The 56,460-nt window shown below is 65.0% G+C and carries 59 protein-coding genes and 1 pseudogene (1 of these 60 cut by a window edge); 33 read left to right on the forward strand and 27 right to left on the reverse strand.

Going from position 1 to position 56,460, the window contains the following annotated elements:
- Positions 1-77: 77 nt before the first annotated feature.
- Positions 78-608, forward strand: coding sequence for an anthrone oxygenase family protein (locus tag NP3_RS04535; RefSeq protein WP_084508170.1), 531 nt, complete (start codon positions 78-80; stop codon positions 606-608).
- A 181-nt stretch (positions 609-789) separates the two neighbouring features.
- Here the strand turns inward: NP3_RS04535 and helR are convergent, their stop codons facing one another.
- The 3 genes from helR to NP3_RS04550 form a co-directional block, all read right to left on the reverse strand.
- Positions 790-3,000: an RNA polymerase recycling motor ATPase HelR gene (helR, locus tag NP3_RS04540; RefSeq protein ID WP_174566169.1), complete on the reverse strand. Its 2,211-nt coding sequence runs from the start codon at positions 2,998-3,000 to the stop codon at positions 790-792.
- Positions 3,001-3,201: 201 nt separating this feature from the next.
- Positions 3,202-3,939: a hypothetical protein gene (locus NP3_RS04545; protein WP_063038026.1), complete on the reverse strand. Its 738-nt coding sequence runs from the start codon at positions 3,937-3,939 to the stop codon at positions 3,202-3,204.
- 87 nt (positions 3,940-4,026) lie between these two features.
- The gene (locus NP3_RS04550; RefSeq protein ID WP_063038028.1) at positions 4,027-4,593 is read right to left on the reverse strand and encodes a hypothetical protein; all 567 of its coding nucleotides are present in this window, start codon (positions 4,591-4,593) and stop codon (positions 4,027-4,029) included.
- A gap of 121 nt (positions 4,594-4,714) precedes the next feature.
- On the opposite strand from NP3_RS04550, the gene NP3_RS04555 reads away from it, so the two are divergent.
- Complete coding sequence (locus tag NP3_RS04555) at positions 4,715-5,188, forward strand: nuclear transport factor 2 family protein (protein WP_063038030.1); 474 nt, start codon at positions 4,715-4,717, stop codon at positions 5,186-5,188.
- Between the two features lie 9 nt (positions 5,189-5,197).
- On the opposite strand, the gene NP3_RS04560 is transcribed toward NP3_RS04555, so the two are convergent.
- Positions 5,198-5,635, reverse strand: a complete 438-nt coding sequence (locus NP3_RS04560; RefSeq protein ID WP_063038032.1) for a patatin-like phospholipase family protein — start codon at positions 5,633-5,635, stop codon at positions 5,198-5,200.
- 270 nt (positions 5,636-5,905) lie between these two features.
- On the opposite strand from NP3_RS04560, the gene NP3_RS04565 reads away from it, so the two are divergent.
- From NP3_RS04565 to NP3_RS04590, 6 genes are all read left to right on the forward strand, one after another.
- Positions 5,906-6,307: a peptidase inhibitor family I36 protein gene (locus NP3_RS04565; RefSeq protein WP_063038034.1), complete on the forward strand. Its 402-nt coding sequence runs from the start codon at positions 5,906-5,908 to the stop codon at positions 6,305-6,307.
- Positions 6,308-6,543: 236 nt separating this feature from the next.
- On the forward strand, positions 6,544-6,768 hold the full coding sequence (locus tag NP3_RS04570; RefSeq protein WP_063038036.1) for a hypothetical protein: 225 nt from the start codon (positions 6,544-6,546) through the stop codon (positions 6,766-6,768).
- 131 nt (positions 6,769-6,899) lie between these two features.
- On the forward strand, positions 6,900-7,436 hold the full coding sequence (locus NP3_RS04575; protein WP_245720810.1) for a YdcF family protein: 537 nt from the start codon (positions 6,900-6,902) through the stop codon (positions 7,434-7,436).
- A gap of 342 nt (positions 7,437-7,778) precedes the next feature.
- A complete protein-coding gene (locus tag NP3_RS04580) occupies positions 7,779-8,447 on the forward strand; it encodes a hypothetical protein (RefSeq protein ID WP_063038038.1) in 669 nt (222 codons plus the stop codon).
- 39 nt (positions 8,448-8,486) lie between these two features.
- Positions 8,487-8,741 (forward strand): hypothetical protein, encoded by a 255-nt coding sequence (locus NP3_RS04585; protein ID WP_063038047.1) that lies wholly within the window; start codon positions 8,487-8,489, stop codon positions 8,739-8,741.
- Positions 8,742-8,916: 175 nt separating this feature from the next.
- Positions 8,917-9,378, forward strand: coding sequence for a hypothetical protein (locus NP3_RS04590; RefSeq protein ID WP_157124091.1), 462 nt, complete (start codon positions 8,917-8,919; stop codon positions 9,376-9,378).
- A gap of 3 nt (positions 9,379-9,381) precedes the next feature.
- Here NP3_RS04590 and NP3_RS04595 read toward each other — a convergent pair whose 3' ends face one another.
- The 3 genes from NP3_RS04595 to NP3_RS04605 are packed head-to-tail and all read right to left on the reverse strand — an operon-like array spanning position 9,382 to position 11,633.
- Positions 9,382-10,353 carry an alpha/beta hydrolase gene (locus NP3_RS04595; protein WP_063824667.1) on the reverse strand — a complete coding sequence of 324 codons (972 nt, stop codon included), beginning with the start codon at positions 10,351-10,353 and terminating at the stop codon, positions 9,382-9,384.
- 59 nt (positions 10,354-10,412) lie between these two features.
- Positions 10,413-10,691 (reverse strand): DUF1801 domain-containing protein, encoded by a 279-nt coding sequence (locus NP3_RS04600; RefSeq protein ID WP_084508138.1) that lies wholly within the window; start codon positions 10,689-10,691, stop codon positions 10,413-10,415.
- Between the two features lie 21 nt (positions 10,692-10,712).
- Positions 10,713-11,633: a LysR family transcriptional regulator gene (locus NP3_RS04605; RefSeq protein ID WP_063038050.1), complete on the reverse strand. Its 921-nt coding sequence runs from the start codon at positions 11,631-11,633 to the stop codon at positions 10,713-10,715.
- A 75-nt stretch (positions 11,634-11,708) separates the two neighbouring features.
- Between NP3_RS04605 and NP3_RS04610 the strand changes: the two genes are divergently transcribed.
- Positions 11,709-13,268 (forward strand): MFS transporter, encoded by a 1,560-nt coding sequence (locus tag NP3_RS04610; protein WP_084508140.1) that lies wholly within the window; start codon positions 11,709-11,711, stop codon positions 13,266-13,268.
- Positions 13,269-13,368: 100 nt separating this feature from the next.
- Here NP3_RS04610 and NP3_RS04615 read toward each other — a convergent pair whose 3' ends face one another.
- Positions 13,369-14,658: a PucR family transcriptional regulator gene (locus NP3_RS04615; protein ID WP_063038052.1), complete on the reverse strand. Its 1,290-nt coding sequence runs from the start codon at positions 14,656-14,658 to the stop codon at positions 13,369-13,371.
- A gap of 195 nt (positions 14,659-14,853) precedes the next feature.
- Positions 14,854-15,483 carry a TetR/AcrR family transcriptional regulator gene (locus NP3_RS04620; protein WP_063038054.1) on the reverse strand — a complete coding sequence of 210 codons (630 nt, stop codon included), beginning with the start codon at positions 15,481-15,483 and terminating at the stop codon, positions 14,854-14,856.
- Between the two features lie 146 nt (positions 15,484-15,629).
- On the opposite strand from NP3_RS04620, the gene NP3_RS04625 reads away from it, so the two are divergent.
- From NP3_RS04625 to NP3_RS04635, 3 genes are all read left to right on the forward strand, one after another.
- The gene (locus NP3_RS04625; protein WP_157124108.1) at positions 15,630-17,000 is read left to right on the forward strand and encodes an ABC1 kinase family protein; all 1,371 of its coding nucleotides are present in this window, start codon (positions 15,630-15,632) and stop codon (positions 16,998-17,000) included.
- Positions 17,001-17,118: 118 nt separating this feature from the next.
- Positions 17,119-18,066, forward strand: a complete 948-nt coding sequence (locus tag NP3_RS04630; protein ID WP_063038056.1) for an alpha/beta fold hydrolase — start codon at positions 17,119-17,121, stop codon at positions 18,064-18,066.
- A gap of 265 nt (positions 18,067-18,331) precedes the next feature.
- Positions 18,332-19,087, forward strand: a complete 756-nt coding sequence (locus NP3_RS04635; RefSeq protein ID WP_063038058.1) for an alpha/beta hydrolase family protein — start codon at positions 18,332-18,334, stop codon at positions 19,085-19,087.
- 74 nt (positions 19,088-19,161) lie between these two features.
- Here NP3_RS04635 and NP3_RS50265 read toward each other — a convergent pair whose 3' ends face one another.
- The gene (locus NP3_RS50265; protein WP_245720811.1) at positions 19,162-19,656 is read right to left on the reverse strand and encodes an SMP-30/gluconolactonase/LRE family protein; all 495 of its coding nucleotides are present in this window, start codon (positions 19,654-19,656) and stop codon (positions 19,162-19,164) included.
- A gap of 540 nt (positions 19,657-20,196) precedes the next feature.
- The gene (locus tag NP3_RS04645) at positions 20,197-20,529 is read right to left on the reverse strand and encodes an EamA family transporter (RefSeq protein ID WP_245720818.1); all 333 of its coding nucleotides are present in this window, start codon (positions 20,527-20,529) and stop codon (positions 20,197-20,199) included.
- 12 nt (positions 20,530-20,541) lie between these two features.
- Between NP3_RS04645 and NP3_RS04650 the strand changes: the two genes are divergently transcribed.
- The 5 genes from NP3_RS04650 to NP3_RS04670 all read left to right on the forward strand — a co-directional run bounded on the left by NP3_RS04650 (position 20,542) and on the right by NP3_RS04670 (position 24,747).
- On the forward strand, positions 20,542-21,309 hold the full coding sequence (locus tag NP3_RS04650) for a LysR family transcriptional regulator (protein ID WP_245720819.1): 768 nt from the start codon (positions 20,542-20,544) through the stop codon (positions 21,307-21,309).
- Between the two features lie 79 nt (positions 21,310-21,388).
- Entirely contained in the window at positions 21,389-22,765 is a 1,377-nt protein-coding gene (locus NP3_RS04655) for an MFS transporter (protein ID WP_063038060.1), read from the forward strand.
- Positions 22,755-23,174 carry a MarR family winged helix-turn-helix transcriptional regulator gene (locus NP3_RS04660; RefSeq protein ID WP_063038061.1) on the forward strand — a complete coding sequence of 140 codons (420 nt, stop codon included), beginning with the start codon at positions 22,755-22,757 and terminating at the stop codon, positions 23,172-23,174. Before NP3_RS04655 ends, NP3_RS04660 begins: the two co-directional genes overlap by 11 nt.
- A 75-nt stretch (positions 23,175-23,249) precedes the next feature.
- Entirely contained in the window at positions 23,250-24,476 is a 1,227-nt protein-coding gene (locus NP3_RS04665; RefSeq protein ID WP_063038258.1) for a cytochrome P450, read from the forward strand.
- Positions 24,477-24,522: 46 nt separating this feature from the next.
- Positions 24,523-24,747, forward strand: coding sequence for a hypothetical protein (locus tag NP3_RS04670; protein WP_063038062.1), 225 nt, complete (start codon positions 24,523-24,525; stop codon positions 24,745-24,747).
- Positions 24,748-24,814: 67 nt separating this feature from the next.
- On the opposite strand, the gene NP3_RS04675 is transcribed toward NP3_RS04670, so the two are convergent.
- On the reverse strand, positions 24,815-25,288 hold the full coding sequence (locus NP3_RS04675; RefSeq protein ID WP_063038063.1) for a hypothetical protein: 474 nt from the start codon (positions 25,286-25,288) through the stop codon (positions 24,815-24,817).
- Positions 25,289-25,446: 158 nt separating this feature from the next.
- On the opposite strand from NP3_RS04675, the gene NP3_RS04680 reads away from it, so the two are divergent.
- Positions 25,447-26,367, forward strand: a complete 921-nt coding sequence (locus tag NP3_RS04680; RefSeq protein ID WP_063038064.1) for an LLM class flavin-dependent oxidoreductase — start codon at positions 25,447-25,449, stop codon at positions 26,365-26,367.
- Between the two features lie 84 nt (positions 26,368-26,451).
- Positions 26,452-26,919: a DM13 domain-containing protein gene (locus NP3_RS04685; protein WP_084508142.1), complete on the forward strand. Its 468-nt coding sequence runs from the start codon at positions 26,452-26,454 to the stop codon at positions 26,917-26,919.
- A gap of 75 nt (positions 26,920-26,994) precedes the next feature.
- Here the strand turns inward: NP3_RS04685 and NP3_RS04690 are convergent, their stop codons facing one another.
- The 3 genes from NP3_RS04690 to NP3_RS04700 all read right to left on the reverse strand — a co-directional run bounded on the left by NP3_RS04690 (position 26,995) and on the right by NP3_RS04700 (position 33,481).
- Positions 26,995-29,547: an MFS transporter gene (locus tag NP3_RS04690; protein ID WP_063038067.1), complete on the reverse strand. Its 2,553-nt coding sequence runs from the start codon at positions 29,545-29,547 to the stop codon at positions 26,995-26,997.
- Between the two features lie 200 nt (positions 29,548-29,747).
- On the reverse strand, positions 29,748-32,495 hold the full coding sequence (locus NP3_RS04695) for a hypothetical protein (protein WP_063038069.1): 2,748 nt from the start codon (positions 32,493-32,495) through the stop codon (positions 29,748-29,750).
- Positions 32,496-32,596: 101 nt separating this feature from the next.
- The gene (locus NP3_RS04700) at positions 32,597-33,481 is read right to left on the reverse strand and encodes a polysaccharide deacetylase family protein (protein WP_245720812.1); all 885 of its coding nucleotides are present in this window, start codon (positions 33,479-33,481) and stop codon (positions 32,597-32,599) included.
- A 235-nt stretch (positions 33,482-33,716) separates the two neighbouring features.
- On the opposite strand from NP3_RS04700, the gene NP3_RS04705 reads away from it, so the two are divergent.
- Positions 33,717-35,315 (forward strand): putative glycoside hydrolase, encoded by a 1,599-nt coding sequence (locus NP3_RS04705; protein ID WP_063824669.1) that lies wholly within the window; start codon positions 33,717-33,719, stop codon positions 35,313-35,315.
- 3 nt (positions 35,316-35,318) lie between these two features.
- Here NP3_RS04705 and NP3_RS04710 read toward each other — a convergent pair whose 3' ends face one another.
- Complete coding sequence (locus NP3_RS04710) at positions 35,319-36,803, reverse strand: alpha/beta fold hydrolase (RefSeq protein ID WP_063038073.1); 1,485 nt, start codon at positions 36,801-36,803, stop codon at positions 35,319-35,321.
- 137 nt (positions 36,804-36,940) lie between these two features.
- Between NP3_RS04710 and NP3_RS04715 the strand changes: the two genes are divergently transcribed.
- Positions 36,941-37,267 (forward strand): hypothetical protein, encoded by a 327-nt coding sequence (locus NP3_RS04715; protein ID WP_063038075.1) that lies wholly within the window; start codon positions 36,941-36,943, stop codon positions 37,265-37,267.
- 96 nt (positions 37,268-37,363) lie between these two features.
- Positions 37,364-38,767, forward strand: a complete 1,404-nt coding sequence (locus NP3_RS04720) for an AIM24 family protein (protein WP_063038262.1) — start codon at positions 37,364-37,366, stop codon at positions 38,765-38,767.
- A gap of 46 nt (positions 38,768-38,813) precedes the next feature.
- On the opposite strand, the gene NP3_RS04725 is transcribed toward NP3_RS04720, so the two are convergent.
- A complete protein-coding gene (locus tag NP3_RS04725; protein WP_063038077.1) occupies positions 38,814-40,838 on the reverse strand; it encodes a M3 family metallopeptidase in 2,025 nt (674 codons plus the stop codon).
- A 117-nt stretch (positions 40,839-40,955) separates the two neighbouring features.
- Between NP3_RS04725 and NP3_RS04730 the strand changes: the two genes are divergently transcribed.
- Positions 40,956-42,521: a bifunctional phosphatase PAP2/diacylglycerol kinase family protein gene (locus tag NP3_RS04730; RefSeq protein WP_245720814.1), complete on the forward strand. Its 1,566-nt coding sequence runs from the start codon at positions 40,956-40,958 to the stop codon at positions 42,519-42,521.
- A gap of 152 nt (positions 42,522-42,673) precedes the next feature.
- Here NP3_RS04730 and NP3_RS04735 read toward each other — a convergent pair whose 3' ends face one another.
- Positions 42,674-43,861, reverse strand: a complete 1,188-nt coding sequence (locus NP3_RS04735) for an RNA-guided endonuclease InsQ/TnpB family protein (RefSeq protein WP_063038079.1) — start codon at positions 43,859-43,861, stop codon at positions 42,674-42,676.
- 227 nt (positions 43,862-44,088) lie between these two features.
- Here NP3_RS04735 and msrB point away from each other — a divergent pair, with 227 nt between their 5' ends.
- Both msrB and msrA read left to right on the forward strand, forming a co-directional pair.
- Positions 44,089-44,544 (forward strand): peptide-methionine (R)-S-oxide reductase MsrB, encoded by a 456-nt coding sequence (gene msrB / locus NP3_RS04740; protein ID WP_063038081.1) that lies wholly within the window; start codon positions 44,089-44,091, stop codon positions 44,542-44,544.
- 44 nt (positions 44,545-44,588) lie between these two features.
- Positions 44,589-45,053: a peptide-methionine (S)-S-oxide reductase MsrA gene (msrA, locus tag NP3_RS04745; RefSeq protein WP_157124110.1), complete on the forward strand. Its 465-nt coding sequence runs from the start codon at positions 44,589-44,591 to the stop codon at positions 45,051-45,053.
- A 161-nt stretch (positions 45,054-45,214) separates the two neighbouring features.
- On the opposite strand, the gene NP3_RS04750 is transcribed toward msrA, so the two are convergent.
- Both NP3_RS04750 and NP3_RS04755 read right to left on the reverse strand, forming a co-directional pair.
- On the reverse strand, positions 45,215-45,640 hold the full coding sequence (locus tag NP3_RS04750; protein WP_063038085.1) for a hypothetical protein: 426 nt from the start codon (positions 45,638-45,640) through the stop codon (positions 45,215-45,217).
- Between the two features lie 82 nt (positions 45,641-45,722).
- A complete protein-coding gene (locus tag NP3_RS04755) occupies positions 45,723-46,280 on the reverse strand; it encodes a hypothetical protein (RefSeq protein ID WP_063038087.1) in 558 nt (185 codons plus the stop codon).
- Positions 46,281-46,451: 171 nt separating this feature from the next.
- Between NP3_RS04755 and NP3_RS04760 the strand changes: the two genes are divergently transcribed.
- Positions 46,452-46,955 carry a MarR family winged helix-turn-helix transcriptional regulator gene (locus tag NP3_RS04760; RefSeq protein WP_063038089.1) on the forward strand — a complete coding sequence of 168 codons (504 nt, stop codon included), beginning with the start codon at positions 46,452-46,454 and terminating at the stop codon, positions 46,953-46,955.
- A gap of 74 nt (positions 46,956-47,029) precedes the next feature.
- Here NP3_RS04760 and NP3_RS04765 read toward each other — a convergent pair whose 3' ends face one another.
- Positions 47,030-47,458 carry a DUF6636 domain-containing protein gene (locus NP3_RS04765; RefSeq protein ID WP_063038091.1) on the reverse strand — a complete coding sequence of 143 codons (429 nt, stop codon included), beginning with the start codon at positions 47,456-47,458 and terminating at the stop codon, positions 47,030-47,032.
- A gap of 100 nt (positions 47,459-47,558) precedes the next feature.
- On the opposite strand from NP3_RS04765, the gene NP3_RS47630 reads away from it, so the two are divergent.
- Together NP3_RS47630 and NP3_RS46450 are read left to right on the forward strand one after the other, a co-directional pair.
- Positions 47,559-47,957 (forward strand): hypothetical protein, encoded by a 399-nt coding sequence (locus NP3_RS47630; protein WP_157124093.1) that lies wholly within the window; start codon positions 47,559-47,561, stop codon positions 47,955-47,957.
- Between the two features lie 200 nt (positions 47,958-48,157).
- A pseudogene (locus NP3_RS46450) lies at positions 48,158-48,379 on the forward strand (DUF3556 domain-containing protein); the annotation flags it as partial.
- Between the two features lie 37 nt (positions 48,380-48,416).
- On the opposite strand, the gene NP3_RS04775 reads toward NP3_RS46450, so the two are convergent.
- Both NP3_RS04775 and NP3_RS04780 read right to left on the reverse strand, forming a co-directional pair.
- Complete coding sequence (locus NP3_RS04775; protein ID WP_063038095.1) at positions 48,417-49,625, reverse strand: RNA-guided endonuclease InsQ/TnpB family protein; 1,209 nt, start codon at positions 49,623-49,625, stop codon at positions 48,417-48,419.
- Positions 49,626-50,002: 377 nt separating this feature from the next.
- Positions 50,003-50,518: a hypothetical protein gene (locus NP3_RS04780; RefSeq protein WP_063038097.1), complete on the reverse strand. Its 516-nt coding sequence runs from the start codon at positions 50,516-50,518 to the stop codon at positions 50,003-50,005.
- A gap of 136 nt (positions 50,519-50,654) precedes the next feature.
- Between NP3_RS04780 and NP3_RS04785 the strand changes: the two genes are divergently transcribed.
- From NP3_RS04785 to NP3_RS04795, 3 genes are all read left to right on the forward strand, one after another.
- Entirely contained in the window at positions 50,655-50,969 is a 315-nt protein-coding gene (locus tag NP3_RS04785) for a hypothetical protein (RefSeq protein ID WP_063038099.1), read from the forward strand.
- A gap of 110 nt (positions 50,970-51,079) precedes the next feature.
- Positions 51,080-51,865: an alpha/beta fold hydrolase gene (locus NP3_RS04790; protein WP_063038101.1), complete on the forward strand. Its 786-nt coding sequence runs from the start codon at positions 51,080-51,082 to the stop codon at positions 51,863-51,865.
- A gap of 96 nt (positions 51,866-51,961) precedes the next feature.
- Complete coding sequence (locus NP3_RS04795; protein WP_084508146.1) at positions 51,962-52,396, forward strand: GlcG/HbpS family heme-binding protein; 435 nt, start codon at positions 51,962-51,964, stop codon at positions 52,394-52,396.
- A 40-nt stretch (positions 52,397-52,436) separates the two neighbouring features.
- On the opposite strand, the gene NP3_RS04800 is transcribed toward NP3_RS04795, so the two are convergent.
- The 3 genes from NP3_RS04800 to NP3_RS04810 all read right to left on the reverse strand — a co-directional run bounded on the left by NP3_RS04800 (position 52,437) and on the right by NP3_RS04810 (position 53,819).
- Positions 52,437-52,739, reverse strand: a complete 303-nt coding sequence (locus tag NP3_RS04800) for a hypothetical protein (RefSeq protein WP_063038103.1) — start codon at positions 52,737-52,739, stop codon at positions 52,437-52,439.
- A gap of 469 nt (positions 52,740-53,208) precedes the next feature.
- Positions 53,209-53,505, reverse strand: coding sequence for a hypothetical protein (locus NP3_RS47635; RefSeq protein ID WP_157124094.1), 297 nt, complete (start codon positions 53,503-53,505; stop codon positions 53,209-53,211).
- Entirely contained in the window at positions 53,490-53,819 is a 330-nt protein-coding gene (locus tag NP3_RS04810; RefSeq protein WP_169814442.1) for a hypothetical protein, read from the reverse strand. The genes NP3_RS47635 and NP3_RS04810 overlap by 16 nt, the downstream gene beginning before the upstream one ends.
- A 472-nt stretch (positions 53,820-54,291) precedes the next feature.
- Here NP3_RS04810 and NP3_RS04815 point away from each other — a divergent pair, with 472 nt between their 5' ends.
- Positions 54,292-55,425, forward strand: coding sequence for a helix-turn-helix domain-containing protein (locus NP3_RS04815; RefSeq protein WP_063038109.1), 1,134 nt, complete (start codon positions 54,292-54,294; stop codon positions 55,423-55,425).
- Positions 55,426-55,483: 58 nt separating this feature from the next.
- Here the strand turns inward: NP3_RS04815 and NP3_RS04820 are convergent, their stop codons facing one another.
- Positions 55,484-56,275: a transporter substrate-binding domain-containing protein gene (locus tag NP3_RS04820; RefSeq protein ID WP_063038111.1), complete on the reverse strand. Its 792-nt coding sequence runs from the start codon at positions 56,273-56,275 to the stop codon at positions 55,484-55,486.
- A gap of 106 nt (positions 56,276-56,381) precedes the next feature.
- Between NP3_RS04820 and NP3_RS04825 the strand changes: the two genes are divergently transcribed.
- On the forward strand, positions 56,382-56,460 hold the beginning of the coding sequence (locus tag NP3_RS04825; RefSeq protein ID WP_063038113.1) for a YggT family protein. 203 nt of this gene lie beyond the right edge of the window; the window shows 79 of its 282 coding nt (coding positions 1-79); its start codon is at positions 56,382-56,384; its stop codon lies off the right edge, out of view.

Genomic DNA, 56,460 nt, shown 5'->3' on the forward strand with positions numbered 1-56,460 from the left:
CTTGTTGCGATATCGGCTTACGGCAGGCATGCTGACGATATCGCAACTTGATGTTGCGATATGAGATGGGAGTTCCGATGTTGTCGAAATCCGTCCGGGCCGCGGCGCTGCTGTTCCCCGGCCTGCTCGCCGGTGCGTTCGGCTACGGCGCGGTGAACGTGCTGTACGCGTTTCGCGAAGTGCCCCTTGATGTTCGGTTCACTTTTCATACCGCGCTGATGCGCGTCAACGGCCCGGTGATGCAGTCGCTGATGGGTCTCGCCGTCCTGAGCACGCTGATTCTGGCCGTGCGGGCGAAGTCATCGTCGCGGTGGATCGCGGCGGGCGCCTCAGCGCTGACGTTCATCTCATTCCTGGTGACCCGCTTCGGAAACGTGCCGATCAACCAGCAGATCAAACGCTGGGCGGTAGGCACGCCCCCCAGCGACTACGCCGACATCCTGCGACGTTGGGAACTGTTCCATTTCACCCGAACCGGTTGCGCACTGATCGCATTCATCCTCGTGATCACCGTCGTCGTCGGATCCACCCCGACCCGCGACGACGCCACGCACACCAGCTCCGCCGCCGACCAAGCCCCGGCCGAGGTCGCCGCAACGTCCCGGTGACGCCCCAGGCCGAGCCGTCTGCCTGTACTCCGACGACCGAGGCGAGATCATCTACGACGAACACGTCGAGGCACTGCGGTCCCATACGGATCGGCGGGAAGTTCGCCAGCAGCAGACGGATGCAGGCATCACAGCCGTCGGCGGCGGCCCCGGTATCGTATCCGGGGCCGCACACGAATCGTCAAGCCAACCCTCGATCACCGGCCTCGGCGAGACCGCCGATTTCGGCGAGTCCGGTCAGGGCCTGCGGCAGCGGGCCCTGATGCAAGACACCGAGGCGCTGGGTGGCGCGGGTCAGGGCGACGTAGAGTTCGGCTGCGCCACGTGGCCCCTCGGCGAGGATTCGTTCCGGCTCCACGACCAGGACGGCGTCGAATTCCAGGCCCTTCGTCTCCGAGGCGGGCACCGTGCCCGGCACGCCCGGGGGCCCGATCACGATGCTGGTGCCGTCGCGACCGGCTTCGTCGCGAACGAATTCCGCTATGGCATTGGGCAATTCGTCCTCCGACACCTGCTTGGACCAGGGCTGGACGCCGCACGCGCGGACCGACTCCGGTGGCTGGACTCCCGGCGCGAATTCGGCGAGCACCGCGGCCGCGACGCTCATGATCTCCGCCGGGGTGCGGTAATTCACCGATAGCGACCGATAGACCCAGCGGCCGGGCACGTACGGTTCGAACATCGTGTCCCACGATGTCGCTCCGGCCACCGACCTGCGTTGCGCGAGATCGCCTACCACCGTGAAGGATCGGCCCGGGCAGCGCCGCATCAGGACCCGCCAGTCCATTTCGGACAGCTCCTGGGCTTCGTCGACCACGATGTGTCGATAAGTCCAATCCCGGTCCGTGGCAGCGCGTTCGACGAGTTCACGGGTATCACGCTCGAGGAAGCGCTCGGCGAGGTCCTCGGCGTAGAGCATGTCCTGGGCGAGCAGGCCGATGTCGTCGTTCAGGTCCTCGCGCTCGATGAGAGTGTCGAACACGCCTGCGGCGTACTCGGCCTCGGCCTTGCGTTCCCGCTCGACGACGCGCGCCGCGGCCTCGTCGGCTGCCTTGTCACGGCCGAGCAGATCGACCAGTTCGTCGAGCAGTGGCACGTCCGACACCGTCCAGGCTTCGCCGTCGGCGCGCCACAGGGACTGGTCCGCGCCAGCCGCACGCAGGCGGTCAGCGGACGAATACAGCTGTGCCAGAAATGTTTCCGGCGTCAGTATCGGCCAGAGTTCGTCGAGCGCGGCGGTGAACTGGTCGTTGTCGGCGAGTTCGCCGAGCAGATCGGTCCGCAGGTTCTCCCATGCCTCGCGATCCTTCCTGGTCAGCCAGCCACGACCGATCCGGCCGATCGCCCGTTCGGTGAGCACGTAGGTGACGATCTCGCTGAACACCGCGCGGGCCTCGTTGTGCGGCAGTCCGCTCGCGCGTGCCTCCTCCCTCGCCCACTCCGCGGTCTCGGTGTCGATCCGCACCGTGACGTCTTGCAGTTCGATCGGCACCGGATGCTCCGGCACCCGCTGACGATCGGCGACGGCCGCCGCGAGCACGTCCAGGATCTTCAGCGAGCCCTTGAGCCGCGCGGCATCCGGGGTGTCCTCGGCGGTGACGCGCAAACCGGGCAGCAGATCACCGGTGGTCATGAACACGACATTCGTCTCGCCCAGCGACGGCAGCACGCGGCCGATGTGGTTGAGGAACGCCGGATTCGGCCCGACCACGAGCACACCGTTGCGCTCCATCCGCTCCCGCTGGGTATAGAGCAGGTACGCGACGCGGTGCAACGCCACCACGGTCTTCCCGGTGCCCGGGCCGCCCTCGATCACCAGCACACCCGGGTGATCGAGCCGGATGATCCGGTCTTGTTCGGCCTGGATCGTCGCCACGATGTCGCGCATCCCCGCACCGCGCGGCGCATTGACCGCCGCGAGCAGGGCCGCGTCCCCAAGCTCGCCATCACTCGGGCGGCCGAGTACCTCGTCGGTGAAATCGACAACCCGACGCCCGAGCGTGTGGAACTGGCGGCGTCGACGCATGTTCTCGGGGGACGCGGCAGTGGCGACATAGAACGCCCGCGACGCGGGCGCCCGCCAATCGAGCAACAGCGGCTCGTACTCGTTCTCCTCGTCGAAGATGCCGATCCGGCCGATGTAGGAATGTTCGCCCGAAACAGTGTCCAACCTGCCGAAACACAGCCCGTTGTCAGCCACGTCCAGCCGCTTTGCCTCCCTGGCCAGCGTGCGCACCTCGACATCCCGTTCCATGGGTGTCGCACCGGTTCCTCGCAACGCCGCGGTGTACTTTTCCTTCACTCGCGCGCGTTCGGCGTCGAGCCGCGTGTAGAGCCCGGCCACGTAGCCTCGCTCGGACCGCAATTCGTCTTCGTACCCCGCAGTCGTCATATGTCCCTCCCCTTCTCGACTCGACGGGCTCGACCCATACGTCGACAGCACACGCAATTCGCGACTCCCATTTCCGCACGTTCTGGCTTCGGCCAGTGATTCTGCGGTACGACCGGGGTCTTGCCGCAAGCCCCCGGGTGCGCTATAGATTGAATATGGAAGGGAGTTCCCTTCCATTCTTCGCAGGCAGCGATTTCGCGATCACGTGGCGCCGATCTGGACCGTGGTGGCCGCGGCCGCCAGCAGGGCCTTCAGCTGGGCGTGCGGAAAGTGTTCCGTACCGGCTGCCGGTTCCGTACGTGTGCTGTAGAAGTCCAGCTCCTCGTCGTCCCCCTGATAGGCCCACAGGTTGCCGTCCTGGTCGCGTTGCCAGATCACGCCCTGGCCGCGGAAGTCCGCACGCTCGAGCCAGTCGGTGCCACGAGGCCAGTAGCCGTCCAACCGTTGCGGACGTAGTGAGACATACGCCGCGTCCACGGCCGCGACTACCTCGTTCACATCGTCGCCTTCGAAGACTGCGGCGAACCGGCAGAGCAGCGCCAGTGGTGCCCCGGGATGCGGCAACCGTGAGTCGAGGACTGCGATTGCGCGACAGATCAGATCGAGTTCGAACCAGCGCAGCGCGTACGGGTGCCAGGCCGCCAGGTCGTCCCAACCCAGCTCGGCCGCATCGGTCGAGTCCGGGACTACGATCTGCAGGGCGTAGCTGTCGGTCGGGCAATCGACGGTCAGTCGTAAGCGGTAGCCGCCGCCGACATCGAACTCCACATCCACCGCCGTATCGTCCGCTTCCCAGTCCTCGTCGTCGGCATTATCGTCGAGCAGGTGCTTGATAGCGTCGAGCCGATCGGCTCCGGGGCAGCCCTCGTACGCGAAGGTGTACCGCGCCCAGAACACTGGATCGTGCAATGACTCGCGCAGGACTGATGGAATGGTCACTGCGTGATCATTGCTCACCGATACAGCTTCGTCAGGTCAGGGAAGGTGCCGAACGTTGCGGCGTTTTCGAAGTGCTGCGAGGGCGTCCTACTTCATGAGACTCAGCAGGCCGAGGTTCGGTTCGAGTGCGCCGTCCTGGCCGAGCGCCAGGAAGTCTGCTTCTACGGCCGAGCGGTCGAGTTTTCCAGCGCGCACCGCGCGGTAGCGCACGAACGACCAGAGGAAGACGTCGAGGTTGTCGAAGCGGGTGCCGCCCTCGAGCACCTCCTCCTCGTGGAACCACACGGCCACTTGGCCGTTGGTGAGTACGACATACAGATTGCCGCCGCCGTCCGCACCGATCGAGTAGACATCGTCGTCGGTCAGCTCGGTCGCATAGTCCGAATCGATGATGCCGCAGTCGTTTCCGGCGAAATCGAACCCGTAGGACCAGTCGAAGATGTCCAAGAACTGCGGCAGCACGCCTGACCGGACCCGGCGGTCGAACGCGGCCAGCGCCGCCGCGTCGGTCGGAGCCAGGCGCGTGAGAAACGGTTCCACCGGTCGGATCTGCTCGGGAAGCTGGACGGCTTCGGTAGCGGGCAACCAACGCGCCACGTCGGTGTCGAGGTCGCGATCGGTGTAGCCGACCAGGTCGGCGAGGGTAAGCGTCACGCACGGATTGTAGAAGTACCTCCGCACTGTCGACACACGAGAGCCTGTGCGGCACAACAGGCCAACGGTATTACGTCGGAGGTAATCGACGGGGCACATCGGTGCGGGCATGGTGGCAGGTATGAACGATCTCGGGACGATCACCACCCGCACCGTCGTCGAGGAGTTGCTGCGCCGAATCGGTGCGGGCGATCCGGACGCCACCGCCGCGCTCTACGCCCCGGTCAGCGACTGGAAGCTGAATTGGCCGGAGAACGAGCACAACCGACCCGCCACCCCATGGATCCGGCACCGCACCACACGCGCCGACGCGGCCGAGCATTTTCGCGAGATCGCTCGCCACCACGTGCCCGAGCAGGTCGGCACCGTGATCGAACGCACCCTGGTCGACGGCCCGGATGCGGTGGTGCTCGGCGAAATTCGCCAGACTGCCCGCCCCACCGGACGCCCCTATCGCTCCCGTTTCGCGCTGCACCTCACCATCGAAGACGGCCTCGTCACCCGCCATCACGTCTACGAGGACAGCCTCGCCGTCGCCCAGGCATTCGACACACAGCTACCCGAGCACGATCGAAGCGGCTCGAACGCACCCTAGTTCCGCACATCACTGCGGCTTTCCGCCACAAGCACGCCTACCAGACATCGAGGATCGCTGTGGCCACCTGAGCGGCCTGGGCCGAGCCGGTCTCGAAACAGGCCGCCCACCGGGTACGGTCGGCGAAGTCGGTGCTTCGTCCCGGCGCGTTTCCTCCGGGTCATTGCCCGCCGCCCGCGCCAACGCCAACGCCTTGCCGACCACCTCCGGATCGCCCTCGGACGGTTCGGATTCCGGCTGTGCCGCACGGGTAGCCAGAGCGGCGAGATCCCGTCCGGAGGTCAGCACGACCGCCGCGATGGCACCGGCCGAGGTACCGGCAATCGTGTCGGCCTCGGCGAGATCGACGCCTGCTCGGCGCAGACCATGAAGGAACCCGATCAGCCAAGCGGTGCCGACCACACCGCCCGGCCCCAGCACGACAGCCCTGCTCTCCTCAGTTCGCATGCGACCACCCCATAAGTCGAACGATCACACCACGAGCGATGATCTTCCTGAGAAATTATGCAGGCCAAGGTGTTTCGCAGTCATCGCAGCAGGCGCCGCACAGCTACCCGACGAACAAGTCCAGCTCGGCAAGGAACACGCCTTATCGGCCTCGAGCTCAGGGGCTGAGCTGCTCGATTAGTCGGCCGTTGGTGGGTCGTTGGTGAGTCCGCACAGAGTTGGTGTCAAGCCATCGGAAGGCCGACACCGATTCTCACGAAGGACATCACCATGAAAATCAACCGCGTCAACGCCGTTCGCCGTCTGGTCCCGATCGCCGCGGCCGTGCTGACTCTCGGCACAGTCGCGGGTGGCACGATGATCTCGGCCGCCCCGGCATCCGCGTCACCGAGCTACGACTGCCCGGGCGGAATGTTCTGCGGCTGGGACGGCGCCAATGGCACGGGCAGCATGCTCTTTCAGTACGACGCGGGCTGTTTTCTGCACGACATCGGCAACGGCGGCGTCGGTGACCGTTTGACCTCGTACTGGAACCGCACCGGCGTAACCGTGGCGGTGTACAACTGGACGGGCGAGCGCTGGCAGCTGCTCGCCTCCGTCGCGGACAACGCTCGGGGCACCCTGCCCTCCAGCGCGGACAACAAGGCCGACGCGGTGGAGATGTGCCGCTGAACCTCGCCGGTATGTGAGTGCGAAGTGCCCCCGGGAACATCGCACTCACATACCCGTTTCACAGGTGGCATCCTCACGAATTCCCATCGGCTGGATAAAGACTCACGATCAAGGGGCACGAAGTCATCACGGAGTGTGTTGTAGCGGGATAGCATCAGTCCGATTCCCACGCTGTCGAGGGCCGCGACCGCCGGGACGCACCTGGAACCATGCGACGCCCACAGGACGGCTCATAGATGCACGAAGATCCCGACCTTGCCCAAGCACAGGTCTTCTTGGAAATACTGACGAATCGGGCCGAGACGCTGACCCGCGAACTCGGACACGCCCACCGCCTGCACCCGGCATCCCGCGAAGAATTAGTGGTTGAACTGCGCGCCATACAGCGATTCATCGACCGGCTGCACCGCAGGTTCCCGGAAACCTGTCCTGGTCGCTACGCCGGTGAATTGCGACGTTGATCATCGGCGAACTACCTCGGGGATGCGGCAAGAGATACCGGTGAAAAGCCATGTCGCGAACCGGCTTTTCGAGGAGCTTGTGCTTGGCTGAATTCGTGCGGAAACGGACATGGCTTTCGGTTACCGGTCTCGTGCTCGTGCTGCTGTGGGGCGAGTGGGAGAACTGGCGCGCTTCGCACCGGCTCGTGGGATCGGTCACGGGCGCCTCCGAAGCCATTGTGGTTCTCGGCTACCGCAATGCGGGCACACGCGCGAACGTCATGAACCGGTGGCGCGTGCGAGCCGGTCTGCGGTCCATCGACCCGACCGTGGTCAGCAGTCGCCTCGTGCTCTGCGGAGGGGCTTGCGCGGGTCCGCAATCCGAGGCAGCCCTGATGGCCCGCTACGCCACAGAGACCTGCGGGTACCGCGGCGAGCTCGTCCTGGAAGATCAAAGCCGGACCACCTGGGAAAACATCAGTTTCGCGATCCCATATCTGAAGGACAGCGACCTGATCAAGATCGTCTCGATTCCCCTGCACGCCGAGAAGGGGCGACAATACCTCGCCCAGCAACGCCCGGAGCTGGCGTCGCGGCTGGTGCGGGGAGCGGATTATCGGTTCGGTGAGTGGATGGCGGCAAAGCCGGTACTGGCCCTCTACGGCCTGTGGAAGGAAGCTCGCGGCTGACTCACAACGGCAGTGGCTTGTATTCGACCACATTCTTCAGGCGTCTTCGAGACAGAACTTGGAAGCACATTCCGGCTGATCACGCATAGCCTCCCTCTAGGCACTCGAGCTTCGGAGGATTCAGCACATGCAGGTCGGTGCGGCTGCGGCGTTCTGGGCGGTGTCGTTCCTGTTCGTCATCACACCGGGGCGGACTGGGCCTACGCGATCGCGGCCGGGTTGCGTCATCGGACGGTGGCGCCGCTCGCGATCTAATCGGCCGACGGCTCGGCTACTGCGCGTGGAAGTCGGCCTTTTGCCCCATGCCGACAACCTGTCGGGGCACATCGTTAACCTGCGGACATGGTCAGACCTGAGTCGGCACTGCGCCGCCTGCTGCGTGAAACAGGAAAACTGTTGCAACCGTATGGGTTTGACGGCTCCGACCCTAGGTGGATACGGGTCGAGCCGGGCGGTGTCGCCTCCGTCGGTCGCACCCGAGTTTCCCGCACATGGACCAGCGGACAGCAGGTGCTCGGATTCGGCCTGGAGTTGAGCGCCACCCCGACGGCCTGGTGGGAATTCCGCAACTGGCGCAACACACAGCTGGGATTACCGGCCACACCACTGGAAGAGGCCACCGGCCCCGACCTGATCAATACCCGAACCCTGCCCGACGAACTGACCGCCTTGTGGTCTTTACGGCTCGACCCGGAACAATCCGGCCAGCACGTACTGCAAACCGACATCGACACCATCCGCACCGAACTGCCCCGGCGCGTACACGCCTACGCACGCCGCGCATTACGGCTGGTGGAACCAGACCGCTACCTGGACGAACTGCTCACCCATCCCGACCCGCACAGCGGCACCTGGGAGGCGATCGTCGTCCTGCTCGCCGATCGCGGACCGGGACCACAACTCGACGACGCATTCGACCAGCTCCGAAAGCATTTCGCGGAACGAGATGCGTCGGCCTACGCCGAAGATGTCATCGCGTATGCGCGAAACAGAGCCGTCCTGGTTCAATGAAGCCATTCACCAACTGCGGGGGCGGATTTGATCGACGTAATGGAGCAGGCGCAGGCTGCGGTCACGCGGCTACAGGCGGTGGCGGCGGAATCCGATGGGCGGGTCAGGCTGGGCCCCGGCATCGCGGACAAGGTGATGGACAGTTGGCAAGTGCCAGTGCCCCCGAATGTTCGGCTGATCGCCGAGGAGATCGGGACGATCTGGTTCGACGACTACGACGCCATCGGCAGTTACGGCGAATTCTTCGCGCAACGCGACGATCCGCGCGCGGCGATTCCCTACGTCCTGGACTAACGGGCCGTGCCACCAGCCCGGACGACCTGCGAATTCCCGCTCTCGAAGCTGATCGAGTACGCGCCGGAGACCGCTAAACTGCTGATCGAGTCGGCAGTGGTTCGCGTTGCGTATTCATCGGCGTCCAGTTCGACCGGCCGCGTGAATCGCTGTCCCGTCGTTGGGAGGTGGTGCGGTGTCTGTTCGTCGAAGCGTGCTGATAGCAGCGGTGCTGTGCGCCCTGCCGGTGCTGGGTGCGCCGCAGGTGCATGCCTACCCACCGAGTGAGGGCAGCGGCGGTTGCCGCCAGGGCGGTCTCATGACCGGCCGGTTGGTGCCCGGCACAGGTAGCGCGGGGCAGAACATCCGGCGTACGGCCACACTGCGGGAGTGCGTCAGCGCGTTGCTTCCGGGTATCGGCTCGGGACAGTTCGATGTGACCATTCCGTGGAACGCACCCGGTGCGCCCAGTTCGGCGCAGTTCACATGGTCGGATGGCAGCATCAGCCCGGCGACCGGGTACGGCAATGGCTTGTGGTTGATCACCGACGGTCCGGCGCGTGGTCATGCGATCCAGGTGATTGTCGCCGATACGTGGAACGGCTGGTATTACAGCTTCGCCGATGTGCCCGTCACATCGGCGATCTTCCAATCCTGAAACTCAGTGCGCGCCGAGCACATCGAGGATCATCGGACGCGCCGCCGCGAGCGCTTGCTGCCAATAGGGCCAGGTGTGCGTTCCGTTGATGATGTCGAAACGCGCGGGGATGCCGAGTTCCGACATTCGATCACGCAGCATCTGGGCCGACGTCAACGTCATCGCTTCGAGGGCCATCGCATTCACCGTGTTGCCGAGTCCGTACGGCAGGTCGAGCGGTCCGGGCTGGCCGTTGCCGGTGGAGACGTAGACCGGCAGCCCGCGCAGCAAATCTGCCTGATTGGTGGCATCGTTGCGGCTCCAGGCGGGGTCACCGGCCGGACCCCACATATCGTCCACGTTGAAGTTGCCCTCGTCCCACATGGCAGCGCGCATCGCTTCGTTCCAGAGCGGAAATGTCGGGTGCACGAAGCCGGAGAATGATCCGGCGAACTTGAATTGGTCGCGATGGTGGCCGGCCAGCGTCAGTGCGGCATTGCCGCCCATGGAGGCACCGACGATCGCGTTGTTGGTCGGCGAAACACCGAACCGCGCCAGGTATGCGGGCAACTCCTCGGTGAGGAAGGTTTCCCATTTGTACGTCGTCTGCTGACCATTGGTACTACTGGGTCGGTACCAGTCGGTGTAGAAGCTCGAGCGACCGCCGACCGGGAACACCAAAGTGACGTTGTCGCCTGCGAATTGGCGCAGCGCGTCGGTATCGCTGACCCATTGACTGTGATCGGCGGGCGCGCGGAGACCGTCGAGCACATAGAGGGCCGCGTTCCCGCCCCGGGCCGCCCACTGCACCTGGACCTTGACCGCGCCCATGCTCGACGGCACGAACAGGTCCTGGTAACCCCCCGCGGGGGTGCGCAATCTTGGTGTGGCGGTGGCAACCGCCGCTGCGATCGACGACAGCACAACAGCTGCGGCCAGCACAGCGCCGACCTTGCGCAGCCAACCCCAATGATTTCCAGACCGTGCTGCACCCACCCGCACACCTCCTACCGATCGGAAAGATCATCATAGTTTGCGCGACAATCGCTCTCGCCTCAGCCGGCCGCCTTCTGCACGAGCGCGCCGAGCCGTTCCTCATCGGCGGCCGTCAACTTCGTCAGCGCGAAGGCGGTCGGCCACATGGTGCCTTCATCAAGGGTCGCGATGTCGTTGCAGCCGAACGTCGCGTACTGCGACTTGAATTTCTCGGCGGTTCGGAAGAAGCAGACGACCTTGCCGCCCATGGCATACGCGGGCATACCGTACCAGAGTTTCGGCGTAAGAGCTGGTGCGTTGGCTTTGACGATGGCATGGATCCGTTCGGCCGACCCCACGCCGGGCTTCTTCGAAACTGATCAATCGACGCGATCCGAAGATTCGCGCGGCGGACGGAGTGCGTCGCGGATGGTGTCGCGGAGCCAGCGCTGCGCCGGGTCGGCGTCCAGTCGGGCGTGCCAGAGCAATCGCACTTCGACTTCCGGGAGGGATGCGGGGATCGGAAACCAGCGAAGGCCGAGGGACTGGCCGTACTGTTCGGCGAGCCGCTGTGGGACGAGCCCGACGTACCGACTCGACGCGACCAGGAGTGCGGCGACGGCGGAAGTAGGCACGATGGCCGCGACGTGGCGTTGCAAGCCCGCGGCGTCGAGTGCGTCGTCGAGTGGCCCGCGAGCACGACCGCGGCGGGAGGCCGACACGTGGGGATATCGGCACAGTTGCCGCAATGTCGGGCGACGGCCCAGCGGGCTGTCGGCCCGGACGATGCCCACTATTCGTTCGCGGTACAGCACAGCTGACCGCATGTCGGGAGCGACGATGTCGCCCGCGCCGATATCCAGGTCGACCGAGCCGTCGCGCAGAGCCTCGATGCTCTCGCTGCCTTCCGCGACGAAGCGCAGCGTCACGCCGGGAGCGACCGCGGCCGTGGCATCGACCGCCACCGCCGCCAGGGTCGAGGCCACACCGTCATTGATGCGAATTGTGAAGGTGCGCTGCAATTCTGCGACCGTGACCGCGCGATCGGCGCTGATCAGTGCCGACGCTTCGTCCAGCAGGGACCGTACCCGCGGCGCGGTGCGCAGCGCGAACGGTGTCGGAGCCATCCCACGACCGGCACGCACCAGGATCGGATCGCCCATCGCCCGCCGCAACCGGCCCAAGGCGCGGCTGGTGGCTGGGATGGACAGATGCAGGCGCTCGGACGCCGCCGTGACGCTGCCGTCCTGGAGCAGGGCATCGAATACGCGCAGGAGGTTCAGATCGAGTTGCTCTGGCACAGTTGCATTGTACGCAATAATTAGTTATGGAAGTTGCGTGGCACGGAGACTACCCACATCCATAACTTCGTGACCATGCAATTCAATGTCCTGAATCACGCTTCGGACGTGCCGCCGCGTCCGGCCTCGCAGCGCGGCCTGCTCGCGGTCATCTGTGCCTGCGTCGTGCTCGTCGTCGGCATGGTCGCCGCGATCAATCTCGCCGTCCCGTTGCTCGCCGCCAGCGCACTGCGCCCATCCGCGTCGGCCCTGGTCTGGATCGTCGACACCTATGTGATCGTCTTCGCCTGTCTGGTGATCCCCGGCGGGGCGGCAGGAGATCGACTCGGGCGCAAGGGGATTCTGCTATTCGGGCTGGGCCTGTTCGCGGTAGGCGCACTGATGTCGGCAGCGGCACCGAACGTGGCGTTCCTGCTCGCCGGTCGGGCAGTCACCGGAGTCGGCGCCGCTGCTGTCCTGCCCAATACGCTCGCCGTCCTGCTGCACGCTGTTCCCGCTGAGCGCAAGAGCGCGACTATCGCGGTTTGGGCATCGATGACGGGTATCGGTGGAGTCGTCGGCAATGTCGGTGGCGGGGCGATCCTTTCGGGCGGTTCGTGGCGTTGGCTGTTCGCCGGTGTCGTGCCGATCGCGCTGGTGCTCGCTGCTCTGGTGGGGCGGATCGCGCCGGTGTCGCCGCGCCATGACCGACGGCTCGACCCGCTCGGCGCGGTATTGCTCGTCGGTGCGTCGGTCGCTCTGCTGCTCGGCATAGTCCAAGGACCAGAGGCGGGCTGGAACAGTGCGATCGTCATATCTGGATTCACCTGCGCCGCAGTGTTGTTCACCGCATGGACGATTGTCGAGCTGAAAGTCGAACACCCGCTGTTGGATCCGCGGTTGTTCCGCCTCCCGGCCCTGCGCAGTGCCTGCCTCGGCATGACGGCGGTCTTCTTCGGCATGTTCGCGCTGTTCTACGTCAACGCGTCGTTCCTTCAGTACGGCAAGGGATTCGGCGTACTGCAAACCGGTCTCGGGATCATTCCGCTCACCGTCCCGATCATCCTCGGCGCGAAGCATGTCGGACGACTGTCACAGCGGATCGGGCTCGACGCCACCACCGCGCTCGCATTCGTATTCGTCGGCGGCGGACTGCTCGGACTGTCCACGAGCGGCGTACAGACACCCTATGTCGAATATGCCGCGTGGCTTGTCGTAATGGGAATCGGTGTGGCGCTGGCACTTCCGACATTGTCCGGTGCGATCGCCGGAGCGCTGCCGCCGGAGCAGGCCGGGGTCGCGGCCGGATTGCAATCCACCACACGCGAATTCGGCAGCGCCCTCGGCGTCGCCGTTATCGGCACGGTGCTCACCGCACGATTCGTCGCCGCATTACCGTCGGAGATCCGCGCCGACCACGATCCGCACACCGTAGCCCAGGCACTCGCCATCGCCGACCGCATCGATGACGTTGTCGCAGCGTTCATTTCGGGTGCGGACAGCGGATTCCGGGTGATCGGCCTGCTCGTGCTCGTCGCGGGTGCGCTCGTCGTGCTGCAATCGCTACTGTCCCGACGTGGATCCGTTCGACAAGCGCACGTCTCGAGGGCGAAGGCTATGAAGCCGTCCCCCTCCCCTGCGGATCACACGGCATGATTCCCCGAGACCGCCGATCGCCCTCCGGCGCGGAAACTTCTTGTCACACATGCGACATCATCACCGGATAGCGCCCGGCCGGAAGTCCGCGAAGGCGATATCACCGACGTGTATGAACTCGCCCCACCTTCATCGGCCGAAGGCTAACAGGCGATGGGGGTGTCGGGCCGTATGTGGTGCGGCCCTTGCGGGCGACGAGGGCGGAGCGGAGGTACCACAGTCCGCTGGGTTCGGTGGGGTCGAAGCCGGTGAGCTGGGCTATTCGGCGGAGTCGGTAGTCGACGGTGTTCGGGTGAACGCACAGTTTGCGAGCGGCGCGCGTTCGGCTCAGGCCGGTATCGATATAGGTCTGGAGGGTTTCCAACAGGTCCGGGTGTTCGCGCAGTGGGGTGAGCCGGTCGACGAGGGCGTCGCGGCCCAGCCCGGGACGGGTCAGTTGATATTGCAGCGCCAGTTCGGTGAATCTGTATGCGCCGGGCTCCAATTCGAGCTGTTGCACGGTGTCGAGGAGTTCGTGGGCATGGCGCGCGGCGGTGGGCACCTCGTCGGGGCGGGCGGTGACAACGGCGACGGTGAGCGGCGCCTGCGTGGCCGAGGACATCCGTTGCACCAGTTCGTCGAGTTCGGGATCGGTCCGCACGGTGGACGGGACGAGAATCGTTCCGCCGTCGACGGATAACAGCGACAGCGCCGTTCCTCCGAATATGGTCGCGAGTGCGGCTTGGAGGCGGCGGAGTTTACGGCGCGCGACGACTTGCCCGTCGAGTCGCGGATGGCTCTCATCCGGATGCGCCGGAATCGCTACGGCGAGCACAGAGTACTCGTCGGCGATCGGTAAACCGCTTTCCCGCACCGCCGCGGAATCGAGACGACCGGCGAGCAACGCCGAGGTCAGGCTGTGCGCCGCGGTCTGATGCTCGGCGGCAACGGCCTTGTGCTCGAGCACGTAAGCCTTGCTGACGGTAGCGGTGATCAGTTTCGACAGCTCCAGCACCGTGGCGATGCCCCTGACGACGCCGAGGACATCCGCCGGACCCGAACGAGCGAATATCAGATCCATTCCCACTTTGAAGCCCTCGTGAACCGCATGCAGAACGGTATCGACAGGGATCCCTTCGCGGGTACATCCGACGGCCGCGATCGCGAGCCGGTCGGTGCTCGTCGGCAGCGCATGACCGTTCACGCACTGGATCAGCCATCCCAGGCAGATCCGGACCACGGCCTTCACATCGCGAACCAGCGTCTGTCCCGGCAGCGCGCCGCACTGTTCATCCGACGCCGCGAGATGTGCCATCACCTCGCGGGTCAACCGGTCGATATCGCGCGCGGACGGCGTAATCGGCCGATCCAGCCCATTGCGTTCGGGCCGGACGAGACTCTCGATCGTCACGTATGACCTCCTACCGGCTGTCTGCTGTGTCAGAAGACGTTAAACCGAGCGGTAGCTCACCTTCTACTCCTCTTTGAACAATCCGCAACGGCCGCAAACATAGTCGGCTACCAGGCATAATGCTGATTCCCGAGCGAAGCCGTGGAGCGGTCACCTACCTATAGATGGGGAGGTGCTCACTTTTGAGCCGCGACCTCAGACCGTCCTGGCCTTGATTTCGGCCTCGGCCATCGCCGTGATCATCCGCGCGGTCATCTCGATCGCCTCTTTGCGCTCCCGGCTGTCGACGTCGAGCGCCGATGCGCGGAGCACCACGGCAAAACCGGTGTTGATCAGCACGAAGGTCATCACGTCGTACTCGTGATCGTCACCGGGGCCGAGCAACTGGATCAGCAGCAGCTTGACCAGCAGCCGCAGCCGCGGCTCGAATTCGGGAATACCGCTGCTGTAGAACTGCACTCCGCCCACCAGCGCGCGCACCAACCGGGCGTTGGCCACCAGTTCGTCGGTGATGACTTCCAGGATGCCGGTGATCATTTCCAGCATCGGCTTGTCCGACAGCCCGAATACCCGCTCGGTAAAGCGCCTTTCGACGTTTTCGAGCAGCCGTCTGAGCAGTTCTTCGACGATGACCGAGCGGTCGGCGAAATACCGATAGACGGTGCCGATGCTCACCCCGGCCTCGGCCGCGATCCGGTTCGTCGAGGTATCGGCGATACCGCGCTCCCCGAAAAGCTCTGCGGCAGTGTCGAGTATGTGTTCTCGGGTCGCCCTGGCGCGTTCCTGTGTCGGGCGACGGCGCTGCCCAACGGCTTTCGGCGGCATCGCACCCCTCCTGCCGAACTTGTCCTGAGAAGATGAGCGTCGCTCAGTTTAACGGCGGCAACAGTTTTCATGCCACAATTCCCGATCCGATGACACCGCTATGAGGTGGAATGTGGTGGAGCGACAAGGCCGATGGAGGTGCGATGGTGGTCGGTCGGGTACCGAGGAGTCGTCTCGCGCGGGGCGGCGAGGTGGGCCGATTGGTTGCGGGACAGGCCATCCGTGAAGTCGGCACCCGCCTGTCGATGATCGGGCGCACGGAACAGGCCCGGCGGCTACTCGCCGAACGGTCCACGTTGCGCACCGCACAGCAACTGGTCACCGTGCTGGGCGCCATGAAGGGCGCGGCCATGAAACTCGGGCAGATGCTGTCGGTACTCGATGTCGATCTGCTGCCGGAATCGCATCGTGAGATGTTCCGCGACAAACTCGCCGAGCTACGCGATCAAGCGCCCGCGTTTCCGTTTCCGGCAATGCGGCAGGTGATCGAGGACGAGCTCGGGCCGTTGGCGCGGGCCTTCGCCGACTTCGACGAGTCCGCGATCGCCGCGGCCTCGATCGGCCAGGTATACCGCGCGAAATTGCACGATGGACGCACCGTCGCGGTGAAGGTCAAATATCCGGGTGTGGACGAGGCCGTCGAAGCGGACATGCGCAATCTGGCGATGATCAGCAGACTCTGGAAATCCATGCTGCCGAGCGCCGCGGATACCGATGTGCTCGACGAAATCGCCCGCAATATCGGCAGCGAACTCGATTACCTGCGCGAGGCACAGACACAGCATCGAGTCGCCACTCGCTACCGGGACCATCCCTTCATCACGGTCCCCGACAGCGTCGAGGAACTCTGCGGACACCACGTTCTGGTGACGGAGTTCGTGGATGGGAAGCCGTTTCCACAGATCAAGAACCTGCCTGCGGCCGAACGCGACGAGATCGGCGAGCTGATCTATCGCTTTTATGTCAGCTCCCTGTTTTCTGATTTCGAATTCAGTGGTGACCCGCATCCGGGCAATATCCTGCTCGCCGCGGATGGTCGCGTCGGCTTCGTGGATTTCGGGCTCTATAACAAGATGGCTCCGGTGGATGTCGAATTCGAGCGCGCGTGCCTACGGGCCGCGGGCGAAAATCGGGCCCAGGACCTGCACGACGCGTGGGTCGGCCGTGGCATCATCGACCCGGAATCGGACGTCACGGCGGCGGAATGCCTGGAATATGTGTGGGCCGCGTCGGGCTGGCATCTGACCGATGAGGAAATCACGGTCACACCCGAACTCGCCACCGGCGCAGTGATTCTCGCGGTCGATCCGAGAGCCGCCGAGTTCCGCGGTATGCGTCGGCAGCGGCTTCCACCGGAACATGTCTTCTCACGGCGCGCGGAGCTGTTCACCTTAGCTGTATTGGGCCAATTGGAGACCACCAACAACTGGCACCGCATCGCCAGGGAATGGCTCTACCACGAGCCTCCGGCAACCGAGATCGGACGGTCGACAGCGCGGTGGCGCGCCGACCGGTGACACCTTGGTGGTGATCCGGTCCACCTTGGGGGCGCGAGCTCAGCACTCGGGGACCTGATATCGACAGGCGATGCGGCGGACAGTTAATCAAGTCACCGCAACCGAACCGGAGCCCCCGATGTCGATCACCAGCACCATCGCCACCTCGGCGGAACGTCGTGCCACGGTCTCGACCGCGGACGGCGTCGAACTCGCGGTTCGTGAATACGGCCCACGAGACGCCGACCTCACTGTCGTCCTGCTGCACGGGCACTGCCTGCGCACCGCGTCGTGGACCTACGTCCGCCACGCGCTGGTGCGCCAGTACCCCGGTGCCCGCATCGTCTGCTACGACCACCGCGGCCACGGCGATTCCGCCGCGGCCTCCCGGCGGACCTACCACCTCGAGCAACTCGGCAAGGACCTGCGCGACGTGATCGACGCCGTCGCCCCCACCGGGCCGGTCGTCCTGGTCGGCCACTCGATGGGCGGCATGACGGTGCTCAGCTACGTCAGCCAGAATCCGCATGAGATCGGCACGCGCATCACCGGCGTCGCCCTCATCGCGACCGCCGCGAGTGGCATCGCCGATGCCGGTTTCGGCCGTCTGCTGCGCAACCCGGCCGTATCCGCGTTCCAGGCGGCCGTCCGACGCGCTCCGGGCCTGATGCACCACGCGAAGCTCATGGCGTGCAAGGTCTTCGCCCCGATCATCCACACCGCCGAATTCGGCAATCGCAGGGTGAGCTCGCGGGTGCTCGCCCTCGCCAACGCGATGCACAACGAGACACCGATCGTGACGATGGCGAGCTTCCTGAGCGCCTTCATGGTCTTCGACCAGACCGACGCCCTCGCGGTCCTGTCGAAGATCCCGACGTTGGTGCTGTGCGGTAGTGCCGACCTGATGACGCCGCCGTCGCATTCCGTCGCGATGGCCGCCGCCGTCGAGTACTCGGATTTCGTCCTGGTCGACGGCGCCGGGCACTCGGTGATCCTGGAGCAGCCGAGGAAGGTCGCCGAGGCCGTCGGCCGTCTGATGACGCGCGCCGGAGGGGTCGCGGGAGCGCGTCTCGCCCTCATCGCGTAGTCCGCTCAGGGCCGCGAGCCGAGATCGATGCAAGCTCCTGCCCGGTGCTTCGCGATTCCTGATCGGTCCGAGTCACCGATGGGAAAATGGTTGGGCGCGAGGGCATCCGGCTGGTAGCGTACCGGAGGCCGTGACATCGCGCGAGGAGGTGAGACCCATGAACGCTGTATCCATGTGGGTGCTCCCCTTCGGGTTCACGGTCGGGCGATTGAGGTAGGTGTCGCCGGGAGTGCAGCCATAAGGCAATCCCGAAAGGCAACAACCAATGCATTTCACCTCGCAGACATCGTCGAACGGTGTCATCGAACGCGACTTCATTCTGGGTGAGGTCCCCGGCGTGCTCTGGTCACCTGAGTCCGGGGCGGCGGGTGCACCCTTGATCCTGCTGGCGCACGGCGGCGGCCAGCACAAGAGAGCACCCGGAGTCCTGGGCCGTGCCCACCGCTTCGTGACCGCCCGCGGTTTCCATGTCGCCGCCCTCGACGCCCCCGGACATGGCGACCGGCCCCGAACGGCGACCGACGAACGGCAGGTAGCAGCTTTACGGCAGGCGCAGGCGGCGGGCGAACCCATCGGCCCGATCGTCGTCGGGATCCACCTCGACCTGGCGGCACGTGCCGTACCGGAATGGCAGGCGACCATCGACGCTCTCCAGAAACTGCCGGACATCGGCACCGAAGCGCCGATCGGCTTCTGGGGCATCATGCAGGGCACCGGGATCGGCGTGCCGTTGACGGCGGTCGAACCCAGGATCAGCGCCGCGGTATTCGGTTGCCTCGGGCACGAAACCCTGACCGAGGCGGCGGCGCGGATCACCGTCCCGATCGAATTCCTGCTCCAGTGGGACGACGAACTCGTCGATCGCCGATCCGGGCTGGCACTGTTCGACGCCTTCGCCTCGAAGGAAAAGACGTTGCACGCCAATGCGGGCGGACACGCAGGGGTACCCCGGTTCGAAGTCGACAGTGCGGTCGGTTTCTTCGCCCGGCATCTCGACCCGGACGGCATATCACCGGCCTGACGTAACGGGTATCGGCGACCGGCGGTGCCGATCGCCGATACCCGTCGCAAATTTCGTCGTACCGGGTGCAGGCACTAAAAAGGTCGGTCGACCGCGACGGCGTTGTATGGCGTGGTCGGTGACTGCGGTGTGGTGAAGCGAGCGTTCGGCAGGTACAGGCGATTACCGAACGCGGCGATGGTTGTCGGTGCGTCGAAGCGCGGATCGGTCAGGCGCCGCTCGACCGTGCCTGTCGTGCCCGCCGCGTCGAGCGCGATCACGACGATCATGTTGCGCCGGTTCTGGACTACGAACAGCGTGTGGCCGGACCTGAGCAGACCGTCACCGTCGGGCACAGTCTCGGTGCCGATGTCGATCCTGCGCGTCGTGCCCGTCGCCGGGTCGACACGGAACAGTCGGCCGGTCACCGACTGCACGATGATCAGCCCGGTGCCGTCGGGGGTGCGCACGATTCCGTTGGCGTTGAAAGCTCCTGGCACATAAGCGATGTCGCCGATCAGCGGGAGACGCACCACTGCCTCGGACGGTGGCAACGCACCGGCGCGCCCGACCGGCAGGTGGTACAGCACGGGCGCGCGAGTCGGTGAACCACGCGCCCGTGGAGGTGAGCACCACATCGTTGACGAATGTGTCCGGCGGCGTGCCGAGCCGATAGCTCGCCGACACCGCGCCGGTCCGGGTATCCACGACACGCGCATCCCCGGCACTGCCACCGGCGACGACCAGCCGACCGCGGTGGTCGAGCTGGAGCCCGAGCGACGGTGTACCCGGGCCAGGGCTCAGCATGGCGCTCTCCCCGGTCAAAAGACTGATGCGGTAGATGGAGCCGTCTGCCTGCGAGCCGAGGTAGGCCACCGGCAGCACCCCGATCGCAATACCCTCCGGCCGGAATCCGGCGGGCAGGTCGATCGCAGTGGGGAATGCACCATCCGCCGCCGCCCGATCCGCGGGCAGCAGCACAGCGACACCGAGGCAGGCGAGCGTGGCGGCGAGACCGAGGATTCGGCTCATCAGTAACCGACGGTGAATTGTTGGATATCGCATGGGATTTCGAGTTCGTCGAGTATTGCCACGGCAAGGTCTTCGGCCGAGATTCGGGATAACGATCTTCACCGAGCTGTCCTTTCCAGGTTCGGAACGGGAAGTTGTCCCGCGACTATGGCGGCGAGCGAGAGCCCGAACCCGACGAGTTGGATCGGGCCGGGTGTCTGGCCGAGCAGAATGGCACCGAGCACGGCGGCCACCAGCGGCGAGAGCAAGGAGAGAATCGAGACGGAGTTGACGGGCAATGTGGTGATGCCGCGGAACCACAGGACATAGGCGATCAGGCCGCCGATCAGACCCAGCCAGAGGTAGCCGAGGGCGGCGTCCGAGTCGATCGCGGGCGGTCCGCCCTCGAAGACGAAGGTGGCGGGCACCAGGAACAGACCGCCCTCAGTCATCAGATCGCGCGCCTGGAACGCGAACTCGGCGCGCGACTTTTCGAGCGCACCAGCCGCGTGCGGCTGACACCGGCCGGTGCGGCGTTCCTCCCCGCCGCCCGTCAGTGTCTCGACGCCGCCGAGCGTGCAGCCGCCGAGGTCGCCGCGGCAATCGGTGAGGTACGGGGGCGGCTCGCCGTCGGCCTGATCCCGACCGTCGCCGCGGTCGATATCCCGGGTGCGCTGCGCGATTTCCGTCGGCAGTACCCGCGGGTGCGCATCGACCTGCGGGTGGGCGCGAGCGACGACCTCATCGAACAGGTCAGGGAGGGCGCCATCGACGTGGCCTTCCTCGGGCTGCCGACCACGGCGCGACCCCAGGGCGTCGCCGTTCACGAACTCGCCCGTGATCGACTCGTCGCCGTGGTCGCCCCGGACCATCCCCTCGCCGCCGAAACGCTGGTCGACCTGCGCAGACTTTCATCCGAGGTCTTCGTGGACCTGCCAGCCGGGACAGCCGGGCGAATCCAATCCGACCAGGCCTTCGCGGCCGCCGGTCTCGACCGTGACGTCGCCTTCGAAGTGACCAGCGCCGACTACATCGCCCGGCTCGTCGGGCCGGGCTTAGCCGTGGCCATGCTCCCCGCCGCCTACGCGCCCCAGCTCACGGGCGTTGTCACCGTCGAGGTCACCGACGCACCGGCCCGGGTCGAGTACGTCATCTGGAGCCGCGCAGGCCGCACGCCCGCGTCGACCGCCTTCCTGGCCGTTCTCGGCATCCCGGCGCACACCGGCGATTGAAACGTCAGTCGGATGTTCCAAAGCTCACATCCTGGGACTGCCCTTGCATTCGGAACAGTTGTGATTACACAATCATTGTGTGAATACAACTGTTGGAGAGCTGACGCCGCGCCGCAAGCTGGTGGTATTGGCGACGTGTTGCCTGAGTCTGCTGATCGTGTCCATGGATTCGACGATCGTGAATGTCGCAGTGCCTGCGATTCGAGCGGATCTGGATGCACCGCTAGGTCGGCTGCAGTGGATCATCGATATCTACACGCTCACGCTCGCGAGTCTGCTGATGCTGGCTGGTGCGACTGCGGATCGGTTCGGGCGGCGGCGGGTATTCCGGATCGGGTTGACGGTCTTCGCACTCGGGTCGCTGGCCTGCAGCCTCGCGCCGAATATCGAAACCCTCATCGGGGCAAGGTTTTTGCAGGCCATCGGCGGGTCGATGCTGAATCCGGTTGCGATGTCGATCATTACGCAGGTCTTCACCGGGAAGGTGGAACGCGCTCGCGCGGTGGGTATTTGGGGTGCGGTCGTCGGCATTTCGATGGCCCTGGGGCCGATGGTCGGCGGTGTGCTGATCGATGCGCTGGGTTGGCAGTCGGTGTTCTGGATCAATCTGCCGATCTGTGCGCTCACGCTGGTCTTGACGACTCTATTTGTGCCGGAATCGAAGTCGGCCACGGTGCGCGGACTCGATCCGATCGGTCAGTTGCTGGCGATCGCGTTTCTGTTCGCGGTGGTGTTCGGGTTGATCGAGCGGTTGCCGGTGGTCTTCGTGGTGTCGGCCGTGGCCCTCGCGGCCTTCCTGTGGCAGGAATCGCGACGCTCGGATCCGTTCATCGATCTGCGCTTCTTCCGCAGTGTGCCGTTCGCGTCGGCGACGGTCACCGCGATCTTCGCCTTCGCGGCGCTCGGCGCGTTCCTGTTCACCTGCTCGCTGTATCTGCAAGAGCTGCGCGGTTATTCGGCGGTGCACACCGGGGCGCTGTATCTGGCCATGGCGGTCGCGACGCTCGTCTTCTCGCCGCTGTCGGGGCGTCTGGTCGGGCGCTACGGAACCAAACCCTCACTGCTCGCGGCGGGCGTCGCGATGACCATCGCCGCCGTGCTGCTCACCCGACTCGATGTGGCAACTCCGGTCTGGCATCTGCTCATCATCTTCGCGATCTTCGGAATCGGATTCGGCATGGTCAATGCACCGATCACGACAGCGGCGGTCAGCGGGATGCCACTGGATCGCGCGGGCGCCGCGGCGGCGGTCGCCTCGACCAGCAGGCAGGTGGGCGTGAGCATGGGTGTGGCGCTGTGCGGCGCGCTGACCGGCGCCGGTCTGTGGTGGCTGATTGCGGTTTTCACCGCCGGAATCGCCATACTCGGCATAGTCGCGAACACCCGCTGGGCCGCGCGGTCCCGCGATCGCGTCGCCCCGATATTGGAAGAGAAGGTTCCCGTACATGCCGGATGACGTACCCACCGCCGACGAGGTGTGGGCCCAGCTCACCAACCTGGTGATGGATACCCGTGACTCGTGGAAGCGGGCGGTCACCGAGCGAACCGGTCTGCCGTTCAGTCGAATTCGCATTCTGCGCCGCCTGCGTCCCGGCCCGCTCACGCTCAACCAGATCGCGCAGGCGACCGGCATGGATGCGCCCGCGACCACGGTCGCGGTCAATAATCTCGACGAACTCGGCCTCGTCGTGCGCGAGATCGACCCGACCAACCGCCGCCGCAAACAGGTCTCCATCACCTACGCCGGTCGCGCCGTGCTCGCACAGGCCATGGCCACCCCCGACCCCGCCCCGGCCGCCGTCGCCGCCCTCTCCCCCGACGACCTGCGCTCGCTGAATCAGCTCTTACGCAAGCTCGAGCACTGACGCATTTCACCATTTCGGCGCGGCACACTGTGCTTCAATCGTGTGTAGAACGTGTTCCAGCTCTGGGAGGTGGCCATGGCCACGCCGTCGATTCCCGCCGGATTCGATTTCACCGACCCGGACCTGTGGGCGAAACGCAGACCCACCGCGGAATTCGCGGAGCTGCGCCGAACCGCACCGGTCTGGTGGTGCGCCCAGCCCGACCGCTCCAGCGGCTTCGATGACGGCGGCTACTGGGCGGTCACAAAACTCGAACACATCAAAGAGATCTCGAAACATCCGGAGATCTTCTCCTCCACCGCGAACAGCGCGATCATCCGATACCAGTCCACCATCACCCGCGAACAGATCGATATGCAGCGGCTGATTCTGCTCAATATGGACCCGCCCGCCCACACCAAGAATCGGCGCATCGTGTCCAAGGGCTTCACCCCGCGCGCGGTGGAGGGCCTGCGGGCGGCACTCACCGAACGCGCCGCCCGAATAGTGCACGACGCCAAGAAGTCCGGCACCGGTGATTTCGTGGACCAGGTCGCCTGCGAATTGCCGCTGCAGGCGATTGCCGAACTGCTCGGGGTGCCGCAGCAGGATCGCAAGAAGCTGTTCCACTGGTCCAATCAGATGATCGGCGCCGACGATCCGGAGTACGCCACCGATGCGCCGACCGCACAGCTGGAATTGACCGGCTATGCCTGGACCATGGCCGAGCAGCGGCGCGCCTGCCCGGCGGACGATATCGTGACGCAGCTGGTCAATGCCGATATCGACGGTGAGCATCTGGGTTCGGACGAGTTCGCGTTCTTCATGATCCTGCTGTCGGTGGCGGGCAATGAGACCACCCGCAATTCGATCACCCACGGCATGAAGGCCTTCGTCGACAACCCGGACCAATGGCAGCTCTACAAGGAGCAGCGGCCGCGCACCGCGCCGGATGAGATCGTGCGCTGGGCCACCCCCGTCTCGGTATTCCAGCGCACCGCGACGCGCGATGTAGAGCTCGGCGGGCAGTTGATCCGCAAGGGCCAGCGCGTCGGATTGTTCTACAGCTCGGCCAATTTCGACGAGGACGCCTTCGAGGATCCGTTCAGGTTCGATATCCTGCGCGACCCCAATCCGCACGTCGGATTCGGCGGCGCGGGCACGCACTACTGCCTCGGCGCGAACCTGGCCCGGCTCGAGATCGATCTGATGTTCAATGCCATCGCCGACGCCATGCCCGATTTGCGTCAGGTCGCCGAACCCGAGCACCTGCGCTCCGGATGGCTCAACGGCATCAAACGGTGGGAAGTACGTTTCGATTGATGCACGCGACCTCGGCAAAGCCGTTGCGAGCGCGCATCATGGAACTATGGAACCTGAACCAGTGCGGGTGCGGGTGATCCTGTTGTTCGGCGATCGGGCGCAGGTGCAGACACCATGGCATCCGGCACACTCGCCCATGTGGATACCGGCTGCCGACATCGCCGAACAGGCCGGGCTGCCACAGAACGAATTGCCGGGACGGGAGTTCTGGGCCTCCGGTGATGAGCACGAGCTGACCGGTTTTCGGCTGGTCTTCGATCCACGGCTCTGAAACGCGTCCGAGTCTCGCAGTGCGGCACACACATCCGCGTGCCGCGAGAGCGCCCGGAAATCGTGGCCTAGTTCGCCACCATGTCGTACTCGAGCAGCGCGAAGCCGGTGGGCACGGTGGCGCTCATCGAGATGCGATCCCCGGACCAGGTACCGACGAGTGCGGCAGCGCCGCCTGCGCAATCCGCGCCTTCCGCGGTGAGCATCGGCAGCGGGTGGATGCGGTGGCGGTCCGCACCGTGCCGGACCGTCGCCTTGTCCACGTAGGTGCGTTTGTCGTGATTGAGGATGTAGCGGCCGATGAAGCCGTTCTGCGGCGCGACCAGCGGGGCGACGGAGGCGGCCTTGTCGTAGAGGCTGGTCTGCTTGCCCACCTGAGGTCCGGCCCACACCACCCGCGTCGGCACCGTCAGGAGGCGCTCCACACCCTGGACGAAGTCGTCGCCGATCCAGGCGCGTTTCAGGAATCGGATCTTGGGTTCCAGATACCCGATCAGCTTGTGATCGGCGTCCAGGAAGACGGCTCTGCAGAACTGCCCCACGGGGGTGATTTCCTCTCTGGGATAACGGCTTTCGGATAATCTAGCCTGCGCGCATCGTGACGGCTCGGCGGGTGGTTACAGTCGAGTTACCGGCATGTTCAGGTCTGGCTCGAGCTGACTCGGGACCGCTGCTCCGATGCGCGCGATAGGCTCGGCCGATGCGATACGCCATTTCGGTTCCGCAGCTCATTCCCGACGGATCATTCCAACCGGAAAATCTGCGGGCCTACCTGGATCGAGCCGAGGCGCTCGGCTTCGAGAGCGCATGGACGACCGAGCAGCTGCTCGGATCCGCGCCCAATCTGAGTCCGATCGAGCTGTTGACCTTCGCGGCCGCATGCAATGAGCGGTTGCGCTTCGGATGCGCGGTATTCGTGACGCCGCTGCACAATCCGGTGCACCTCGCCAAACGCATCAGCACGCTGGACCAGCTCACCCGCGGTCGGCTCGAGATCGGCGTCGGGATCGGCGGACGCAACCGGATGTTCTCCGCCTTCGACGTCGACCCCGCCGACAATCTGGTGACCCGCTTCAACGAGGGCCTGCGCGTCATGAAGGCACTGTGGACCCAGCCACGTATCGATATCGACGGCGAGTTCTGGCAGCTGACCGGCGCCACCATGGAGCCGAAACCGTTCCAGAAGCCTTATCCGCCACTGTGGTTCGGCGGCAGCACACCCGCGGCACTGCGACGGGCGGTCCGGCACGGCAACGGATTCTTCGGCGCCGGATCGAGCACGACGGCCAAATTCGCCGAACAGGTCCGGTACGTGCGCGAGACGCTGGCCGAAAACTCCGGCGCCCCTTCGGATTTCCGCATCGCCAAACGCGTCTACATCGCTGTCGACGACGACCCGGCACGCGCCGAACAGCGCATGGCCACCGCCCTGACCGACTTCTACGGCGAATTCGGAAAAACCCTGCTGCCGGTGGCAGTACACGGCACGCCCAAGGACTGCATCCAGGGCCTACGCGAGGTGGCCGACGCGGGGGCCGAAATGATCCTGATCAACCCGCTGTTCGACGAGATCGCTCAAATGGAGCGCATTGCCGCGGAGGTGTTGCCGCACGTCGACTGAGGATGCCGTAACGCCAGAGCGCCCCCTGGCAATGAACAGAGCAAGGGGGCCGGTCACACGACGCGGGTTCCGGGGAGGAGGGTCATGTCCACATCGATGACGCGGATGGCAGCACTGATCGCCATCGGAGTCGCGCTGGTGTCGTGCCAGCGGTCCGTCGACGCCAAAGGTGACGACCAGAGCACGCCGAACGACCCGACACCGACCAACGTGGTGCGAACCCTGGCAAAAGGCGCCTTCGCCCCGCAGCAACATGTCACGAGCGGAACGGCCGTTCTCCTCGAGCTATCCGACGGCACAAAACTCCTCCTCCTGGAAAACCTCGACCTCACCAACGCCCCGAACCTGCACGTCTGGCTCACCGAACAACTCCACCCCTGGCCCGAACTCGACAAGCCCTACTACGCAGATCTCGGAACCCTTAAGTCCGACAAGGGCAACCAGAACTACCCGATCCCCGCCGACACCCGCTTCGACCGCTTCAACGGCGTAGACATCCGCGATAACGACTCCCCCGACGCCTTCGCCTACGCATCCATGCGACTCGAGTAGACCATGGGTATCCGGGGAGACCGGTCGCGAACATTTCGAGGCCGTCCACGGTTGGCGCGAAATTCTGAGCTGGTGTCAGCGCGGGTCGGGGGCTTCGGCGGGCTCGTAGCCGAGGCGGACGTCGTGGGTTACTTCGCCGCCGGAGACTGTTACCCGGGTGGTGACGGGTGGGTAGCCGCGGGCTATTACGGTGTAGTGGCCTTCGGGGAGGTCGGTTACCAGGTAGCGGCCGTTGGCGTCGGTGCGGGCGGTGGCGGTGAGGTCGCCGGATGCGTCCAGGACGGTGATCTGGATGTCCGAGACGGCTCGGTCGCCGTCGGCCCAGGCGGATCCGGCCAGCACTGCCATCGATGCCATATCGATGTCGTGACGCAGGAGACCGCTGTCGGGGATGGTGAGGGTGGTGGCGCTGGGGCGCATATGTTCGGCGACTGCCACCAAGGTGTAGGTGCCCGAGACGACGCCATGGCAGACATACGCGCCGTCGCCCGCGGTGATCGCCGCGCCGACCACGTCACCGTGGATATCGGTCAGTGTCACGGTGGCCCCCGGCAGCGGGGTACCGCGACCGGCCGAACGGACCACACCGGACAATTCGCCGGAGCCGGTGAGGGTCAGGTCGAGCAGCTGTGCGCGCTGCCCGATGGCCACGCTGACCGCCTCCGGCCGATGTCCGGTCGCCGATGCGATCAAGACGTAGTTACCCGCGGTCGGAGCCTCGATCCGATAGCCGCCGTCGGCATCCCCGGTCGCGCGCGAAACCTGGTGTCCCCGTTGGTCGATCAGGGTCAGCACGGTGCCGGGCACCGGTCTGCCGTCCTCGCGTCCGATCCGGCCGCCGATCGATGAACCTTCGTATTCGAGGCTCGAATGCGACTGCGGCACAACGGCGGCCACATAGACACCATTGCTTTCGTGCTCCACCGAGACTCGGCTGACCGCGCCCGCCAGCACCGGTTCGGGTTCGGAGAGCACCTCGGCGGCACCCTCCCAAACCTGTGCCTCAGCCCAACTGTCCTCGGCCTCAGAAGGCACCTGCTCCACAGTGGGCGCCGGGTTGTCCTGCAGCGGAATCTCTTTCATGAACATCAGCACCAGGCACGCCAGCAGCGCCACCCCCGCCGCGGCATAGAAGACGCCGTGCATCGCATCGGTGAATCCGATCAGAATGGGCACTCTCAGCTCGTCGGGCAGCGCCGCGATTCCACTGGTATTGCTCTGCATGGTGCTCAACTGCGCGGCATCGAAGCCGGGGGGCAGCGCACCACCGAATGCGTCGATGATCCGGTGCGGCAACAGGTTGAACAGGATGGTCAGGAATACCGCGACACCGAGGGTGCCGCCCATCTGCCGGAAGAAGGTCGCCGAAGCGGTCGAAACACCCATATCCGAACGCGGACCGGCATTCTGCGCCGCGATGATCAGGGTCTGCATGCAGCAACCGAGCCCGAATCCGATGACGCCGCCGTAGACCAGCGGCTGCCATAGCGGACTGTCGTAATGCACTCGGCCGTAGAGCGCCGCGCCGACCGCGATGATGAATGTCCCGATCACCGGCAGGATCTTGTAGCGCCCGGTCAATTTGGTGGTCAATCCGGCCAGCTGCGAGCCGAACATGATCCCGAGCACCAGCGGGAGCATCAGCAGACCCGATTTGGTCGGCGAATATCCGCGCACCACTTGGAAGTACTGCGGCACCATGACGATCGCGCCGAACATCGCGATACCGACAATGAACCCGCCCGCGATGGTCACGCTGAAGGTCGAATTCTTGAACAGCCGCAGGGGAATCAGCGCCGCGTCCTTCATCAGGAATTCGACGAGCACGAACAGCAGCAGCCCGCCCGCACCGATCCCGTAGCAGATCAGCGACCGCTGCGAACTCCAGCCCCAATCCCGGCCCTGTTCGGCGACGATCAGCAGCGGCACCACGCAGGTCGTCAACGCGACCGCGCCGAACCAGTCGATGCGGTGATCCTGGCGCTGATGTGGAGTATTGAGCACCTTGGCGACCACGCCGAGCGCGAGCACGCCGATCGGCACGTTGACCAGGAACACCCAGCGCCAACCCTCGAGACCCCAGAGCTGGTCGTAGTTCGAGAAGAAACCGCCGAGCACCGGCCCGAGCACGGTCGCCGTACCGAAGACCATCATGAAATAGCCCTGGTAGCGCACCCGCTCCCGGGCGGGCACGATATCGCCGATGATGGTGAACGCCAACGACATCAACCCACCCGCACCCAGCCCCTGGAAGGCGCGGAATCCGGCGAGTTCGTACATCGAGGTGGCGAAGGTGCAGGCCACCGAACCGATGACGAACAGTCCGATCGCGGTGAGGTAGAACGGCTTTCGACCGTAGATGTCGGCCAGTTTGCCGTACAGCGGGGTGGTGATCGTCGCGGTGATCAGATATGCCGTGGTCGCCCAGGCCTGTTCGTCGAATCCGTCCAGGCTGTTGGCGATCCGCACGATCGCGACGCTCACGATGTTCTGATCCAGCGCGGCGAGGAACATGCCGAGCAGCAGTCCCGACAGGATGGTCAGGATCTGCCGGTGCGACAGTGACGTACCCTCACCGACATCCAGGTCCGGCGTCTTTGCCGGGGCCTGGGTGGTCGAATTCGTCATAATTTGAGCCCTAGTTCTGATCGGCTATCCGTGGTGGAAGTGTCTCGAAACCTGAGTCGAGCCGGTCGAGCAGTTGGCACACTGCGCCACAGGCGATCTGCCCCCACACGCCGATCACCCGTAACTAGTTGCGCTCGCTAATATACATACGGCCGCTCAGGACGAAACGGCCTGGTCGGATCATCCCGACATCCAATGCCTCAGCGGCCGAGCGGATCCGGGCGGCACTGCACCGGATCGCTGGCTACGGCTCGGCCGCAGCCGAAAATCATGATCGGCTCGGCGTGATTCGACGGATCCCAGATCTGGTCGACGCTGAGCAGACCGACCCACTTGTCGACGGTCACCCGGCCGGACCGCGCGCCGAGGCTGACCGAGAAGTCGAGTACGCCGCTGCTCGACTCGATCACCGGCTGCTTCGGCAGGTCACGCAGCGCAGCCCACACGGCAGCCGCACTGATCGGAATCTGTTCTGTCCAAATGCCTGCGACCGCGGGAATCAGCGACTGCACCGCCCGCGCGAACAGACCGACCGCGTCGTATCCCAGGATGACCTGTTCACCCAGCGGATGCAGTTGACGGCGCTCGCCCGCGGGTTCGCCGGACTCGGCACAAGCGTCCCAACTCGGAATGTCAGGGTCCTTGGCGACGGCCAAATTGTAGAACTCGACGCGGCTGCGGATGCCCTGGCCTTTGTTAGCGCAGGTCACGAGGCCGGACTTGGCAACGTAGATCAGCGGCCGAGCACTGTTGGCCGCCTTCCGGCGCTCGGCGCTGGCCATGAATCGGTTCGCGGAATCGTCGGCGATCAGCACGACCCGTTTGTCACCACAGGACTTGTTCAGGCTCTGCAGAAAGTCCGGAAATTCCCAATCCCGACCGGCGAAGAACATCACCTCGTCGCAGGCGTCCACACCATCGGTCCGGGTAAAGGCATCCTGGCGATCCCAGGACCCATCCCAGACGGGATGTCCGTCCGCACCGAGGACATGCAGATCCGCGGCCATATTCTCGGTGTAGAGATCGGAACTGTCGGGTCGGTGGTAGATCCGCAGACCGCGCCCCGCGAGGCTGGGTACCGACCGCACGTATTGCCGGACCATATCGGCGACCATCTGGTTCGAAGCAGAAATCTGAAAATACAAAGGCGATGAACGCACCATCTCATCCGCCGACAAGCTGGGCGCGACCATCGGTAAACCCAATCCCGTCAACGCGTTGACGATGCCGACGGTGGCGGTCCGGCTCTGATCGAATCCGATCACCCCGACGATGGTCGGCTCGGAACGGACCAGTGGGGCGAGCATCTCGACAGTCCGCTTGCTCTGCGCGGTGAGCGGACCGCTATTGGCCAGGACGAAGCGGACGAGCGGAACGGTGTCGGAGGTGACCGGTTCGATCGGTCCCACAGACTTGATGGCGTGGTATTGGGCCAGCGCCAGCCCTTCGAGATCCTCACTCTGCGCGGGGTAATCGGTCGGCAACCCGGTGAGCTGACCGACATAGACCAGGGTGAAGAACGGCCGAGTCGGTTGCTGGGCGGCCAGCCGCTCCGCGATGCGATTCTGCCGGTACAGGCGCTTCTGTACCTCCACCAACCGTTGTGCATTGGGCTCATTCTTGGCGAAAAGGTAACCGCGACCACCACTTTCGAGATCATCGGGGTCGAAGGCGCTGAATCCGAGGCACTCGGCTCCACTACCCTTCGCCACCTGCACCCACTTGCTCGGTGCGCCGGAGCCACACGCCTGAGCGGGGGGCCGCCACGGCTGCCAGACCGCCGCGCCGGTCGCGGCGATCGACAAGATGACGACGGCGCAAACCGGCAGAGCACGCCTCGCCCACCACGGCGGACGCGGTACCGGGATCCGCTGGAAGCCATCGGCATTGCCGTCATGTTCGGCGCTCGCGGGTACGGCGAAAACCAGGAACCATGCGCGCGGTCGCTGCCGCTGCCGAGCGATCGGCAGCTCTTCTTCCCATTTCCGGTATGCCCGCATCGCCCGGTGCGGCGACCGGACCACGACGCCGTCGGGCACCGGGCGCACGTCGGACACCAGCAGCAGCGGGTCGTCGATGCCGGTTTCGTTACGGATTTCGTCGACCAGCCCCAGCAGTCGACGGCCGACTTCGGTGCCACCGTGCTGCAATACGACAACCGGGTAGGTTGTCCGCCGGGCGGCGCGGATGCGCCACATTCGGCGACCGTAGGCGACCCGCAGGTCCTCCAGGAAGGCATGCAGCAGTAGCTTGTCGAGTTGTTGCCAGTTCTCCTGTCGGCGCGCGTTTTCGGTGAGGCGATGTGCGAATCCGACGAATTGGCTGGACTGTTCGGGCGCCAGATAGCGCTGGTTCATGAGCCAGCGGAACTCACGGCCGACTCCAGGAATCCGGCCACCCGTGCGGGCACGGAATACCGCTTTCGGCAACACCAACCGCACCAAACCGAGCAGCAGCCGCTGCAACGGACCCACCATGGACTCCACAGGCGCGAGTAGTTCCTCCCCCCAACGTCCGAAGTCCTTGCGCAGCAGGGTTTCCAGTTCGCGCAGCTCATTGTCGGAGGTCAGCTTCTTGGCCATCAGCCATTCGACGAGCCGGTAGTGCCGGAACGTCAGTGGCCGCATCCGCCCGAAGCGATCCGCCGACAGCCCCCGGCAGAGTGTGTACAGCAAACGCCGCAGCTCCGTCAGGCCCGGTGTGGTGTCCTCGGCGAGCGAGCTACCGGCCGGGAGTTCGGCCGGATCCGCGGCATCGGCCGTCACATGCACGGCATCGGCGAGCGCACTGCCGAACGTCGTCAAGGTGGCGACGACCTCGGCGGCGGCGCCGGATAGCCCGACTATCGGCAACATTCGATCGGCACGTCGCTCACGACGCACCAACCACGGCAACAGATCTTCGAACGCACCCGCGGCCGGAAAGCTCGCGGCCGGATCGTGTGACATGCGGGCTCCCCGGTCTCGTCGGCAATCAGTGGCCGTGAGTCAACCACTGTGCTCCGGGACCGGTCCCGCAAACCCTTGGCACACTCGGATCTACATGTATTTCAATAGGCGTTGAAACGGTCGCGCCAGCGCGGATTCAGTTCGTCGGCAAGAGGTCCGGGGGCCGAGATCTTGTTCGGGTCGCCGTCGGAGGTGTATCGCTGGTCCGGATGCTGGTCGAGGCGGTCGAGCCAGTAGGCGGAAGCGAAGTCGACTTCGGCCTTCCCTGACCGGATGCGTGGCACCCCAGCGGGATCGATCTGGCCGAATGGAGAGGGTGCGGGTGCGGCGCCGACCAGCAGCACGGCCTCGAACGCGTAGTGCGTGCCGTCCCAACTTCCCGCGGTGGCGAGTGCGCGATCGGCCGGGAAAATGCCGAGCGGCAAGGCCATCGTGCGCACACGATTGCCGGGCGCAGCGGTTGTGATCGCGCGCAGGTTCTCGACCAACTCGCGCTGCACTCCGGTGCTGTCCAGGCGACCTAGATTGGCGTGGCTCGCGGTGTGCGCGCCGATTTCGTATCCGTGGGCGGCCAGCCACGGCAGTGCGCGCGCGTCACCGGCGAACGGCTCGTTATTGACGTAGAACGTCGCGGTGGGCCGGAAGTCCGGATTGCGCGCGCCGAACTCCTCGAGAATCCCGATCGCGGTGTCCGGGGCCACCTTCGCGTCCTCGGTGAACCGAAGTTGGGTGATGGTGGAGTCGTCGAAGGTGAGCACCACCGGGTGGGTGCCCGCCGGGATGTCGATATGGCCGGAGATGTAATCGGCGACGGTCACCGGTCGATAGTTCTCGCGGTACAACCGCTCGAGTTCGGCGCGGAACTTCTCCGGAGTCTGGTCGTATTCGCCGACCGGAGTCGGTGTCACCTGGTGGTACATCAGGATGGGGACGAGTCCGAGTTCGTTGGCTCCCACCGCAACCGGATCGGGCGTCGGTGTGGCCACCGGAACCTTTTCGATGGCCGCCGGTACCGGAGCAGGCGCTGCGCCACATGCGGTGGCCGTTGCGAATATCAAGGCCGACAGGACAACCCGAGTTCCGATAGCCGAGCACCGCACCACCGATCGAACGGTACGCGGTCGCACGGAATCTCGGTTGCGAATCGGCATAACCACGCCCGATGGAGCTGTCCGAGGTAGATAGTTAGGCGATAGCGACGGATGAAAGTTGGTGTGCGCGTTGGACAAATTGGTCCCGATCACCGGGCGATGGCGGCTCGCGGCAATAGCGGTAATCGGAGTTTTATCAATCCTCATCGCATCCGTGATCATCGGCGCCAATCGGTCCGAGCCCGCGGGTTTGGCGCTGACCGGATTACCGGACGGAGTCGTCGGTGCGGGCACGCTGGCCGGTCTGGTATTGCGTGTGGACGCCCACGGCCACGACGCGAACGATATGCGGCTCGAACTCGACGGCAAGGCGGTGAACGGCACGGTCGAAGGCGATTCGGTGGTGTACCGGCCCGGACCGCTCACCGATGGTGACCACAAGTTCACCGCCGAGTTTCCACGCGGGGGCATACTCGGCCTGTTCAGCGCCGGTCCGGGGGTTACCGCGACCTTCACCGTGGATACCGAGGCGCCGAAACTCGAGGTGATCCAACCGGGTAGGGCCGGATCGTATCGTCAGCCGATCACGTTGCGCGGCAAGGAATCCGGTGCGGTGCAGGTCTCCGTCGGCACCCAGTCGGTCACACCGGCCGCAGACGGCACCTTCGAGATCACCCTGCCGCGCGCACCGGTCGGCGGTGCGGTGACCGCGGTCGATGTGGCGGGAAACAAGGCGACGCAGGCGATTACGACCTCGGTCGATATGCCCCGGGTCAAGGCCGTGCATATCACGGCGTACGGATGGGCCTACGAGGGTTTACGCGAGCCCATTCTGGATATGGCCCGTGCGGGGCGCATCGACACCGTTCAGCTCGATATCAAGGATGAGGACGGGGTTATCGGCTACGACTCGCAGGTACCGCTGGCACGGCAGGCGGGTGCGGCCACCAATATCTACGATGTGCGCGCCGCACTGCGACAATTACACGAGATGAATCTGCGGGTGGTCGGGCGGATCGTGGCGTTTCGCGATCCGACCATGGCCGAATGGGCATGGCACGCAGGACATCCGGATTGGGTCATCCAGAATCCCTCCGGTCAGCCGTATGCCAGCAAGTACGGTGCCATCGCTTTCACCAACTTCGCAAATCCCGAAGTCCGCAAGTACAACATCGATCTCGCGACCGAGGCGGCCGAACTCGGCTTCGACGGAATAATGTACGACTATGTCCGGCGGCCGGACGGTGCGCTGTCGCAGATGCAGTTTCCGGGGCTGACCGTCACGCCCAGTGCATCCGTCGCCGAGTTCCTGCACGAGAGCCGGGATCCGGTACGCGACAAAGGCGCGAATCTCGGCGCCGCCGTGTTCGGCATCGCGGCGACGCGCCCGGATGAGATCGCACAGGACATTCCGGCGATCGCTCGGAATGTCGACTATGTGGCTCCGATGCTCTACCCGTCGCATTGGAATGCCGGTGAATACGGTGTCGCGAACCCCAATGCCCAGCCGTACGACATTATTTTCCGATCGCTGGCCGACTTCTTCAAACAGACCGACGGTACCGGTGCGAAAGTCATTCCGTGGCTACAGGATTTCAGCCTCGGGGTGAACTACGGTGATGCCGAAGTCAAGGCGCAGATCGATGCCGCGGCGGCCGCGGGGACGAACAGCTTCATTCTGTGGAATGCGGCGTCGCGGTACCACTCGTTGGCCGTCGTGCCCGGTTGATTCCTACTGGTCCGCATGGCAGGTGACGTCGGCGGCGGGCAGGGCGCCGTCGGCGTAGTAGGTGTTGATCGCCTTGTTGACGCAGGCGCTCAGGTCGGGGCGGAAGGTCATGTGGATACGGACGTCCTGCAATGTGACCATGCGGGATTCGGACAGGTGCTGATGTAGTCGGACACCGTGGTTATAGGGGGTTCGAGCGTCACCGGTCGCCTGCAGGATGAGGGCGGGAACCGAATTCCGCACGGTGGTCGCGGGTTCGACAGGCCGGGGCCAGAATGCGCACGGCTGGATATTGTTGGCCAGCGGGCCGAATATCGGCTGCGTGGCACGGCTGGCTTCGATATTGCTCGCGTACCACGCCGGATCTGTCGGTGCGGCGGCATCACCGCAGGCGATCTGGGCCAGGACGGAGTTCTCCTCGGATCGCAAGGCCTGTAAGACGATTTGCAGGCGTGGTGCCCGCGCCGCCACGGGTGGGCCGCCCACAGCGTCGGCGATCTCACGCAACGTTTCGGCCAGCGCTTGGTTGCGCCGGAAATCGGTCACCATGTTGTGCAATAGAAATGGCAGCCAGTGATCGTCGATCGGGAAGTCGTCGATCACGATCGGTTGCCGTGCCGCTGCGGCGAGCAGCTCGGTCAGCGATGCACGCACTTCGGCCGGGGTCGAACCGAAGTGATACGTATCATCCTGTTCCGCAGCCCAATTCGACCATTCGTCGATCGCCTGCTCGTCCGACGGCCCCCAATCCTGGACGAGACCCGTCCAATACCGATCCGGATCGATGGCGCTGTCGAACACCATCCGGTCGCTGCGTTCCGGAAACATCTGGGTGAATACCGCACCGAGGTAGGTGCCGTAGGAAACGCCGTAATAGCTGAGCTTCGGCTCACCCAGCGCCACTCGGATGACATCCATATCGCGAGCGGTGTTGCGGGTGGTGAGCTGGCGCACCTTCACCGGATCATCGGCGAGACACCCCTCGGCCATAGCCGCCGACAGCGTGGTTTCTCGCGCGAAACCCTGCGAATCCAGACCCGCGGAATGGATCATTTCGCCGACCGGCCATCCGCACCGCGGCGTGCGCCCGGAGTCACCGACACCACGCGGGTCCATACCGATCAGATCGAACCGGGCCCGCACCTGTGGGGTGAGCACGTCACCGAGCAGATCCACGGTGTCCAGACCCGATGCGCCGGGACCACCGGGATTGGCCAGCAGGACACCATGGCGCTGATCCGGATCGGTGGCCCGGACCCGGGATATCGCGATCTTCAGCTTGCGATCGTAGGGCCGTAGATAGTCGAGCGGCACCAGCACATCCGCGCATTCGGCCCCGGCCTTGTCCAAATCCTCGATACCGCAGGCATGCCAGTGCAGCCGCTGGTGATAGAACCGGTATGCCGGATCGACCTGCGCCCCGGGCACGGTGATCAGCGCCGCCCCGGCCGCTACCAGCACCAACCACCGCAAAAGCCTCGCCGACAACCCACTCGCCTCTCACCGCCAAATCCCGCAACTTCGTACCACACCTCACCGCAGGGCACCCTTGCCACATTTGGTGGTGCCGCCGATACTCCAAGGGGACCGCGCCACCGCCGGTGCCGCATCGAGGGGAGGAATCAATGCTTCGAAATCAATTGAATTCACTACGGACAGTGGAGGATTCGCTCGCCTACGGGCAGCCGTACGAAACTGCCGACGGCACCACGATCATCACCGTCACCAGGACGGGCGGGCTGCTGCGCACCGCTCGTCCGGTGGGTGCCTTCGTGGTCCACAACGGCGAAGTCAGCTGGACGCCCGCGGTCGATGCGACCCGGATCGCGCTGATGGGTGAATTGATCGGTCTGCTGGCCGCGGTCATCGCCACGCTAGCGGTGCTGCGCAGGCCGCCGTGGCCGGATCTATCACGGGTGGTGGCAATCGGACGGGACTCACGACACACTTGATCCCGTGAATCGCATGCCACTCGGACATATCGACCGGGGCGGTCCGCCGTGACCGCACTCGCACGCGGGGAAAACCGCCCCGCGCCCGGCGACCGGATGATCGTGACCGTCACCTGCGCAGCGCCGGTCGATGTGTCGGCGCTGCTACTCGGCGCCGACGGGCGGGTCCGCTCCGATGCCGACTTCGTCTTTTTCAATCAGCCTGCCGGGCCCGGTGTCACCTATCGGCACGGCCGCGGCGCCGGCGATATGGTCGATGTACAGACCTCCGCACTGCCCGCCGATGTCGACAAGGTGGTGGTCACCGCCAGCCTCGACGGCAGCGGACCGCCGACCTTCGCGGGCGCGAGTTCGCTCACCGCGACGATCGGATCCGATGCCGGAACGCTGACCTTCCCGATGACCGGGCTGAGCACCGAGACCGCCGTGGTGTGCGTGGAGATCTACCGGCGCGGCGGTGCGTGGAAGGTGCGCGCGGTCGGGCAGGGCTATGACAACGGGCTGGCCGGAATCGCGACGGCGTTCGGTGTGAATATCGACGACGAACCCGAAGCGGCGCCCGCATCCGCCCCATATCAGCACCCGGCCCAGCCGCAGCCTCCGGTGCCGCCTGCTGCTGCCGCGCCGCAATACCCGGCCCAGCCGCAGGCTCCGGCGCCTCAGTACCCCGCCCAGCCGCAGGCACCCGTTCCGCCCGCCTATCCCTCGTCCGGCGCCGTACCGCCGCCCCCACCGATTGCACCCCAGCAAGGAGCGCTGCCGATGCAGAGCGAACTGTTCAATCCGAGCCACGCCGAGGTCAACGGCATGGGCATCCAGAAGCAGGGCGGCAAGATGATCAAGGTCGCCGTCAATGGCGAGACCATGGCGCGGGCCGGCTCGATGGTCGCCTACCAGGGCGATCTGCACTTCAAGGCGCTCGGTTCGGGCGGTATCGGCCGTGCGATCCAGCAGCGGCTCACCGGCGAGGGGGTGCCGCTGATGCAGGTGTCCGGTCGCGGCGATCTTTTCCTCGCCGATGCTGCCGCCGATGTGCACACCGTCGATCTCGACGGCACCGATGGGCTCACCATCAACGGCTCGAATGTGCTGGCCTTCGATACCTCGCTGTCCTACAACATCCAAAGGGTCCAGGGCGCAGCCGGTTTCGCCAGTAACGCGGGCTTCTTCAACTGCGTGTTCACCGGGCGCGGTCGCATCGCCATCACCACCCACGGCTCGCCCGTCGTCCTCAATGTCGACCAGCCCACCTACGCCGACCCACAGGCCGCGGTGGCCTGGTCGTCGAGCCTGTCCACCGGCATCAAGCGCAACGACTCCTTCGGCCTCGGCCGCCTCATCGGCCGCAGCACCGGGGAAGGTCTTACGCTGTCGTTCTCCGGGCGCGGCTTCGTCATCGTGCAGCCGTCGGAACTGCCGCCGGGCGGTTTCATCGGTGGCACCGGTGGTGGTCAGGAAGCCGGACAAAGCGGCGGCGTGCTCGGCGGTCTGTTCGGATAACCTGTGCTGGAACCGGCTGCGCCACAGCCGGTTCCAGCGCTATGGATCAGTTCAGCAGACCGCGCCGGACCAGGAGCGGTTCGATTTCCGGGGCGCGGCCGCGGAAGGATTCGAAGGCCTCGAGCGGGTCGACCGAACCACCGCGCGAGAGCAGTTCGCGGCGGAAGGCCGCACCCTTTTCCCGGATGGAGGCGTCGCCCTCGTCGAACCACTCGACGGTATCCGCGTCCAGCACCTCGCTCCAGATGTAGGAGTAGTAGCCCGCCGCGTAGCCGCCGGAGAAGATGTGGGCGAAGTAGCCGGTCCGGTAGCGCGGCGGAATCGCGTCGATGGCCAGACCCGCCTTGCGCAACGCTTCCTCCTCGAACGCCTCCGCATCGGTGTCGGCCAGCGCCTCGGGTGCTGGCACGCGATGCCACGCCCAGTCCAGCAGTGTCGCGCCGAGATATTCGACGGTTTTGAAGCCCGTACCGAAACGTGCGGCCTCGGCCATCCGCTCGACCAGTTCGGTGGGCATCGGCTCTCCGGTCTCGAAATGCCTTGCGTAGTTGGCCAGTACCTCCGGTCGCGACATCCACATCTCGTTCACCTGGGACGGGAATTCGACGAAATCTCGCGGTACTTCGGTGCCGGAGAAGAAGGGGTACATCACATCCGAGAACAGCCCGTGCAGTGCGTGCCCGAACTCGTGGAAGAGCGTGCGCACATTGTCCCAGGTGAGCAGGGCGGGTTCGCCGACGGACGGCTTCACGATATTGAGGTTGTTCACCACCACCGGCCGCTTCCCCAAAAGCCGTGACTGGCTGACCAATGCGTTCATCCACGCCCCGCCGCGCTTCGACGGTCGCGCGAAGAAGTCACCGAGGAACAGTCCGAGCGCATTGCCGTCCGCATCGAAGACTTCGAAGATCCGCACCTCCGGGTGGTATCCGACCAGATCCTTGCGCTCCTGGAAGGTGATCCCGTACACCTGCTCGGCGGCGAAGAACACGCCGTCGCGCAGCACCCGCTCGAGTTCGAAGTAGGGACGCAACGCCTCCGTATCCAGCGAAAACCGTTCGGCCCGAACCCTTTCCGACCAGAACTGCCAATCCCACGAGCGCAGCTCCTGCCCACCCATGGCCTGTGCCAACTCGGCCGCCTCACGCTCCGCATCGGCCACCGCGGGCGCAACCAAACGCCCCAGCATTTCCTCCACCGCCGCAGGGGTTTTCGCGGTCTGATCCTCGACCACATACGCAGCATGATCCGAATAGCCGAGCAGCGCGGCACGTTCGGCTCGCAATGCTGCGATACGCACGGCGAGCACGCCGTTGTCACCCAACCCGCGCCCCAGTGAAGCCGCCATCACGCGCTGCCGCACGTCTCGGTCGGCCAGTTCCGCCAGCACAGGCTGGTTCGAAACGTTCTGCAGCCGAAGCGCCCATGCGCCCTCGCGCCCCAACTCGCGAGCGTTCTCCGCGGCAGCTGCCACGGCGGCGTGCCCCAGCCCCGCCAATTCCGCCGCCGACTCGACGACCACGGTCGCATCATTGGTCGCCGCCAAAATGTTCTGCCCGAATTCCGTTGCCGCCGCTGCGAGTTCGGCATTCAACTCACGCAACCGCGCCTGCCCGGCCGCGTCCAGCCGGGCCCCCGCCCGCACGAACCGAATGTGATATCGCTCCAACAGCCGCGCTTGCTCGGGATCCGATCCCAATTCCTCCCGGCGACCGTAGAGCGCCTCGACTCGCGCGAATAGCTGGGGATCCAAATAAATCGCGTCCCGATGCACAGCCAGCTTCGGCGATACTTCGGCTTCGATCGCATCGGTGGTCTCGCTGGAATCGGAGCTCGTGATATTGAAGAACACCTTCGCGACCCGAGTCAGCATCGCTCCCGAACGCTCCAACGCCGCAATGGTATTCGCGAAACTCGGCTCCTCGCCGCTCGACGTGATGGCGGCAACCTCTGCCAATTGCTCCGCCATCCCTCGCTCGAACGCGGGCAAATAGTGCTCCGTACCGATCTCGGCGAACGGAGGAAGCTCATACGGCAGCGCACTTGGCTCGAAGAACGGGTTGCTCGTCATAGGTGAACCCTATGCTCCGATCGTGCTCCCCTGGCAGCGAAATCGTTGGCGAGCAAGATCCACCGCGCTGACGACGGCGGCAACACGCCGTCCACCGCAATCGGTAATGTCGAGCGGGTGAGTAGCTGGGTGCGGCGAAAGTTCCACAGAGTCGGGCGATTCGATCGGGCGGTCGGCAGCGCGGTCGCCGAATTACCGGCCTCCATGGTCGACAACGGCCTGCTGCGGGTCACCAAGAGCGCCGATTTCAGCGCGCTGTGGCTGGTCTGCGCGGCACTGCTCGCCACCCGCCAGGGCACACCGCGGCGGGCCGCGCTGCGTGGGGTCGTTTCCGTCGGAGGCGCGAGCCTGGCCGTCAACCTCGGACTCAAGACGCTCATTGCGCGGCGCCGACCGGCCGCCGAACTCTTGCCCGCATACCGGCGGCTGTCGCCGACCCCGAAGTCCTCCTCCTTCCCCTCCGGGCACAGCGCCTGCGCGGCGGCATTCGCCACGGCGGTCGCACTCGAAAGTCCGCGCACCGCATTGGTCGTCGCCCCGCTGGCGGCCACCGTCGCCTACTCGCGGGTGCACACCGGCGTGCACTGGGGCTCCGATGTGCTCGTCGGGGCGGCTGTAGGTTCCGGTATCGCATTGGCCACCCGACGCTGGTGGCCGGTGCGTGAATCGGACGAGGCACAGGCCAGACTGGTCCGTGAGGCGCCCGCATTGGAGGCGGGCAAGGGTCTTCTGGTGCTGGTGAATCCGGTTTCCGGCGATCCGAACTACGATCCCACCGCCGATATCATCGCGGCCCTGCCCGCCGCCACCGTCCTGCGCACCGAACCCGACCTGGATGCCGCCGAACAACTCGAGCGGGCACTCGCCGAAAACGCCGAGCCGGTGCTGGCATTGGGCATCGCCGGTGGCGACGGCACCGTGGCGGCCGCAGCCGCGGTGGCGCTGCGGCACGAGTTGCCGCTGGCCGTCATCCCCACCGGCACGCTCAACCATTTCGCGCGTGATCTCGGCGTCTACGATTTGCGCGAGGTCATCGATGCGACCGGTATCGGCGAGGCGGTCGCGGTCGATATCGCGCGCGTCGAATACGGTGACGAAACCGGTTCGCACACCAGGCATTTGATCAATACCGCCAGCATCGGCGCCTATCCGGACCTGGTGCGGCTGCGCGAGCAGTGGCAAGCGCGCTGGGGCAAGTGGCCCGCCTTCGCGGCCGCGCTGGTGGTCACCCTGCGCCGGGCCGAACCAATCGAGATCTATCTCGACGATCGCTGGCAGCGAGTGTGGTTCCTCTTCATCGGCAACGGCCCCTACCACCCGCACGGCGCCGTACCCGCCTTCCGCGACCGGCTCGACGCCGGACTGCTCGACGTCCGCTGGCTGCGCGCCGATCTGCGCTGGTCGCGCACCCGCGCATTGGTGGCTCTGCTGCTGGCCGCGATCGGCCACAGTAAGGTCTACGGCGAGCGCCGCCTACCCGAACTGTATGTGCAATTGCCCAAGCCGGAGGCGCTGGCCACCGACGGCGAGGTGATCGGCAAGGCCACCCACCTGCACTTCACGATGGCGGGCCAGCTGGCTGCCTACCGCCGCGACGAATCGAACCCCCGCTGGGCCGACCGGTTCCGCCCGCATCACCGCCGGGCCCCCTGGCTCCGCGATGCCTTCCGCACGAACCGATGAATTTTCGACGGCAGCGACGTCGATACCGGTATGACAACACACACGCTGGAAACCGCCGGAGCCGACATCGTGTACGACGTGCACGGGCCGCTGCCGCACCGACCCGGGTCTTGATACCTCCTCCCCCTGAAGTGAAGGGTGGGATTCCTGGCTCATGCTGCCTGATCGCTCGGCGAGCGCTCGGGTCTTGCGCAATCAACACCAGCAGGGGCGAAACCAGCCCTGTTCAACATCACATGTGCGGAGTTCTTGTCCCTGGGGGACGCGTGTCCACAGTCCTCGCACCGGTAGGTGCGTTCGGACAGCAGAAGGCGGTGTTTGGCTCTGACACCACACATCCTGCAATCCATCGTCGAGTACGCGGGATGTACAAGCCGTACCTCCCGGCCGTGCTTGCGGCCCATCTCGATCAGCGCCGTCTTCGTCGCGCCGATAGCGGCGTCGGCTGCCTTGCGTGCCATCGTGGATTTGGCCAGGAACCTCGGTTTGAAGTCCTCGACCGCTAGTTGGTCGAAATCGGTCACGACCGCTTTGGCCCATTTGCGGGCGGTATCCTGCCGCTGCCTGGCGACCTTCTTGTGCAGCTTCGCGGCCCGTTGTTTCACAGACCGATAGCTGGTGGAACGCGGCTGTCCGCGTTGCGGTTTGCGGCGGGCCATCATCCGCTGATAGCGGGCCAGTTTCGCCGCCGCCTTCTTCCCATGATCGGGGTGTGGCAGGTCGTGGGCGTCGCTGGTGGTCGTCGCGATCTCCTTAACACCCCAGTCGATCCCGATCCCCCGGCCCGTCGCTGGGAGCGTCTGTTCGATGACTGCGACCACGAACGAGGCATACCAGTGACCGATGCTGTCGCAGAAGACCCGGACACTCGACGGCGCCGTTGGCAACTCTCGCGACCACACCACCCCTGCTGCCACCCCACCCGCCAGATGCAGGCGGCCATCCTTCAACCGGAATCCACGCAGTGTGTAGTTCAGAGTCGGGTTGGCGAGTTCTTTCTTCTTGAAGCGTGGCATCCCAGCACGACGCCCTTGCGGCACACGGTCTTTGATGTCCTTCAACGCCTTCGCGCGGGAACGGCCGAAGTCACGGATGATCTGCTGTTGCGGCACCGACGCCCCGACCGAGAGCCAATCATGCTCGCTGCGCCATCCGGTCAGTTTCTTGTCGAGGGCAGCCGGGCCGATCTTCTCGCCATCGACGTTGGCTTGCCGAGATTCGGCGACGCATTGGTTCCACACCCACCGGCACCGATCCCACTCGGCCAGCAACGCACGCCGCGCGGTAGCGGACAGCCGCAGCCGGTAGGTGTACCGCACGGCAGCCGCCCCTTCGCTCATATGTTCGATACTACATGTTATATGGAGACCATGAGCAGTTTCTGCGCAGGTCGGCACGTTGTACGCGATGTATTTTGTCTTCGTGACGAAGTACCGGCGTTCGGTGTTCACCGCCGCGGCTGCTCCGGGCAGGTAATCAACGCGTTTCCTCACGGTGACGCGCTGCCCGGCGGGGACTTTCCGGATCGGACCGCGGGTTGTACGTGGGGCCGATATGAGGAGGTCAGGTGGCACAGGAATACAACCGGAACCCCGCCGCGGTGGACGCGCTGTCGCCCGAGCAGTACCACGTCACCCAGCAGAACGGGACCGAGCGGGCGTTCACGGGCGAGTACTGGGACAATCACGAGCCGGGTATCTACGTGGACGTGGTCTCCGGTGAACCGCTGTTCGCCTCGGTCGACAAATTCGACAGCGGTTCGGGATGGCCGAGTTTCACCAAACCGATCGATAGCGAGAACGTCGTCGAGAAGCGGGATCTCAGTCATCTGATGATCCGCACCGAGGTGCGATCCACACACGGTGACAGCCATCTCGGGCATGTGTTCACCGACGGACCGCGCGCGGCTGGCGGCCTGCGGTATTGCATCAACTCGGCGGCCCTGCGGTTCATCCACCTCGATGACCTCGAGGCGGAAGGCTACGGTCGGTACAAGACCTTGTTCAGTAAGGAGGACGCGTGAACGACACGCGAAAGGCGATTCTGGCCGGCGGATGCTTCTGGGGCATGCAGGACTTGATTCGTAAGCAGCCGGGGGTGATTTCGACGCGCGTCGGCTACTCCGGCGGGCAGAACGATCACCCCACCTACCGCAACCACCCGGGCCATGCCGAGGCCGTCGAGATCATCTACGACCCGGCGCAGACCGACTACCGGGCGCTGCTGGAGTTCTTCTTCCAGATCCACGATCCGACGACGAAGGATCGCCAGGGCAACGACATCGGCTCCAGCTACCGTTCGGCGATCTTCTATCTCGACGACGAGCAGAAGCGCGTCGCGCAGGAAACCATCGTCGATGTCGATGACTCGGGCCTGTGGCCGGGCAAGGTGGTCACCGAGGTGACCGCGGCGAGTGCGTTCTGGGACGCCGAGCCCGAGCACCAGGACTACCTGCTGCGCTACCCGGACGGCTACACCTGCCACTTCCCGCGACCGGGCTGGAAGCTGCCGAAGCGACAGACCGCACAGTAGGTTGTGTGCCGCAATTGATTGCGGCACAAGGTATTCGACGCGCCGGGCACCCCTTGACACCACGGGGTGCCCGGCGGACGATCCGCGAAATGACCGACCGCCATCAGCGTTTCCTCGATCAGCTCGAATAACTCCACTCGGAGTTGGATCGGGTCGCCTGACTAAAAGAATTGCGCGGCAGCGAATCCCGTCAGCAGGACACAGAATCCACCGATTTCGCCGACGATCAGCGCGACCAGCACCCAGCGCATGGCGGGCGGCGGGTTGTGCATCTGGTTGTCGGTGTCGCGGCGGATGCCGTGGTTGATGTAGTTGGCGATCGTGATGACGAACATCAGGACCAGCACGGTTGCGGCAGTCGCGTTGACCGCGGTGGGCCAGCCGGATAGTTCGACGAAGATCGCGATCATCGCGGTCGCGAACGAATAGAGCAGGGCCGAGCGGTGGGCGATATCGACGTAGGGGTGCGCCCGTCCATCGGGTGCGCCGACCATCGCTATCCATTTCCACACCCCGAGGCCGAGGGCCACCACGAAGAGCAGGCCAGCGGCCAGCAGTACCAGTGCAGTCAGCGTGCCGATGGTCATCCCCGGACACCTTTCACCGACGTTGTCATGTCAAGCGTCGAGTATGTCTGGACGGGTGACCATCTGCCACCGATGGGAACGATCATGAACTCCCGGCGAGGGATTCGAGTTCGTTGCGCAACTCCGCGACCTCGGCGGCCAGCTCGTCCCGCAACTGTTCGCGTTCCCGGAGGCCAGCGCGCAGGTTGTCCACCGTGTCGTTCATCGCCGCCAATTTCCGGTCGGCGCCGGCCAGCCGCCACTCGACGACCGCACGGTGGTCGATCTCCGCGCTGGCATACATCACCCAGCCCACCACGTAATCCAGCCACTCCGGCTGTTTGGGCATGCGCTGATCCGCGTCCCACCCGCGCCGCACCGACGGCTTCGACGACAGCACCCGATCCGCGCTCGGTCCCGTCAGCTGCACGAGGTCGAACTTTCCGGCACTCGTCACTACCGCGGTGAGGCGGAAGCGCCCGGCGAGATGCATCCGCAACTCCGCAGCACCCCGGCCATCGGTATCCATCGCACCGAGCCACGGCCCCTCCGCCACATCGATGATCGACCCGAGCACCCCGAGTTGACCGGCACTTCGACGCCCCCGCATCACCCGCTCGCGGAGGTCATCGGGCGTTGCGGACATCTGATCCCAGTGCATGGCGCCTCCCTGTCTCGCGTTCTGACCATCGACAGTTTCACCGCTCGGCCGCGGGTGTGCGGGCGCGGCGCGCCAGAGTCAGCCATCGGAGTTGTCCGGCCCCAGGCACATGTACCACCGACAGCAGATGACTGTTGCGACAATTACTGTCTAAGCAATTAGATTGGTGGCATGGAACTTCTTACCGTTCTGCGGACCGCTTCCCTGCTACACGACTCCGCTCGCGAGCTGACGACTTTGCTGGATCGCCATCTGGCCCAATACGACGTCACAACGCAGCAAGCAGCACTGCTGGTCAACCTGGCCGCTGGCGAAACGAGCCCCAACCGCCTGGCGACCGCGCTGGGAACCGATACCGCGGGCATGACCAGGCTGCTCGACCGACTCGAAATCAAGCAGCTTGTGCACCGTCGCCGCAGCGACACCGACCGCCGGGCGATCGTCGTCGAGTTCACCGAGGCAGGGCAGCGGCTGACTCCCCAGCTTGTCCCGACTTTCGGATATGCCGCCGACGAGATGTTCACCGGCATCACCGAATCCGATATCCAGCATGTTGGTGATGTGCTTACACGCGCTATCGCGAATCTGCGCCCAATCAATTCCCGCCCCGCAAGTGCGACACGATTCACCGGCCCTGCCACCGATAGTGACGCAGCGCTGCCGGGCGAGGCTTAGCGATACGGAGCTCTGAACCATCTCCGGATAAGGAACCGGGACCGGGTGCGCAATCCGGTCCCGTCACCACCCGATCAGCCCAGCTGATAGTCCTCCCGCGCGAGCGAGAACCAGTGGCCGGTACGGGTATTCGCGCACTTCATGCCGGATGTCCGACTCTCGCAGAACACCTCGCCGGACCGGAAGGACTGGCCGTAGTCCAGGATCGGCAGACTGCTGTCGCGGATCGTGTCACCGTGGCAGGTGAACCGCGACGGATCGCCCTGGAACAGCACGATGCGGTCGCCATAGGCCTGATAGCAGTTGCTCGGCCTGCCCGGCGCCGCATACGAATGGTCGCCGATCTCGCAGACCGCGCCCTTATCGGCAACCACACAGGTCATATTTCCGGACGGCGACCGAAACCCGTTCGACAGATCCGGCTGCTGCGCCCCCGCCACCCCGAAAGCCAACATCGACCCGGACACCGCCGCCAATGCCGCAATACCCACCCGATTCATCATCCGAACTACCCCCAATACAGGATCCGATGCGGCAGGCCACGCCCGCCGATCGACACCGGACCACACAGAGAAGTTCGCGGATCGACCGAGAAGCGTATCGGTGGCGCATGCCACCAGTTCCGCTGGCAGCGGGGTTGCCCAGCTCAGCTGGTGGCGAGCTGGGCTGTACCGACGGTCATGGGAAGCCGCCAAGGATGGTGCGCTCATCGAGCGCGGAATCCAGGGGGCGCAGACTGGATTCCACATGGCACAAGCGGTAACGCGGACGGCCGAACAGGAAGTCGCACGGCTCGCCGAGAACGATCGCATTCGACAGTTGCGCGAATCGGAGCAGGTCAAACAACTGCGCGAGTTGGGCCACGATGCCGGACGTCGGACTGTGGGTGCCGCTCGGCAGGCCATCGCGTCAGAGCCGGGACAGCAGGCGCGGCGGATGGCCGACCGCACGGGTGCGGGGCTGAAGGACGCGTACATCAGGCGTCAGGGCCAGCAGTCATAGCTGGCTGACCTTTCGCTTCGCCGAGGACTGCCGACTATGCGGGAGCCGGGTCGCTACATCGGTGTCTCGGCCGGTGTCGGCGGTCTCGTTCATCGGCACTGGTGATTGACAGCTAATGGTCGAGCTGTCAACGTATCGGAGCACATCGGGGTCCGTGACTCGGCTCGGTGCTCCGGTGTCGGCGAATCGGAGAGTGCTTTATGGGGTTTCTCGAACCCGACCTGCCTGTGGTCGATATGGCGGAGTGGAGCAAGGGCACTCGCAGTGAGCGGATCCGGCCGATGGCGCGGCACTGGGCCGAGGTGGGATTCGGGACGCCGGTCGCGCTGCATTTGTTCTATGTCGGCAAGGTCTGTCTTTATGTTCTCGGTGGCTGGCTGATCATGTTGGCCACCAAGGGGATCGATGGATTCGCGAATGTCGATGGAATGGAACGTCTTCTTGGCTTTCTCCCCGCGACTAGAGGTGGGGGATTCCCACCTTCACAGGTCGGGTTTCCTGCTTCATCGGCGACCGCCGCGCCGACGACTGCCGGGTTGGTCTTACACCGCCTCCACAGGCAGACACCGCCAGCCCGGCGGCCAAAATATTCCTCGCAGCGTTGATATCGCGATCATGGGTCACACCGCACCGGCACACCCATTCCCGCACATGCAATGGCATCGTGTCGTTCACCGACCCACACGCCGAGCAGATTTTGCTCGATGGGAACCATCGGTCCACCGCGATCACCTCACGCCCGTACCACGCGGCCTTGTACTCCAACATGGAACGCAACTGCGACCACGAAGCATCGGAGATCGCACGCGCCAGACTGCGATTGCCCAACATCCCGGCCACGTGCAGGTCCTCGATCACGATCGTTTGGTTCTCACGAACGAGCCGAGTACTCAGTTTGTGCAGATGATCCCTGCGGCGGTCGGTGATACGGGCGTGGATACGCGCCACCTTCCGGCGAGCCTTCTCCCGGTTGACCGACCCCTTGGTCTTGCGGGCCAGGGCGCGTTGAGCTTTCACCAGCCGCGCCTGTACTCGCCGCTGATGCCCGGGATTGGTGATCTTCTCGCCGGTCGACAACGCCAGCAGCGAAGTGATCCCGGCATCCACACCAACAACGCTCTCGGTCGGCGGGTGGTGAGCTACCACGGTCTCGGTGAGCAGCGACACGAACCAGCGGCCCGCACTGTCACACGACACGGTGACCGTGGACGGTTGCGCACCTTCGGGCAACGGCCGAGACCACACAATATTCAGCGGATCGGCCATCTTCGCGAGGGTGAGCTGCCCGTCACGGAAAGTGAACGCCGACCGCGTGTACTCCGCCGACGAGCGAGACTTCTTCCGCGACTTGAAACGCGGGTAACGCGCCCGCTTATCGAAGAAGCTGGCGAACGCGCCCTGCAGGTGCCGCAGTGTCTGCTGCAACGGCACCGACGACACCTCACCCAAGAACTTCAGGTCATCGGTTTTCTTCCACCCAGTAAGCATCGCGGAGGTTTCGTTGTAGTTGATGCGCCGCTGCTCGGTGTACCACGCGGTCGTCCTGGCCTCCAGCGCCTTGTTGTAGACGAAGCGGACACATCCGAACGTACGCACAAGCTCCCGCTCCTGCTGCTCGGTCGGATAGAAACGGTACTTGTACGCCCGCTTCACCAACGTCTCCCCCATGCCTTACATATTAACAGTTGGGTTGTTAAGTAGTGAAATCATCTGCGTCAGAATTATTTTCGGCACCGGACACGCCGGGCATGAACTCGACCCACTTCCTCATCGCAGCTGAAGTCAGACGTCTTCGCGCTACGGACATTGGATGATTTTCGGTGTGCTCGTATCGTTCGTCGCATCCGTGATCGCCGGAAACTGCTGCCCGTATAAGATTTCGTTGCCCTCCGGAATACGCTACTGCCTGGTCGACGCCGCCACCTGCGAATTCGAGCGTGGCAAAGTAAAAGTCGCCGACATGGTGCCCCTGGGCCGACGACGTCCCCGTCCACGTCGTCCACACCGACCGTGACTGATCCGATGGTCGCGCCGCGTGCGGGTCGTCACTCGAGCTCGTTGATCGGGCGCACGCCCTCGACCCCTAGTTCGACGCGAGTGGCGGCGATGAACTCGTCCTGCGCCGTCCACAACTGCTGGAACAGCTTCGGTGGAATTTCGCTCGCACCATAGTTCGCGCGTGCTGCCGCGACTTGACGTGCGGCTGTGAGTATTTGCAGTCCGGTCGCAACTGTCTGTTCCGACCTGCACACGATCCGTAAGGCGACCCACGCGGACTCGAGTCTCTCCTTGTACGGCCGCCCGGCTTCGTCGAAAAACGGCATCAGCTCATCGGGTGCCTGAGGATGCGGAACGGCCGAGATAAGTGCGGTCGGCTCGAGCGCGAAGGCGACATACTGCCGGTAAGCCGATGCGAACTCGTTGTAGGTCGACAGCCTGATATCTCGCCACTCGCGCTGGTGATCACGGTGCCATTGCCGTTCTTGATTCCGGATCGTCAGCCACCCGCCGAGCACGACTCCCAACAGCACGGCCAGTGCGGATATTGCAGGTCCCAGCATGCCGACACGTCCCTCCCACAAACTTGAAACACGAAGTGCCCCAAGGGGAGGAACAATAGCTCGTCGCAACCCTCGGGGGTCCGTATTCTGGGTTCATAGCGGCAGATCGGCCGGGGGAAGCGAGGAGGGCCACGAAATGCTCAGTCTGGAAATGCGGTATCGCGATCTCGTTGAGGAAGTCGAGCGTGTCGACCATGCGAAGGTCAGTGCCGACCAGATCACCGAGCTGCATCGCCGTTTGGACCAGCTCGACTACGAACTACGCACTACGGTCGCGCATGGGTTGCGTCGCGAGCAGCTCACCCGGCTCAGCGAGGTGGCGGCGGACAAACTGAGCACCAGGGAGGCGCACGCCAAGCTTGCTCGTGACGTGGCGCAGGCGGCTGAGGCGCGACAAGCCCACGCTGCGCGGTCCGTAACCAGCGCGCAGTCCAGGAGCTATCGTATGTAATCCTCGATTCCGAACGGCCGTTCGGCGCACGCAGGCCCGTTGATGTAGACCTATACCGAGGCGACATCGACGAGGAGACAGGCCATGAACGTCAACGCGGGACGCGTCCGATGAGCGGTGAGCCGCTTGTGCTGTTGCACGGTGTGGCGATGTCGGCGCGGGTGTGGGATCCGTTGATTCCGCAGCTGTCTGCCCGGTACCAGGTGCTCGCGCCGACGGCGCTGGGGCACCGGGGTGGAGCGGCGGTGTCGCGGCGGCCCGCGCGGATTGCCGACTTTGTCGATGAGGTCGAACGGCTGCTCGACGAAAAAGGTTGGGCGACAGCACATTTGGTCGGCAACTCACTCGGCGGGTGGACTGCCGTCGAGTTGGCGCGCCGGGGTCGTGCGCGCACGGTCTGTGCGCTTTCACCGGCCGGATTCTGGGATGCGGGCGGCACCGGGCACGCCGATTCCTCCGCGACCATCGCGCGCAACGTCGCCTTCGCCCGCCTGACCAGGCCGCTCGCACCGTTGACGCTGCGCTTATCGCTGGTGCGGCGCTCGGCCTTGCGGGTCATCGCCGAACACGGCGATCGCATCGAAGCATCGGCGGCCGCGGGCATCGTCGCCGATCTGCTCGGCTGCACGGTCACCGATGATCTACTGAACACCCGAGATGCGATCGCGGATTTCGAGCGACTACCTTGTCCGATCACCGTGGCTTGGTCGCAGGCCGACCGCATCTTTCCGGTGGCGGTCAATGGCACGATCGCCCAGCAGCGCCTGCCCGGTGTCACGTTCGAGGTTCTTCCCGGCGTCGGGCACGTTCCGATGATCGACGATCCCGAGCTGGTCCTACGCACCATCCTGACCTGCACCACAACCGGCGAGGATCCGTCCTCGGAAACTCCCTGACTCGAGCGCCGCACGAATCGCCCACGCCCACAACCAGAATCGACACCGCCGAGCGCTGCCTTTGACGGCCGAGGCTGTCGTCGTTAGTTTTGTGTCGTGTCTGATACCCCGCGCTTTCCGGGACTGAAGTCGGCCGATGCGGATTGGTTGGTGCAAACCGCGCTTGCGGTCGGTGCGGAACGAGGGTTCCCGCCGCTGGCGGTAGCAGTTGTCGACCTCGCGGGTGAGGTGTTCGCGCTGCGGCGAGGCGACGGCGGTATGCCTATGACCAGCCGAATCGCGGTGGCCAAGGCGCGCACCGCACTGCTTGCACTGCGGCCCTCCGGCCAGATCGAACTGCCCGGCGGGATCGTAGACAGCATCCAACACCTCTACGGCGGCGACTTCGTCCCATGGGCAGGCGGTGTTCTGATCACCGACGGTGACTTGATCCTCGGCGCCGCAGGCGCATCCGGAGCCCACGCCCTCGAAGACGAAGCAGCCGTGCAAACAGCGGTGCAGCGGTGGCAGGACAACCGTTCCACTAAATAGTCGGAAGGTGTCAGCCCATCCAGTTAGTAGCAGCTGTGCTTCAGATTCCCAGAGTTGCCAGCATCCAGTCCTCGGCCGCTTTGAGATCGTTGCCCGGAATGGCTCGAGTGGCGTAATGCGGCTTGCTGACCCAGCGGCGCGAGCCGGGGCCGGTCATCGGTCGCACCACCCAGCGACCGAACTCGCGGCGCACGCCCTGGTACCCGCCACCGGTGTCCTGCGGATGTAGCCTCCGCCGATGCGGCAGCGCCAGCACCACCGCATGCACTACGCCGGTCAGCCGGTCGCGCATGCTGACCGGGCCGATGTAGTCGGCGTAACGTTGTCCAATCGGCAATCCCATGCCATCCCCTTCTATCCGCATTCGGCGGCTGTGACGACCCGTGGCTCGGACGGGGTTTCGATGGGTCCGTATTGCCTGCCCTGGATGGTACCGCTCACCGACGAGAAGATCCGCCAGTATCCAGCTGAGCATGGCGCGCCAGCCGTGTAGGTCTGGCGTGCCCACGGGACCAGGCTCGTTCGAATGTGCTCACCCACAGAATCCCAACCACCCGCTGCGTTCCGGCGCTGCAAACTCAGGTAGTAGACATGTGTGAGACCCGGGTCGCCATCGGAAGGCATGTCGCATTTCGCCCAGCCATAGCCTTCGATCCTCGGCGGTAGAACGGTTGGGGTGGACCAGGGGCCGAATCCATTGTCGCAGATGGATCGCTTGGCCTCAGTGACCGATGGTCCGCCGGAACCGGCACTCGCGACGTTGCCGCCAGCGCCAGAAATCAGTAAGGCGCAGAGCGCACTGGCGACGATGTTCAGTCGAAAGATGTTGTACCGCATGCAGTTTCCTCCCCTGTCGCACTAACTTCTCTATCTCTGACGCTGGTCGGCTGATTCGTGATTACGTCGACTTTGTCGAGTTCAGCATCCGAGTCCGATACCCAGCCGTCGACAACTCGGCTCAGCGAACCATCTGCGCCCTCGTAGATCGGTGCGCTATCAATTGGAGCAACGTCGAGTTTGTCCTGGGTGTCTGCGTTGAAGGTGGCGAGAAGCGCCCGTACAGATGGCGCGATTTCTTGCGGGCGATACGGAACTAGATCGGAAAACATCGCGACGCCTCCAACGGATTTGGGAGGTCCGGTGCACGAAGCAGCGCGACCCAGTAGTCATCGCGAAGCGCGTCCCAAAGGTCCTCATGCTGAGGAAGCGTCTCTCGGGCGTCGGCCAGATCCGGGTCCGCGTCGAACATGATCGTTCCCGGTTGCGCTCCGTAGAACGGTGTCTTCGACGGCAACCGGTAGGCGGTAAAATGCTCCGCCGGAAACTGCACGCGGAGGATACGCGGCGCACGCCCTACCAACTGCCATACCGCGACCTTGCGGCCGTCCTTGGTTTGCGTGGTCCGCAACTCATCTCGGCGCATCATGCCTCCCCGTTGGTGCGCCCGGTGCCGGGGGAACTGGACACCCCGGCACCGGAACGATTTTTCGGTGTCGGTCGAACAGCCCACCGGTTGACCGCACCGACAAAGAGCGCGATCACTTCGGCGGGTGGCGGTTGCCACCGCTGGGCCTCGGGCCGATGTGGTCCGACAAACGGGTTTCGACGCGGTAGGTCTGTTGCAGTCACGGTCTGGTCCCCCTAGTCGCTGCAGTTGGTCAGGGCACCCGTTGGCGGGGACACGACGGGCCAGTCGGTTCACTCGGCACCGGGTACCGCCTACAACCATGTCGGGCCGCCCCATGCGCGATGCAGTGGCAACGACCGTGGCATCGCGTACCGGGTGTCAACTCTCTCGTAGTAGCGATAGCCGGGCAGTGGCATCGGGGGTGGCATTCGTGCCACGGGAGGCAGTACAGCTTTCCTCCTGACGCGGAGGCGGGAATGATCGAGGTATGAGCAGCGGGACCGGCGACCTGATCCGCCAACTTCGCTTGGCTAAGGGCTGGTCTCAGGGGCGACTGGCCGATGAGCTGTGCAAGGTATCCGGTGCCAACATCAGCCGCGAGTACATATCCCGGCGTTGGGAGTCCAACGCCATGGAGCCCTCGGCGTTTTGGTTGCGTCATCTTGCGGCGGTGCTGGATTGTCCGCCTGAGTTGTTGGAGGCGAACGTGAACCGTCGCGAATTCCTCAGTCACCTAGCCGCGACTTCGGTAGCGCCCGTCGTGGCGTCCGACCTCTTGGCGCAAGGGTTCTCGGCTCGGTTGAATCCGGCGCGGCCGGGCATCGAAGCGTGGGAAGACCGGCTTGTGACGTACGGCCACGATTACATGAGCGCGGGGGCCGCTGAGATCCAACGTCGGCTGGCAGCGGACATGATCGTGCTGCAACAGCAATTGGACTCGCCACGGATGTGGTCCGTCGCTGCACGCTTGATGACGTTGTATGCCAAGACATTTCCCGGAAGCGACGGCCGAAAGGCAATCAACTGGTATTCGATGGCCGCTGAAGCGGCGGATCGCTCGGACGACACCAATATTCGCGTGTGGGTCCGTGGTCGCGCGGCAATCGCGCTGGGCTACGAAGGTGCCGCGCTGCCGGTCGCTCGCCGGTTCGCCGATCAAGCGCTTGCGATCAGTGACCGGCCGAGCTTGGGTCGGCTCAACGCCTTGTGGGGTAAGGCGCACGCCGTCGCTATTCAGGGTGATAAGGAAACAGCTCGCGGACTGATCGACACCGGCCGAAGAGAATTCGACCGGTCCGGGTCGGATGATCAGGCCAGCGACTACGCGGTCCCCTGGTGGCGCGTAAACGTCTTCCTGTCACTGCTGGCCGCCCGAATGGGTGACGAACGGACAGCGGTGGCGGCCCAGGACGCAGCGAGAGCTGATCTCCCGGATTCGCTGCCACGTTTCCGCACGCACCTGGACATGCATCAGGGGTTGATGCTCGTTCGCGATGGCGATCGTGTCGAGGGGGTGAAGCTGGCGCGAGCGGCGCTGAATGCCCTACCGCCGGAAAAGCATTCGCTCACGCTCAGGATGTTGATGAACGAGATCGCAGGGCCTGCGGAGGCTCGCACCTGACAAGACACTGCCCGCGAGCCGATTCGGAACGCACTGCAAATGGGTTCCCGCCTCAGTCTCAGCCGATCCAGTCGGCAAGCAGCTGATTGCTTCTGCCGGTGCGGATTTCGGATTCGAGCCAGGTGTTGACGACGGTGTTGAAGAGGGTGTCGCCCTTGGGCAGGAGGTAGGCCTTGGGGGCGGAGTCGAAGGGGGTGTCGGGGTGGAGGACCTGGAGGGTGGGGTGGGTGCGTCGGCGGTAGCGGCCCTCGACCGAGTCGGTGACGAAGACGTCGGCGTTGTGTTGTTCGAGCTGGTCGTAGATGGTGAGGTTATCGGGCCAGATGGTGAGTTGGGCTTCGGGGAAGTTGGTGCGGGCGAAGGCTTCGTTGGTGCCGCCGCGGTTGACGATCACGCGGACCTCGGGGCGGTTGATCTGGTCGACGGTGGCGTAGTCGGCGGCGTCGGTGCGGCGAACGACGGGGGTCTTGCCGTCGATGGATGTGGGGATGGAGAAATCGGCGACGACACGGCGGGCGGGGGTGTCGGAGATGCCGCCGACGGCGATATCGCAGCGTGCGAGGAAGTCGTCGGTCAGGGTGGACCAGGTGGTCGGAATCCATTGCGGGACAACATGCAAGGTCGCGGCGAGGTCGGTGGCGAGGGTGATGTCGACGCCGCGGTAGGTGCCGTCGTCTTCGCGCAGGGTGTAGGGCGGGTAGTCGCCGGTGGTGCAGATGCGCAGCACACCCGACTGCTGCACGGTGATCAGGTGCGATGCCTCCTGGGCGGTCGCGACCGGCCCGGTGGCGAGCAGCCAGGTCAGGGTCGACAGGACGGCCAGCGGCAGATATCGGAGCGGTCGGCGCATCGGGACAGGCTAACCGACCTGATAGTCGGCTGAGAACCCGGCGAATGGGACACTTCCCAGCCGGTGCCGACCGTTGATACTGGTAGACACCACGAAGGAGTGCGACATGACCCTTATCGGCACCTTGCTCGGGTTAGCCCTGACGGTATTCATCCTGCTGCTACTCGCGCGGCTGGTACTCGATT

It is taken from the genome of Nocardia pseudovaccinii NBRC 100343 (genome assembly GCF_001613225.1).
GTDB classification, from domain to species: Bacteria; Actinomycetota; Actinomycetes; order Mycobacteriales; family Mycobacteriaceae; genus Nocardia; species Nocardia pseudovaccinii.

Bases quoted from the DNA above. Each gene is read 5' to 3' on its own strand.
- NP3_RS04775 (WP_063038095.1), bottom strand. From the start codon at position 49,625: ATGGGGGAGACGTTGGTGAAGCGGGCGTACAAGTACCGTTTCTATCCG.
- NP3_RS04785 (WP_063038099.1), top strand. From the start codon at position 50,655: ATGCTCAGTCTGGAAATGCGGTATCGCGATCTCGTTGAGGAAGTCGAG.
- NP3_RS04715 (WP_063038075.1), top strand. From the start codon at position 36,941: ATGCTTCGAAATCAATTGAATTCACTACGGACAGTGGAGGATTCGCTC.
- NP3_RS04820 (WP_063038111.1), bottom strand. From the start codon at position 56,275: ATGCGCCGACCGCTCCGATATCTGCCGCTGGCCGTCCTGTCGACCCTG.
- NP3_RS04810 (WP_169814442.1), bottom strand. From the start codon at position 53,819: ATGCGCCGAGATGAGTTGCGGACCACGCAAACCAAGGACGGCCGCAAG.
- NP3_RS04580 (WP_063038038.1), top strand. From the start codon at position 7,779: ATGGTCAGACCTGAGTCGGCACTGCGCCGCCTGCTGCGTGAAACAGGA.
- msrA (WP_157124110.1), top strand. From the start codon at position 44,589: ATGCAGGACTTGATTCGTAAGCAGCCGGGGGTGATTTCGACGCGCGTC.
- helR (WP_174566169.1), bottom strand. From the start codon at position 3,000: ATGACGACTGCGGGGTACGAAGACGAATTGCGGTCCGAGCGAGGCTAC.
- NP3_RS04760 (WP_063038089.1), top strand. From the start codon at position 46,452: ATGGAACTTCTTACCGTTCTGCGGACCGCTTCCCTGCTACACGACTCC.
- NP3_RS04735 (WP_063038079.1), bottom strand. From the start codon at position 43,861: ATGAGCGAAGGGGCGGCTGCCGTGCGGTACACCTACCGGCTGCGGCTG.
- NP3_RS04645 (WP_245720818.1), bottom strand. From the start codon at position 20,529: ATGACTGAGGGCGGTCTGTTCCTGGTGCCCGCCACCTTCGTCTTCGAG.
- NP3_RS04720 (WP_063038262.1), top strand. From the start codon at position 37,364: ATGATCGTGACCGTCACCTGCGCAGCGCCGGTCGATGTGTCGGCGCTG.
- NP3_RS04800 (WP_063038103.1), bottom strand. From the start codon at position 52,739: ATGGGATTGCCGATTGGACAACGTTACGCCGACTACATCGGCCCGGTC.
- NP3_RS04660 (WP_063038061.1), top strand. From the start codon at position 22,755: ATGCCGGATGACGTACCCACCGCCGACGAGGTGTGGGCCCAGCTCACC.
- NP3_RS04815 (WP_063038109.1), top strand. From the start codon at position 54,292: ATGAGCAGCGGGACCGGCGACCTGATCCGCCAACTTCGCTTGGCTAAG.
- NP3_RS47635 (WP_157124094.1), bottom strand. From the start codon at position 53,505: ATGTTTTCCGATCTAGTTCCGTATCGCCCGCAAGAAATCGCGCCATCT.
- NP3_RS04750 (WP_063038085.1), bottom strand. From the start codon at position 45,640: ATGACCATCGGCACGCTGACTGCACTGGTACTGCTGGCCGCTGGCCTG.
- NP3_RS04535 (WP_084508170.1), top strand. From the start codon at position 78: ATGTTGTCGAAATCCGTCCGGGCCGCGGCGCTGCTGTTCCCCGGCCTG.
- NP3_RS04690 (WP_063038067.1), bottom strand. From the start codon at position 29,547: ATGACGAATTCGACCACCCAGGCCCCGGCAAAGACGCCGGACCTGGAT.
- NP3_RS04680 (WP_063038064.1), top strand. From the start codon at position 25,447: ATGCGATACGCCATTTCGGTTCCGCAGCTCATTCCCGACGGATCATTC.
- NP3_RS04565 (WP_063038034.1), top strand. From the start codon at position 5,906: ATGAAAATCAACCGCGTCAACGCCGTTCGCCGTCTGGTCCCGATCGCC.
- NP3_RS04665 (WP_063038258.1), top strand. From the start codon at position 23,250: ATGGCCACGCCGTCGATTCCCGCCGGATTCGATTTCACCGACCCGGAC.
- NP3_RS04630 (WP_063038056.1), top strand. From the start codon at position 17,119: ATGTCGATCACCAGCACCATCGCCACCTCGGCGGAACGTCGTGCCACG.
- NP3_RS04725 (WP_063038077.1), bottom strand. From the start codon at position 40,838: ATGACGAGCAACCCGTTCTTCGAGCCAAGTGCGCTGCCGTATGAGCTT.
- NP3_RS04685 (WP_084508142.1), top strand. From the start codon at position 26,452: ATGTCCACATCGATGACGCGGATGGCAGCACTGATCGCCATCGGAGTC.
- NP3_RS04790 (WP_063038101.1), top strand. From the start codon at position 51,080: ATGAGCGGTGAGCCGCTTGTGCTGTTGCACGGTGTGGCGATGTCGGCG.
- NP3_RS04560 (WP_063038032.1), bottom strand. From the start codon at position 5,635: ATGCGAACTGAGGAGAGCAGGGCTGTCGTGCTGGGGCCGGGCGGTGTG.
- NP3_RS04610 (WP_084508140.1), top strand. From the start codon at position 11,709: ATGCAATTCAATGTCCTGAATCACGCTTCGGACGTGCCGCCGCGTCCG.
- NP3_RS04570 (WP_063038036.1), top strand. From the start codon at position 6,544: ATGCACGAAGATCCCGACCTTGCCCAAGCACAGGTCTTCTTGGAAATA.
- NP3_RS04780 (WP_063038097.1), bottom strand. From the start codon at position 50,518: ATGCTGGGACCTGCAATATCCGCACTGGCCGTGCTGTTGGGAGTCGTG.
- NP3_RS04555 (WP_063038030.1), top strand. From the start codon at position 4,715: ATGAACGATCTCGGGACGATCACCACCCGCACCGTCGTCGAGGAGTTG.
- NP3_RS04695 (WP_063038069.1), bottom strand. From the start codon at position 32,495: ATGTCACACGATCCGGCCGCGAGCTTTCCGGCCGCGGGTGCGTTCGAA.
- NP3_RS04765 (WP_063038091.1), bottom strand. From the start codon at position 47,458: ATGATGAATCGGGTGGGTATTGCGGCATTGGCGGCGGTGTCCGGGTCG.
- NP3_RS04670 (WP_063038062.1), top strand. From the start codon at position 24,523: ATGGAACCTGAACCAGTGCGGGTGCGGGTGATCCTGTTGTTCGGCGAT.
- NP3_RS04620 (WP_063038054.1), bottom strand. From the start codon at position 15,483: ATGCCGCCGAAAGCCGTTGGGCAGCGCCGTCGCCCGACACAGGAACGC.
- NP3_RS04755 (WP_063038087.1), bottom strand. From the start codon at position 46,280: ATGCACTGGGATCAGATGTCCGCAACGCCCGATGACCTCCGCGAGCGG.
- NP3_RS04585 (WP_063038047.1), top strand. From the start codon at position 8,487: ATGGAGCAGGCGCAGGCTGCGGTCACGCGGCTACAGGCGGTGGCGGCG.
- NP3_RS04635 (WP_063038058.1), top strand. From the start codon at position 18,332: ATGCATTTCACCTCGCAGACATCGTCGAACGGTGTCATCGAACGCGAC.